Below are 57,671 nucleotides of genomic sequence, written 5' to 3' on the forward strand. Positions count from 1 at the left end.
CTTCTTTGCTGTAAGCTTGATTTCTAATTTTACCTTTAAAAATGAAATAACTTGTGTCGATTAAAGAAATATTATTTTCCATGGCAAAACGCTCTTTTAATGGTTGCAACTCCTCATTTAAAATTTTTTCGTTGGTTAGTTTTATTTTCATCAAATCTCTGTTAACAATCATTTTGCTGAGGGAAGAAAGTATAAAATCTTCATGTCTTTGCCAAGATTTTAAAGCTCCGATAATATCAAAATCATCTAGCTGTGCGAATAAGTCTAAAGTTGCAGCATCAAAAGTAGCAATCGTTACTTTATTTTGCATAAAAAACAATAGTGGCTCACTGCAGGGTAATTGAATACCTTTTAGAATAAGCTCTTTGGCGCGTTTTAAAATTTTCATCAAAATTAACTCGGCTACTAAACTTGTTTTGTGTAAATAAACCTGCCAGTACATCAATCTACGGGACATTAAAAACTTTTCTACTGAATAAATTCCCTTTTCTTCAATAACTAAATAGTCATCAATCACATTCATCATTTGAATTAATCGCTCCGAATTTACATTTCCTTCGGCAACTCCAGAGTAAAAACTATCGCGTTTTAAATAATCCATTCGATCCATGTCTAACTGACTTGAAATCAATTGTAGCATGAATTTCCTATTGTAATCGCCCTTAAAAACTTGAATGGCTAAACTTAATTGTCCATTAAATTCAATATTTAATTGATTCATAAACAAAAGCGATATTTCTTCATGATGAACGTCTTCAACGATACTTTTTTCCATTGCGTGTGAAAATGGTCCATGTCCAATATCATGCAATAAAATAGCAATATACAAAGCATTTTCCTCTTCAATGGAAATAATTGTTCCTTTAAAACGTAAAACGTCAACCGCTTTTTGCATCAAGTGCAGACAGCCCAAAGCATGATGAAAACGTGTATGATTTGCGCCAGGATAAACTAAATAGGACAATCCCATTTGAGATATTCGGCGTAATCGCTGAAAATACGGATGCTGAATTAAATCATAAATTAGCGCATTTGGGATCGTGATAAATCCATAAATAGGATCATTAAAGATTTTAAGCTTATTAATTTGACTCACTTTAATTTAAATTTAGGTCAACAAATATAGGAATTTAGATTGTAAAAGGGAATTCTTCACAAAACCATGTACGTTTAAAAGTTGTTTTGATAGAATAGTTTTAATGGGATTATTCGAATTTCAAAACACCATATTTTTTACCACTCTTATTTATTGATTTGTGATTGTGATTACATTATTTTTTCAAAAAAAATATATTTTCCAGCTTCACTTAAATGATGTTCGAGCAGTTATCGAAATTTTTTATAAAAAAATGAAAAGTCAGCCTTTTTTAAAGTTTTATATGTTAAAACATTAGCATAATATTAGCAGCTAAACAATACAAAAAATGTAATTTGGCACTTTGATTTTTTAGAGAAAAACGCATGATTTTATAACTTATGGATAAAATAAATATACTTTGGGTAGATGATGAAATCGACCTTTTGAAACCACATATATTGTTTCTGGAAAAGAAAAATTACGAAGTTACCACTTGTAACAACGGATTGGACGCAATCACAATTTTTGAGGAAAATAATTTTGATATCGTGTTTTTAGATGAAAACATGCCTGGAATGAGCGGCTTAGAAACTTTATCGGAAATGAAGGAGAAAAAATCCTCCATTCCTATGATTATGATTACAAAGAGCGAAGAGGAATTTATCATGGAGGAAGCCATAGGTTCTAAAATTGCCGATTATTTGATCAAACCCGTGAATCCAAATCAAATTTTGTTAAGTTTGAAGAAAAACTTAGATCACTCAAGATTAATTTCTCAGAAAACAACTTTAGATTACCAAAAGGAGTTTAGAAAAATCACGATGGAAATGGCACAAGTCAATTCTTACGATGATTGGATTGAAATGTACAAAAAATTAATTTTCTGGGAGTTGGAACTCGAAAATATTGACGATCAAAGTATGGTTGAAATTCTCGAATCTCAGAAAGCCGAAGCAAATTCACAGTTTGGTAAATTTATAGAACGTAATTATGAGGATTGGTTTGCACCAAAAGCAGATAAACCCGTTCAATCTCACACTTTATTTAAAGAATTAGTTGTTCCAGAACTCAAGAAAAAAGATAGACCTGTTTTATTTGTCGTTATTGACAATCTAAGGTATGATCAATGGAAAGCTTTTGAAAATGTTGTGGGCAATTATTATAAACTAGAAAAGGAGGTTCCGTATTATTCTATATTACCAACCGCTACTCAATATGCTAGAAATGCAATTTTCTCTGGTTTAATGCCATTGGAAATGGAAAAACAGTTTCCACAATACTGGAAAAATGACCCCGAAGAAGGTGGAAAAAATTTATTTGAAGCTGAGTTTTTAACAGCTCAATTAAAACGTTTAGGATTAAACATTAAGCAAGACTATTTTAAAATTACAAATCTTGCTGGTGGTAAAAAGTTGGTGGAAGGATTTAAAGCCTTAAAAAACAATGACTTGGTTACCGTTGTGTATAATTTTGTCGATATGCTTTCTCACGCCAAAACTGAAATGGATGTCGTGAAGGAGCTAGCATCCGATGACAAAGCTTATCGATCGCTAACGTTGAGTTGGTTTAAAAATTCTCCACTTTTAGAAATTATTCAGCAAGCTCAAAAAATGGGTTTTAAATTGATTCTAACTACCGATCACGGAACAATAAATGTGAAAAATCCATCTAAAGTAGTGGGTGACAAAAACACTAGTTTAAATTTAAGATACAAAACTGGTCGTAGTTTAACCTATGAACAAAAAGATGTTTACGCTGAAAAAGAACCAAAAAATATAGGTTTACCGTCAATAAATATGAGTAGTTCTTATATTTTTGCAAAAAATGATTTGTTTTTGGCTTACGTCAATAATTACAATCATTATGCTAGTTACTATAAAAATACATACCAGCATGGCGGAATTTCATTAGAGGAAATGATTATCCCGTTTCTTATATTTAGTCCGAAATAAATTTAAAACTAAAATTTAGTAAGTTTTATAACGAATCAACATCATTACTTGCTATACTCGAAAATAAAACAAAAAATGATGGAAATCAATTTTTCATTGCAACAATTAGAAGAAGTTGCAGAAAAAATTATCGCTCAAAATCCAAATAAGGTAATTCTTTTTCATGGCGAAATGGGAGTTGGCAAAACAACTCTAATCAAACAATTGTGTAAAAGTCTTGGAGTTATTGGGGCAACAAGTAGTCCCACTTTTTCATTAGTAAATGAATATGAAACAGCAACAAATCAACTTGTTTATCATTTTGATTTTTATAGGCTAAACAATGAAATTGAGGCTTTAGATATGGGAATAGACGATTATTTATACTCTGGAAATTGGTGTTTTATTGAATGGGCAGAGAAAATTCCAAATTTGATTCCTGAATCTCATTCGTTGATTACAATTTCGTTACTTGCAGATGATAAACGTCTTTTAAAATTGAATTAGTTTGTAGTATTTATGAGCACAGAAAATAAAGTCGAGATTATTCCTTTTACAATTGAACTAAAAGATCATATTAAAATATTGAATTTAGAATGGTTAGAAAAGCATTTTAAAGTGGAACCAAAAGATCAAATCGTTTTATCAAATCCGCAAACTGAGATCATCGATAAAGGTGGATTTATTTATTATGCTAAATATGGTAACCAAATAGTAGGCACTTTTTCATTATTAAAAATGGATCAAACCACGTTTGAACTAAGTAAAATGGCCGTCACAACTACTGTACAGGGTTTAGGAATTGGAAAAAAGTTGATGGCTCATTGCTTGGCTGTTGCCAAAGAAAAAGAAATAAAAAAATTGATTTTGTATTCGAACCGAAGTTTAAAATCGGCGCTTCATCTCTACAAAACATTTGGATTTGTAGAAGTAGCTTTAGAAAGTGGAATTTATGAAAGAGCCGATATTAAAATGGAAATAGCTTTAAATACTTTTCATAATTAGAAAGTTGCGTAGCTAAAAAAACTACTTGATTATTATTTAAAACTTTTATGTAAATTAGTCCTCAAAATTTGAACCAAATGTCTATCACCAATACACCATTTACCAAGCAACAGTTATTACCTCAAGAAGAAAAATTAGAAATTACAAGAAAAAGAAGTAACCTTTTCATTGGAATTCCAAAGGAGATAAGCCACCAAGAGCGACGTATTTGCCTAACTCCTGATGCTGTAAATTTACTAACTTATCATGGACACAGGGTTATGATTGAGGCTGGTGCGGGTTTAAGTTCAAGCTATTTAGATAAAGAATACTCCGAAGCTGGTGCCGAAATCACTAATGATACCAAAAAAGTTTTTAGTTGTCCAATGATTTTGAAAGTCGAGCCAGCAACTACTTTCGAAATTGAAATGATGAATCCTCAAACTATCTTAATTTCAGCAATTCAAATAAAAACTCGAACAAAATGTTACTTTGAAGCATTAGCTAAAAAGAAAATTACAGCCTTAGCTTTTGAATACATTAAAGATGAAGATGGTACTTATCCCGCTGTCAAATCATTAAGTGAAATTGCTGGAACGGCATCCATTCTTATTGCAGCGGAGTTGATGATTACTAATGAATTTGGAAAAGGACTTTTATTTGGAAATATTACCGGAGTTCCACCTACTGATGTTGTAATTTTAGGAGCAGGAACTGTTGGAGAATTTGCTGCAAAAACTGCCATTGGTCTTGGCGCAAGCGTAAAGGTTTTTGATAATTCAATAACAAAATTGCGTCGTTTGCAAAATAATTTAAACCAACGAATTTTCACTTCTACAATCCAACCTAAATCGTTATTAAAAGCCTTACGACGCTGCGATGTGGCTATAGGCGCGATGCGCGGCAAAGAACGTTGTCCGGTGATTGTTACTGAAACAATGGTGGAACACATGAAAAAAGGAGCTGTGATTGTTGATGTAAGTATTGACACTGGAGGTTGTTTTGAAACAAGCGAAGTGACTTCTCATGAGAAACCCACTTTTATCAAAAACAACGTTTTACATTATTGTGTGCCTAATATTCCGTCACGATATTCTAAAACTGCTTCACTTTCGATAAGCAATATAATCTCTCCTTACCTAATGCATATTGCTGATAATGGCGGAATTGAAACGGCGATTCGATTTGATACAGGATTAAAACATGGAATATATATGTATCACGGCATACTGACCAATTCCGCCATCGGTGAGTGGTTTGACTTACCCAACAACGACATAAATTTATTAGTTTTTTAAGAAAACTTTCTGCTACCTTTGCAAAAAATAAAATTCATGAAGTTTTTCCATCGTTTTGCTTATTATTTAGTGGGTTTAGTAATCGGAGTGTTTTTTGTGGCAATGATTTTTAGCGGAAAAGATACGCGATGTAATTATTTTCCTAATTCTAGAGTTTTAAATGATTTAAGAAATAAACCTTTCTATTATTCTGATAAAGCTTCGTTCATTTTAGCAGAAAAATGGATTGATACCGCTGATATTAAAAATTCTCTACAGTTTGGTGACGTTGATTTTGATAAAAGTAATATCGAACTAAAGAAAGGAAAACTTTATATCATTGAAGGCAAAACTCTTAAAAATCAAGAAGTGATATTGAAAGTAATTAACTATTCTGATAGAGCCGTATTAGAAGATATTATTAAAAAATAATAGCTTAAAATCAGACTTAATTTATTTAGGGCGTGACCCTTCGTAAAAACTACGGGTCGTGCTATCCGTTCCCACTTTTTTTTAAAGGCTTTTTCAGCCTCTAAAAAAAGAGCTCCACTTCTATCACTCACGCAAAACCTTTGAGTAGAAAAACTATTCAACCCAATTTCATTTTACGGATTCCCAATCTATAGTTTCAATCCCATTCTGCAATAAATAATTATTTGTTTTACTAAAGTGATTGTTTCCAAACCATTTTCCCTGATTAGCACTTAACGGCGAAGGATGTCCACATTCAAGAACTAAATGCTTTTTTCTATCAATTTTAAGTCCTTTTTTATGTGCAAAATTTCCCCAAAGTAGAAAAACAATATGTTCTTTTTCATCCGAAATTTTTTGAATTACAGCATCTGTAAAAACATTCCACTTTAAATGTTTGTGACTATTCGCTTTATCTTTTTGAACGGTTAATGATGCATTTAGCAATAAAACTCCTTGTTTAGCCCATGGATCTAGATTTCCTGATGTTGGTATAAAAATAGTGCCTAAATCACCACCCATTTCCCGAAATATATTTCGCAACGACGGTGGTATTTTAATTCCATCATTCACAGAAAAACACAAACCATTTGCTTCTCCAGCGCCGTGATACGGATCTTGACCTATAATTACAACTTTAATATCAGCGAAATTGCAGGAATTTAGCGCCGCAAAAATAAGTTCTTTAGCAGGATAGCAAATATTGGCGTTATATTCTTGATCAACCTCTTTTATCACATTTTGAAAATAAGTTTTTTCAATTTCTTTTGATAAAATTGATTGCCAGTTGGAACTGAGGGTAAGTTGCATTTTACTTAAATTTATCTAATTCAGTTCGCAATGCTTGCTCTAACTGTGGTAATTTACTGTTGCATATTTCGTAAACAATTTCATAATCTAACATTTCATAATGATGTGAAATAAAATCTCTAAAGCGAATCATTTTACTCCACTCTATTTCTGGATAATTCGATTCTAATAAATTATGTTTTCTTGAAATATTTTTTAAACTTTCACCAATAGCTTGCAACCTTGTAACTATTGAATCTAGTAATATTTGACCATATTCTGTGTCTTTGAAATCATTCGCACTTCCAATTTTACTAAATCGATCGCGACAAACTTGTGTGTGCTGTAAAATAATTTCCAACGAATATTTATAAACATCGTCATACATATATCAATTCATTTTTAATAATATTGTAAAAACGTTCTGAAACATGCGGTCCCTTTCGCACGATTTCAATTTTAGAATTTAATTTATTTTCTAAATAAGCATATAAACCGATTAAAAGGCTGTAAGATGGTTCTTTAAATTCTACTAAAAAATCAACATCACTTTCTGCGTTTTCAAGTCCTTTTGCATAGGATCCAAATAAAGCAATTGTTTCAACTCCAAATTTTTCTTTTAGAAATTGCTTATCTAATTGCAAACAGTTAATTATTTCATCTTTTTTCATCTAACAAATATAAATATTAATTATTTTAGATTATTACGACTTAACAAGTTTGTAACTTTGTGTAAAATTCTATACTACTAAATGATATCCATTACCGAAAAAACATTACAAGATTTACAATTTCCAACAGTTCTCGAAACGCTTTCAAATATTTGCAATACCGATATTGGAAAGCAAAAAGCGCTAGAAATAATTCCTTTTAAAGATAAAGAAACTTTGATGAAGGGGCTTATGCAAACATCAGAATATTTGTCTTCTTTCCAAAATAACAATGCTATTCCTAATCATGGCTTTGATGCAATCAGTCATGAGATTCGATTTTTAGCAATTGAAGACAGCTTTCTTGAAGTGGGGAGTTTCAGAAAAATTGCTTCACTTTCGTCATCGGTGAATTTCTTACTGACTTATTTTAAAAAGTTTGAAGACTATTATCCAAATCTACATTCAAGAGCTTTACAAGTTGAATTTACTAAAGATATTGTGTTAATGATTGATGATATTGTTGACAAATATGGAGAGATAAAAGACAATGCCTCTCCTGATTTATTGAACACTCGCCGAAACATGAATACTGTGCGAGGAAAAGTAAATCAAAGTTTTGGAACAGCATTAACGCAGTACAACGCCTTAGGATATTTAGACGACATCAAGGAAAGTTTTGTGCAAAACCGAAGAGTTCTAGCAGTACTATCTATGTATCGCAGGAAGGTGAAAGGATCAATATTAGGAAGTTCTAAAACGGGCAGCATTGCTTATATCGAGCCAGAAGCTACTTTAAACTATTCAAGAGAATTAAGCAATTTAGAGTACGAAGAAAAAGAGGAAATCACACGGATTTTAAAGCAATTAACAAATAGTATTCGACCTTTTTTACCTTTACTTATTCAATACCAAGATTTCCTGAGTGATATTGATGTTATTGCTGCTAAAGCTAAATACGCCAATAGAATTAATGGAATTTTGCCTACTATTACTGAAAATCGTCGCCTCTATTTTAGAGATGCCTTCCATCCTATTTTGTTTTTAAACAATAAGGAGAAAAATGAAATTACGCATCCACAAACGATAGAATTAGATCAGGAAAATCGAATTATTGTAATTTCTGGCCCCAACGCAGGTGGGAAAACAATATCGTTGAAAACCGTTGGATTATTACAATTGATGTTACAATCAGGTATGTTAATTCCAGTACATGAGCGCAGTGAAACGTTTTTATTTGATCGAATTCTTACTGATATTGGTGACAACCAATCGATAGAAAATCATTTAAGTACGTACAGTTACCGGTTGAAAAATATGAACTATTTTTTGAAAAAATGTAATAGTAAAACGATGTTTTTAATTGATGAATTTGGTACAGGATCTGATCCTGAGCTAGGTGGTGCTCTTGCCGAAATTTTCTTGGAAGAATTCTATCATCGAGAAGCCTTTGGAATTATAACGACGCATTATTCGAACTTAAAAATTTTGGCAAATGAACTCCCTTTTGCTACCAACGCAAATATGTTGTTTGATGAAAAAACCTTAGAGCCTTTATATAAATTAATCTTAGGTCAAGCGGGAAGTTCATTTACGTTTGAAGTTGCTTTGAAAAATGGAATTCCGTTCAGCTTAATTAATCGAGCGAAGAAGAAAATTGAAGTTGGAAAAGTACGATTTGACAAAACTATTGCAACACTTCAAAAAGAACGCTCGAAACTGGAAAAAACGTCACAAACGCTAAAGGAAGAGGAAACAAAAGCACGTGAAGAAGGTAAAAAAATGGAAACGATCAATGTAAAAATCAAGCAAAAACTGGAGAGTTACCAGGAATTATATGATAGCAATCAGAAAACGATTTACATTGGTCAAAAAATAGAAGATATTTCTGAAAAGTATTTCAATAATAAAAATAAAAAAGAACTGCTAGGCGAATTCTTAAAAATAATCGAAATCGAAAATTCTAAACGTAGAAAAGCTACGGTAAAAGAAACAAAAGCGATAATTGAAAAGAAAAAAGAAGTAATTGAAGAAGTTACTGTTCAGGTTGAAGAAATTAGGAAAGAAAAGAAAGAGAAAAAATTAAAAGTGGTTATTGAAAAAACAAAACCAATATTAAAAATTGGCGATCGCGTACGAATGTTTGATGGGAAAGCAGTTGGAACAATTGACAATATCGAAAAAAATAAAGCAACAGTAAATTATGGCGTTTTTACCTCCAAAGTAAGTTTAGAGGCGCTCGAATTTGTAGAAGCTGGCAAGAAGTAGTGCAAGTCACAGCGAGATATAAATCTCTATATAATAATTGCGAGGAACGAACCAATCATACTAAAATAAACACTAATTAAGCAGCTAATTTGAGCAAAAAAATGAGAACCTAAGTGAGATTGCGATGTACATCGCGTTAACCCTTTAAACGAAAACTATGAAACCAGGATTTATTTACATTATCACTAATAAATACCAAACAGTAGTTTGTACAGGTGTCACTTCAAATCTGCCGCGAAGAATTATAAATCATAAGGAAAATAAATATCCCAATTCATTTTCTGCACGTTACAATGTCAATATTTTAGTTTACTACGAACAATTTCAATCTATTGGTGATGCAGTTACAAGAGAAAAACAAATAAAAGCAGGTTCGAGAGAATTTAAAAATAATTTAGTAGGTTCAGTAAATCCTGCTTGGAAAGATTTATTTGAAGATATTAAAGATATTATGACCGAGTAAAGTTATTGAGACGAACGAAACATTAGCAGTAAAACTAGTGCAAGATGAGCAATAAAATTGATCAAAATAGTTGGTAAAAAATTAAGTGATCTCCTTGAACAACAAATTGGGTAACAAGAGCTAGAACATAATTAAACAGAAAATTTTGCTGAATAATCGAACAAGTATATTTAGCGACAGTAGTGCGTAATGGAGGTGAACAACTAAGCAAGATTGCTTTGCTCCTTGCAAGGACAAAACAGTAAAATTGCTATGATGCTTAAAATGAATTCAAATACGAGTGCTTCATCGCCTGAAATGATAAGAAAAATGGAAAACTTACCTAAAGACAAAAAAGTAATATTATTTGATGGCGTCTGTAATCTTTGTGATTTAGCTGTGCAGGTTATTATTAAACACGATAAGAAAGATGTATTTAGATTTGTTGCATTGCAGTCTGATTTAGGTCAAAGAATAATTAAACATCTTGGAATAGATACTCAAAAAACAGATAGCATCATTCTGTATCAGCCTGGTTTTGCCTACTTTTATAAATCAGAAGCGGCTTTAGAAATTGCAAAAGATTTAGGTGGAATCTATTATTTTGCTTCCTTATTCTCTATTCTACCCGATTCTTTTAACAATGCTGTTTACGATTATATAGCAAGAAATAGATACAAATGGTATGGTAAAAAAGACAACTGTTTGATTCCAACTCCAGAATTACAAGATAAATTTTTATCGTAAAAATTCGGTTATGATAATTATCATGTCTTTTAATTATCAACACCTTTATATTTGACAAAACTTAAAAGGCAATTAAATATGAAAGACACAACACTTTTTTCTTGGGATAACGGAACAATTATAATGGTAATCGTATTTAGTTTGGTAATCATAGGAATTGTTTCCGCAGTTTTTATTATGATGAATTCTGATAAAAAAACAAAAAAATAGCGCAAAAAAAGAGGATGCCCAGTTGGACATCCTCTTGTTGCTGTCAATTTATTAGAAAAATTAGCTTCTGATTAATTTTTTATATTTTAACCTTTTTGGAGTTAAATCACCACCCAAACGTTTCTTTTTATTTTCTTCATATTCAGAGAAACCACCTTCAAAACAATATACTTCAGAATTTCCTTCGAAAGCTAAAATATGCGTACAAATTCTATCTAAGAACCATCTATCGTGAGAAATTACCACCGCACAACCAGCAAAACTTTCTAAACCTTCCTCAAGTGCACGCAGCGTATTTATGTCTAAGTCATTTGTTGGCTCATCCAGTAATAAAACGTTTCCTTCTTCTTTCAAAGTCATTGCAAGGTGCAAACGGTTGCGTTCTCCACCAGAAAGTGCCGATACTTTCTTGTTTTGCTCGCCACCCCCAAAATTAAAACGAGACAAATAAGCACGTGAATTTACTTGCTTTCCTCCCATCATAATTAGTTCTTGACCATCAGCGAAATTCTCCCAAATTGATTTATCAGGATTAATATTGGAATGCGCTTGATCCACATACGCAATTTTTACGGTATCGCCAATTGAAAATTCACCTGAATCAGGTTTCTCTTCACCCATTATCATTTTGAAAATAGTTGATTTACCAGCACCATTAGGTCCTATGATTCCAACAATTCCCGCTTGTGGTAACGTGAAATTCAAATTATCATATAATAATTTTTCGCCAAAACCTTTAGCTACGTTTTTAGCTTCAATAACATTAGTTCCTAAACGTGGCCCGTTAGGAATGTAAATTTCCAGATTTTCATCTAGTTGCTTCTGATCTTCGTTTAAAAGCTTGTCATAGTTTTGCAAACGCGCTTTTTGCTTCGTTTGTCGTCCTTTAGCTCCTTGACGAACCCAGTCTAACTCCCTTTCTAAGTTTTTTCTACGTTTTGAAGCTACTTTTTCTTCAAGTGCCATTCTACTTGACTTTTGATCTAGCCAAGAACTGTAGTTTCCTTTCCAAGGAATACCTTCACCTCTATCTAATTCTAGAATCCAACCCGCAACATTATCTAAGAAATATCTATCGTGCGTCACTGCAATTACAGTTCCAGCGTATTGTGCTAAATGCTGTTCCAGCCATAAAACACTCTCGGCATCCAAGTGATTCGTGGGTTCATCTAATAACAAAACGTCAGGTTGTTGCAATAACAAACGACATAAAGCTACGCGACGACGCTCTCCTCCTGATAAATTTTTAATAGGAGTATCTGCCTCTGGAGTACGCAACGCATCCATTGCAATTTCGAGTTTAGTGTCAATTTCCCAAGCTCCAAGAGCGTCAATTTTATCTTGTAAAAGTGCTTGACGGTCCATCAATTGATCCATCTTATCTGGATTTTCATAAACTTCAGGAAGTCCAAAACTATCATTAATTTTATTGAACTCATCTAAAACGGCCATTGTTTCAGCAACTCCTTCTCGCACAATTTCGATTACTGTTTTAGTATCATCTAGTAAAGGTTCTTGTTCTAAATATCCTACCGTGTAATTTGGTGCAAAAACTACATCGCCTTGGTAGTTTTTATCAACGCCGGCTATAATTTTTAATAAAGAGGATTTTCCAGAGCCATTCAAACCCAAAATTCCAATTTTAGCTCCATAAAAAAAACTTAAATAAATATTTTTAAGAACTGGTTTATCAGCTCCTGGGTAGGTTTTACTCAATTTAGACATTGAGAATATTACTTTCTTATCGTCTGCCATTTTTTTTAAATTAAAATTTATTAATATTATTTGCTATATTTTTTAAAGTCGGCCCTTAAGCGAACTAAATACCCACGCATTTGCCAAAAACCCAACGCCAACTGCGGCAAATCCCCATCCTGAAACGTCTCTGTAGCGAAAAGCTCCCAAACCTATTAAGAGCAATCCCATCAAAATCATTATTAGAGTTGCCCAGCCTAAAATAGTGTTTTTATTCGTTCCCATAATTGTGGTTTCTAATTATCAAGCTCATTCTAAAATTTTGAATCAGTTTGCAAATATCGGTAATTTTTATCCTTTAATTAAATATTTTATAAAGCATTTCTCGTAATAAATCAGATTGTGAAAGAGCATTAGCACCTACTCCTTTACTTTTTACATCAATATCTCTTAATGCAGCAACTATTTGGCTCACTTTTTTCATAGGAAAATTTTTTAATGCAACATCGTATTCTTTCAAAAAGAATGGATTTACTCCCAACATCGCAGCTACATTTTTAGGATTTTTGTCCTTTAATCCATGATATTTTAAAAGTTGGATAAAAAAGCCAAAAACTAAACTGGTAGTTACCACCATTGGATTATCTTTCGGATTTTGAGCAAAATTTTCAGCTATGGTGTATGCTTTTAATTGGTTTCGTTCACCAAGGGCTTTTCTTAACTCAAATACGTTAAAATCCTTGCTAAATCCTATATTTTCTTCAATATCTTTAGGAGTTATGTTACTGCCAACGGGCAATATAATTTGCAGTTTTTCAAGTTCGTTATTTATCTTACTCAAGTCTGTGCCTAAAAATTCAACTAACATAGCATTGGCTTTAGGTTCGATTGTGTATTTTTTGCCTGCTAAAACTCGCTTGATCCAGTCGCCAACTTGATTTTCGTATAATTTTTTACTTTCGAATACCACTCCGTTTTTAGCGATTAGTTTCGTTACTTTTTTTCTTTTATCAAGCGTTTTATATTTATAACAAAAAACTAAAACAGTTGAAGGAACTGGATTTTCGGCGTAAGTTTCTAATTTCTCTATAGTTCGAGTTAAATCCTGCGCTTCTTTGACAATTACAACTTGGCGCTCGGCCATCATAGGATAACGCTTTGCTGTAGAAATAATATCTTCAATTGTCACATCGCGTCCATATAAAACTGATTGGTTGAATCCTTTTTCCTCTTCGCTAAGCACATTTTTTTCAATATAATCGCATAACTTATCAATATAATACGGTTCCTCTCCCATCAATAAATAGATAGGTTTGATATTACCCGTCTTAATGTCATTTACAATTTTTAAAACCTCGTCCATGGAATTTTATTATATTTTATTTGCGATTTTCAATTTGGTATTTGAAAACTATAATCTTTCAACTTATTTAATACTTTTGTTTAATGCAGCAACTCAATTTTCCAACCTATCAATTTCGTTTCAAAAATAGCGAAAATAAAGTGGCTATTTTTGACGAAATTAGGAAAAAATTTATCATCCTAACTCCTGAGGAATGGGTCAGGCAACACGTGATTCGATTTTTACTTACAGAAAAAAAATATCCAAAATCACTTATTAATGTTGAAAAAGTATTAAAAGTCAATGGCTTGCGCAAAAGGTACGATGTTGTAGTTTTTAATCCTGATGGTTCCATTTTTATTTTAATCGAATGCAAAGCTCCCGAAATTAAAGTTTCGCAATCAACTTTTGATCAAATTGCACGCTACAATATGACTATGAAAGCACAATATTTAATGGTAACTAATGGATTGAATCATTACTTTTGCCAAATGGATTTTGAAAATGAAAAGTATCTGTTTCTTGCCGAACTTCCACTTTATCAAGTACTATAATTAAATCTTAAAATGAAAATAGCAGTTGTAATACTAAATTGGAATGGAATTTTGTTGTTGGAGAAATTTCTACCATCTATTGTTCAAAACTCGCCAGAAGCCATAATTTACGTCGCTGATAATGCTTCTACAGATGATTCGATATCGTTTATTAAAACATTTTTCCCTGCTATAAAAATAATAAAAAACAGTAGTAACCTTGGTTTTGCAAATGGTTACAACGAGGCATTAAAAAGTGTTGATGCTGAACTATATGCACTAGTAAATTCAGATATTGAAGTTACTGAAAATTGGCTAAAGCCAATTATAAAAACTTTTGAAAACGAACCAAACACAGCAATTATACAACCAAAGATTTTAGATTATAAACGCAAAGATTACTTTGAATACGCAGGGGCAGCTGGCGGTTTTATTGATCAATATGGATATCCGTATTGCAGAGGACGGATTTTTGATACTTTAGAGAAAGATAATGGACAGTACGACGATAATACCGAAATATTTTGGGCTTCGGGAGCATGCTTTTTTATTAGAAGTTTAGTTTACAAAGAACTAAATGGTTTTGATGGCGAATTTTTTGCACATCAAGAAGAAATAGATTTATGTTGGCGCGCCATAAATGAAGGATATATAATTAAGTACAACTCGCAATCTGTTGTTTTTCATGTGGGTGGAGCTACTTTGCAACATGGAAATCCAACAAAGACTTTTCTTAATTTTCGAAATTCTCTATTGATGTTAACTAAAAATCTCCCTAAAGAGAAAGTTTTTACAATTCTTTTTATCAGAATGATTTTGGATGGGGTTGCTGGGTTTAAATTTTTGTTAAAGGGTAAACTAAAACATTGTATGGCTGTACTGAGAGCACATTGGTCTTTTTACGGTTTATTTAATGATTGTTATAAAAAACGAAATAAATTTCAAAAGTCTGATTATTACAATGCGAAAAGCATCGTTTTCCAGTATTATATTAAAGCTGGCAAGGTTTTTGAAAAACCATTTTAACAAATTATTATTATTAAAACAACTATTTAAAACTATTTTTGTAATTCACTTAAAATTTTATTTTATGAAAAAAATCGTTATCGCCTTATCCGTTATGGCACTTCTTTCCTCATGTGTCTCTAAAAAGAAATACACTGAATTAGAATCTAGAAATAAAGAAACACAAGATTTATTAAATACTGCTACTGTAAAGTTAAATACCTGCTTAGAGGAAAAAGCTGGCCTTGCTGCAACCGCGTCTGCTTTAAAAGAGCAAAATCAGGATTTGATGAGTGTTTCAAAAGATATGACCATTTTGTCCACTAAAGGTGCTCAAAATATTGAAAAAGCCTTAGAATCAATAAAAGAGAAAGATCTAAAAATTAGCAGAATGCAAGATGCGTTAACTAAAAAAGATAGTGTAACTCTTGCTGTTGTTACAAGTTTAAAAAGCGCTGTAGGAATATCTGATCCCGATATTGAGATCAACGTTGAAAAAGGTGTTGTATTTATCTCTATTGCCGACAAATTATTATTTAAAACTGGTAGTTATGAAGTAAGTGATAAAGCTAAAGGAGTATTAGCTAAAGTTGCTAAAGTTGTAAACGACAAACCTGATTTTGAGTGTATGGTTGAGGGTCATACGGATAACGTTCCGTACAATGGCACCGGAATTTTGTTAGACAACTGGGATTTAAGTGTGAAACGTTCTACTTCAATTATTCGTGTTTTAACGAATCAGTTAGGTGTTAAACCAGAGCAATTGATTGCAGCAGGAAGAAGTTCTTATGTTCCTTTAGTTGGAAATGATACAGCTGAAAACAAAGCTCGTAACAGAAGAACACGTATTGTTGTTTTACCTAAAATCGATCAATTTTACGAGATGATTGAAAAAGAGATGAAAAAACAAACAAAATAAAAAAGTTTTCAGTGAACAGTTATTAATGTTCAGTTTGTATAAAATTAGAAAACGTCCCAATTGCTTGGGACGTTTTTTAATTTATACCATAATTAAGAGGCAACATATCACCTACTTTTTGTTCTATTATTTTTCCTGAAAAGAGGATGTTTTCCGAATTAGAATTATTTCCAAATTGATCAATATAAAAATTAGTAGTCTCAAATATAATTCTAGATTGATCTGCTTTTTTATACAATAAGGTAAATTCAGCAACAAATTTCATTTTGTCCAACCCTTTAATCTGTTTAGCAACTGTTATTTTCTTTAAATCTAAGGTGTCAGTAATTGTAAAAAAATCTTTGGGATTAGCTTGAAAACTTCCTTTAAACAGCAAAAAATTGTCTTTATTCCATAAATTGCCAGCTAAAGTTCTAAAAAACTGCAACTGCGAACCTTGATAACTGTTAACTCTTCTTTTTAGTGTTTTAGAACTGTTGTCAGTTTCTTCAAAACGGGAGACACCGGCATAATAACTTTTTTTAACATCGCTTGATCTGATACTCAATTTGTAAAAATGAGTTATGAAATTTAGTAACTCATAATTAATAGTATATCCAAGTGCGTTATTATTAATTATTAATGGCTTTTCTGAAAAAGCAGTTAGCGTGTTGCTTTTCTTGTTGTACTCAAAATAAATATCATCTTCATTTTCAATTGTTGCTTTTTTTCCAAAAGTAGTTGTTCCCAGAAACTGTTCTCTAAAAAGTTTGATCTTTTCTTGTCTTGAAAAACCGTCTCGACTTACGATAACTTCTTTTAAAATTTGAGCAACTGGATACAACACAATATAAAGCTCTGTTTTATTACTTTTATCTGTAATAAATTCTGTTTGAAATCCAACGGAACTAACTACTAGTACCGCATTTAATTTAGAACCATAATTTAAGCTAAAATTTCCATTAAAATCAGTTATAGTTCCTATTGTCGTTCCATCAAAATAAACATTCACACCGGTCAAAGACGCTTTTTGTTCATTCACTATTTTGCCAAAAATTTTTTGGGCATTTAGACTTTGAAAATAGAAAATAACACAAATTATAATACTATTTTTCATGTCTAGACTTTATAAAATACTTAAATTTCCTTTCCCTTCTCTAACAACAATAGGTTCATCGCCAGATAAATCAATGATTGTTGAGCCTACGTTATCGCCATAACCGCCGTCAATAACTAAATCTACTAAATTTTGCCATTTTTCAAAAATTAGTTCCGGATCAGTGGTGTATTCAATTACATCATCTTCGTCCCGGATAGAGGTAGAAACAATGGGATTTCCTAGTAATTTTACAATTTCTAAAGCAATTGAGTTGTCTGGAACCCGTATTCCAACCGTGGTTTTCTTTTTGAATTCTTTAGGTAAATTGTTATTTCCTGGTAAAATAAAAGTGTAAGGTCCTGGCAAAGCTCTTTTTAATATCTTGAAAGTAGGCGTGTCAATTTGCCGCACGTAGTCAGATAAATTACTTAAATCGTGACAAATAAAGGAGAAATTAGCTTTCTCTAACTTTATTCCTTTGATTTTAGCGATTCGTTCCAAAGCTTTTGTATTTGTAATATCACAGCCCAATCCATAAACGGTATCGGTTGGGTAAATAATCAATCCGCCGTCTCTCAAAACCTTTACCACTTTGGCTATAGCCGCTTCATTTGGTTTGTTTTCGTATATTTTTATAAATTCAGCCATCTTCTTAATTAATTATCTATTTATTTCTTTCTAAAGAATAGGTTTTTATCCAATTACATCCAATTTTGCAAATCGCAATAACAATTTTTTTATTCCGCCGACTTCAAATTTGATTTCGGCTTTTTTATCCGCTGCTACTCCTTCGAGACTGATTACTTGTCCTTTGCCAAAGCGCTCGTGCATAACAATATTGCCAGCAACTAGTTTATTATCAAACAAATTTGCACTTCCCGAGCTCGCATTAGAAGAAACAGCTTTCAATTTACGAACATTAATCTCCGATTTAGGTTCGCTACTTGACATATATTGAGGTGGCGTTCCGCCTACTGGTTTTGCAAGACGCAATTTGGACTTATCCACATCTCCAAAAATATCGCTGTCAATCATAGGTTTGTAACGATAATTGTTTTCAGGTGGAGTAATATATTCTAAATATTGACTATCAATTTCCTCAATAAAACGGGAAGGTTCACTATCAGTGAGTTTTCCCCAGCGATATCGAGACTGTGCATACGTTAAATAAGCTTGATGCTCCGCACGTGTCAACGCAACGTAAAACAAGCGTCGCTCTTCTTCGAGTTCGCTTCGTGTACTCATACTCATAGCACTTGGAAACAAGTCTTCCTCCATTCCTACAACAAAAACGTGAGGAAACTCCAATCCTTTCGCTAAGTGAATCGTCATCAACGCTACCCGATCTTCGTCACTAGTATCTTTGTCTAAATCAGTAGCTAATGCAACATCCTCCATAAATTCCGATAGTGCTCCTCGCGCGCCATCAATTTCGATTTGACCTTCGGTAAAATCTTTAATTCCATTGAGTAATTCCTCAATATTTTGGATTTTAGCCATTCCTTCTGGAGTAGCATCTTTTTTTAATTCTTGAACCAAGCCCGTTTTTTTTGCAACATGATCGGCTAAATAAAACGCATCTTGGTTTTCATTTATGGCTTGGAAACTTTGAATCATTGTCACAAAATCAAGTAACTTTTGTTTGGTGCCAGCATTCAGTTTTAGGTCTATGCGTTCAATATTTTGCATTACTTCAAACATCGAACGTTTATAATGATTTGCTGCAATAGTTAATTTTTCAATCGTGGTATTCCCAATTCCACGCGCTGGATAATTAATTACTCGCATCAATGCTTCTTCATCTTTTGGGTTGATTACTAAACGCAAATAACACAATACATCCTTCACTTCTTTTCGCTGATAAAATGAAAGTCCACCATAAATTCGATACGGAATATCTCTTTTTCGCAAGGCATCTTCCATAGCACGGGACTGAGCATTGGTACGATATAAAATTGCAAAAGCACCATTATGCAGCTGATTTTGCATTTTTTGTTCCCAAATAGTGCTTGCAACAAAACGACCTTCCTCATTATCAGTTATACTGCGATGCACTTTTATTTTGGCACCAAGATCATTGGCAGTCCAAACTACTTTATCCAGTTTAACTTTATTTTTTTCAATAATGGTATTTGCTGCTTCAACTATATTTTTTGTCGAACGATAATTCTGTTCTAATCGATACGTTTTTACACCTTCATAATCCTTTTGAAAATTCAAGATATTATTAATGTTAGCACCACGAAAGGCGTAGATACTTTGAGCATCATCACCCACCACACATATATTTTGAAATTTATCAGATAATGCTCTAACTATCAAATATTGGGAGTGATTCGTATCTTGGTACTCATCTACCAAAATATAGCGAAAGCGGTTTTGATATTTGGCTAACACTTCAGGAAAACGAGTTAATAATTCATTGGTTTTAAGTAATAAATCATCAAAATCCATTGCTCCGGATTTGAAACAACGATCGACATAATTTTGATAAATTTCGCCCATTCGAGGTTTTTTTGACATCGCATCGGCTTCCTGTAAATCGGGATCGTTGAAATAGGCTTTAACGGTGATCAAACTATTTTTAAAATTTGAAATTCGGCTTAAAACTTGTTTTGGTTTATAAACATCTCTATCGAGCTGCATTTCTTTTATAATTCCAGAAATAGCACGAAGTGAATCCTGAGAATCATAAATCGTAAAATTAGATGGATAACCTAGGTGTTCCGCCTCTGAACGGAGAATTCTAGCAAAAACCGAGTGGAAAGTTCCCATCCAAAGGTTTTTAGCTTCACCAACTCCTACAATATCAGAGATACGCTTTTTCATTTCGCGTGCTGCTTTATTAGTAAAAGTTAGAGACAAAATGCTAAAGGCATCGACGCCTAGATGCATTAAATAAGCAATTCTAATAGTCAACACTCGAGTTTTCCCCGATCCTGCTCCCGCAATAATTATCATTGGACCGTCCTTTTGTAAAACGGGTTCTCGCTGGGCTTCATTTAGTTGATCAATATATTTATGCATGAGAAATTTTTAATTTAAGAATACAAAAATAGCGTTTTTGAGTGAGGTTTTAAGCGTCTAAAAACAACAAAATCAGATTGAGTTTTTTATACCTACAAATAAAAAAATTGATTCTGGCTATTTAAAAAACACATCATAACCAAAACGGATTAACGTGCCAATAACAACAACTAAAAAGAAAACTCTGATAAAACTATTCCCTTTATTTATTGCTAATTTGGCGCCAAGCCAACCTCCAAAAGCGTTACTGAAAGCCATTGGTATAGCAATTGCCCAAATTATTTTCCCCTTCAAAATAAAGAGACAAATGGAACCAAAATTTGTCGATAGATTCACCATTTTAGCATTTGCGGAAGCATGTAAAAAATCAAATCCCATAATGGCAATAAAAGCTACCACTAAAAAACTTCCCGTTCCTGGGCCAATAAAACCATCATACAACCCTACAATAAAACTAATTCCAATTGCATTAAAAATTTGTGTTGCATTAGATTGTATTTTTTCAATATGTTGTCCAAAATTCTTCTTCGCATAAGTATAAATAACTAAAAATGACAAAATAACAAGCAATAAAGGTTTCATAAAATCATTACTAACATACGTCAATAAAGTAGAACCTAAAAAGGCCGATGGAAATGCCAGCAGCATCATAATGCTTAGTAATTTCCAGTTCATATCTACCTTTTTAAGATATTGATATGCTGCAAATGATGTTCCGCTAAAAGCAGGTACTTTTAGAGTTCCAATAACTGTTGAAACTGCTAAATTTGGCAACAAAATTAAACCCATCGGAGTTTGTATCAGTCCGCCACCGCCTACAATAGCATCTATAAATCCTGCTGCAAAGGCGGCTAGGCAAAGTAAAACTAGAACGTATGTTTCCATTTAGTTAATCAAATTTAAAATCTGTGACAAATTGGTAAATTTACTATGCTGATTTATTTATTGCTAATTAAATCGAGTCGATTTATTATTTAAAAAGTATATTTTTGCGTTTCAAAATCAACTTCGAAATGGATTCTACAAAAATCATTGAAATACTCGCTTATTCATTGCCTTCTCTTATAACTGGCGGTGTTGCGTACTTTTTATTTACTTCTTATTTTAAAGATCAGCAAAATAATAGACGATGGCTATTGCAAAAAGAGGCACAAAAAGACGCTTTACCTTTGCGTTTGCAAGCTTATGAACGCTTAACCTTGCTGATGGAACGAATTAATCCATCAAAATTGATGGTTAGAGTCAATCCTCTTTCTACTGATAAAACGGATTATCAAAATTTTATAATTGCTCAAATCGAACAGGAATTTGAACATAATTTAACGCAGCAAATTTACGTTTCAGAGGAATGTTGGTCGATTGTAATTACAGCAAAAAATGCAACAATTCAAGTGATTCGAATAGCAACTGCTTCTGAAGAAGTAACTGATGCCGACAGCTTGCGCGAATTTGTAATTAGTGAACTAATAAATAAACCTGCGCCAAGCAATGCCGCCTTATCTTTCATTAGAAACGAGGTTGGACAATTGTGGTAAAATTGATTTTCTAAAAAAATTGTGATGTTATTTTTTATTTTTTTGATATAATATCCTTCCTAATTCAGCCAGAAAAGGCAAGCTAATTTCATCATATTCATAAATATTATCATTGTAAATGCCGTTTTTATTGGCTAAGATTGTTGCTGACAACATGAATTCAACTTTGTTTTCGGTATCGACAATGTAGGCGCAATCTATCATTGTGCCATAAGCATTTCCAACTTTGTTGTAAATTTTGACAGTTGCAGGAATATTTTCTTTGGTATCGCCATACATGAAAAATTTACAGTATCCATCATAATATTCTGCTGCATCATATCCGGCATTTTTAGGTAAATTTTGCATCGAGAAAAGAATGAATTCTCTATCTTTTTCTGTTATTTTAAAACGTTCTTCTTCACTGAAAATCTCAGGAAAAACAATACGTTTTAAAGTGTTATGTAAGGACTCTAAGGGATAATAATTTCGTTTCGAGAAATCAAACGGCTCGTTTACTAAAGTGCCTTTTGATAAATATCCAATTCCCTTTTTTATTCCGTTTAGAGTTAGTTCAACAGGTTTTTGACCAAGTTTTGAAGGTATTATTTCTATTGTTCCATCGTTTTTATAAATTGTGGTCGCTTTAATTATTGGATTACTAGAATCAGATCCAGAAAGCCGATGGCTCAAACGAAACGGGGACAAACCTTTTTGCTCCATTTTTTGATTTATGTAATCAAATCCAATGAATTCGAATAAATTAGTACTCGCTTCATTATCACTGACGGCAAAAACTTTTGAGATTTCTTCAGAAAATTTCATTTTATCGGTATTGCCATCGATAGAAAACTCAGAATTAATTGAAGTGTTTGCTATTGTATTTAACTTTTCTAATGCTAAAATTGCTATTGGAAACTTTACAGTACTTGCTGGATAAAAATAATTATTCGCATTTGTATTATACGTATAATCTTTCAACGATATTTTGCCAGCTTTATCTCTGATAATTTGAGTATAAATAATTTGGACTTCGTATTGAGCCCTATTATCAATAATCCGTTTTATATTTGGATTTTTCGATGCCAGAGTTTCTGTCAGAATATTTTTATTAGCACTACAACTAACAAGCATTGCAAGCACGCCGAGCGCAAAAAAACTTATTTTACATCGCATCATAAATGGTATTTTTATTGATTAATTTAAAATTTTAAATATAGTGATGACCTTGTAATAAATTGAATGAAAAATTAAAAGTGTGGCTACTTATTCTCGCTCACAATTTTTGATTCATTAAATGCATAAACATACTATTGTTACCAACATTCTCTCATTACTTTTTTATTAAAAATAAGTGCATTATTGGAAATCTTAATCGTTGTCTAATATAAATGGAGTTTTAGATCGTGATTGCTAACTATTAATTTTCTTTAGCAATATCGTGTTTTTCAACTCAATCTAAATCAATTTTACACAAATCAATCATCGCAACTGCAATCATGAATCGATTTGTATTCTGCTTTGTTTTTAGACAAGTTGGTCATTATAATTATAGCAAATTTATTAATCACTTTTAATTTATTGAAATTATTGACCCAAAATTCTTCAAAATTCAACTTTTTTTAAATTAAATTTTATAGACCAAAAGTTCCCTCGCTGGGCGACTTTTGCGAGCTTCGGAACTGATTATTTTCTGCCACGATAAGATTTCTTGCGAAAGATAAACGTCCGGATTGCACAAAATTCGCAATAGTGCAAAAAGTGTGTTGGAAACAGTAGTTGATATTCTTAATGATTTTCAAATGTATTATTTACAGGATATGTTTTTAATTTATAAGCGAGGTACGGTTCAAACATTGTCTGTAAAATATCATTTTCTACTCGAATACACTTGAATTCTAAATTTTTTAAATTCAACTTGTGTTTTCTGAATATTTCTAAGAACTCTTCAATCTGCATTAATACTTTTCGTTGCTTCTTTATTTCGCTCTGATTCCCATATTCCAATTTTGCAAGGTTGAACGCAAAACTTGCACTTTCGCTTCCAGAGCTTTCTCTTGTATGCCATTGTATTCTATTGCGAATATTATTTGAACGTCCAACATAAATTGGTTTACCACTTTCGTAGAAAACATAAATACCCCGATATTTAGGTAATTTGTCTCTTTTTATAAAATCAGACTTAATAAATTCTTCATACAATTCTTTAAACAAAGAATCCAATTCTGCTTCATAAGGTTTTAATTGTTCTAGCTTTTCCATTTTGGTTTCGTTTTCGGTCTTAAAATTGCATTATTTTTCTGTGTCTGCGTTACTATTGCTACCAACTTGCAGCGAAGCCTTATTTACTCATTTAATAGCCTTTGTAACTGAAAGCGCTCATTTTCATTTAAATCAATTAGAATCTTTTCAAACGAATTGCGCAAATCTTTATTTTGTAATAATTTTCTAATCGTGTCCCTTCCAAATTTAGAAAATTGCCATGTGTGATGGGTGGTTGCATTAACTAAATTCTTCAAAACCATTTCGTTCATAATACGAAAAGTTATTAAATTTTCTAAAGCATTTTGTCTCGTACTTCCCTCATATTCGCTTGATGAATATTTAATTAATTCAGCAATCAACTCTTCTTTATTTGAAATATAGCCATCGGTATTTAGCGCAAGTGAAATCCATAAAGTACGTAAATTATGGTCGTTAAATCCAATCCAATTTTTAGATTGCTGTAAATATCTAAAACGTTGTTCTGGAAAATTATTCCATAAATTGATTAAAGCAATTTCTTGCGTTTGATAGGAATTATCATTTAATAAAGTTTCATATTGTTCTCTAAAATCTTCTGGAATTTTAGTTAAATTCTGCGCTACTGTTTGTCGAACTTGTGTGTTGTTTGTTTCTAATGCTAAAATCAATAACTGCTTTTTATCTTCAAAAATTTCATTTTTAATTTGGTTTACAATTGCTTCCTTGACAGTAAAATAGGCATTAGATTTCATCACTTTTACAAGGAAATCATTTTTTTCTAACAACGGCTTTTTGCGCATTGTATCTATTTCTAGAAGTAGTCGCGTAGCTGAATTTTTTTTCAGTAAACGATTGGCTTCCTCGGTGTTAAATTTGGTAGTTTCAAGCCACCCCTTGCTAAAATTATTTAAATCAAAAGTAGAAACTTTCCTGATTTCGGCAAAAAAATCATCTGTGGTGACATTTTGAAATGCATGCTTTTTTAAATACGATTGTACTGCTTTTTTAAAATTGTTTTCACCGATCGCTTCCTGCAAAACAAATAATGCCCAAGCACCTTTTTGATAAAATGTTAGCGAACTAGCTTTGGCATTCAAAACAGGAATAGTATCAGTTCTAGAAGCAAATTTGAGTTGTTGCGCTGATTCATAAAGTTTTGAATAGAAATAGTCTTCACCATATATTTCTCTTTCTGCCAGTAATGCATAGTATGTTGCAAAACCTTCTTGCAGCCAATGGTGTTTGCCATTCTCAGCTGTGACTAGATTGCCAAACCACTGATGCGCTAATTCATGCGCATTAACATTGATGTAGCTTCGATCTTCAAAAGCTGTTGAATCGACTACATATGGACTTGAAAATACTGTTGCCGAAGTATTTTCCATACCCGCATATAAAAAATCACGAACCGGAATTTGCTTATAGATTTCCCACGGATACTGTATTCCTATTTCTTTTTCTAGAAAATCAAACAACATCTTCGAATACCGATAAGTTGGTTCAAATCTAGCTTTATCTTTTGGTTCGTAATACATCTCGAGAGGAATTCCAGATTTAGCTATTTGAATTTGCTTTTCAAATTTTCCAATGGCAAGCATCAGTAAATAAGAACTCATCGGTTTTTGCATGCGGTAGTTCCAAACCGAAAATCCATCAAGATCCGACTTAGAGACTAATTTTCCATTCGAAATAACTTCGTATTCTTTGTCAAAAGAAATATCCAAATTAAAAACGACTTTTTCATTGACATCATCAAAGCTAGGAAACCAATGGCTTGTATATTTTCCTTGACCTTGCGTCCAAATTTGTAAATTATCTTTCTCTGTTGAACCAATAAAGTACATGGTTTGCTTTGGCTTAGCCAAATAATTAAAAGTCAGCGTATTTTTTCCTTTTTTGAATGGGAAAATAATTTGTAATTGTTTTTGAGTATTGAGGTGTTTTACTGTTCCATAATTGAGTTTTACATTAGAAAAAACCATATTTTGCGCGTCAATTTTTATAGTATCTGTAGACTGCAACATTTCAAAATGATAATGAATATCTCCAGAAACATTTCGGTCTATAGGATTAACCGTAATTTTTCCTAAAACCGATTTGAAATCTACAACCTTTGTTTGCTGAGCAAATGCGAGAGTGGTAAAAAAGAGAAAAATATATTTCATTAAAGTTATTTTAAACTTGAAAATCAAAGTTACAATCATTTAGCCCTCATTTAAAAACAATCCTGTAAGTTTATGTCATTAAAATAACAAAGAAGTATTGAAAAAGAAAGCAATATTTAACTGGAGTGGCGGAAAAGATTCTGCGTTGGCGTTGTATAAAGTCTTGAAAGGATCAGAATTTGAAATTACTTGCTTGTTAACTAGTGTGAACAATCAGTTTCAGGGCATTTCTTTGCACGGTGTTCGTGTCGAATTATTAGAACAACAAGCTAAAAACATTGGAAAAACGCTCGAAATAATGCCAGTTCCTGAAATGCCGTCAATGGAAGTCTATTAGAATATAATGCCTGTTACGCTGATAAAATCAAAAAATCAAGGCATTTTACATTCTATTTTTAGAGATATTTATTTAGAAAATTTACGCCAATATAAGGAAGATCAATTCACCAGAATTGGTTTAACAGTTGTTTTTCCGCTTTGGAAAATACCTACTTTAGATTTGATTTAAGAAATTATACGTTTAGGATTTAAAACGATCGTGGTTTGTGTCAATGAGCAATTATTAGATAAAAGCATCAAGTCGGATTATTGATCAAAATTTTATTAATGATTTACCAGAAAATGTGGATGTTTGCGACGAGAATGGCGAGTTTCACACTTTCACTTTTGACGGACCTATTTTCTCACAACCAATCTGTTTCGAAATTGGAGAGACATCGTATCAAAAATATGAAAGTCCATAAAAAGTGAATTCTTCTAGCACAATTCGTGAAACAACTGTTTCTGATTCTTTCAAATCTTGATTTTGGTACTGTGATTTAATTCCCCAATGATACTTGAAAAATCAATTAGTTTTAATTTCGTGCCAACGTAAAAATGAATTTGGATCCTTTGCCAACCTCTGAATGTACTGATATAGTGCCACCAAGATCTTCAACTAATTTTTTTACAGTCGCTAAACCAATTCCTGTTCCTTTTACGCCAAATCGATCTACGCTGTCAACGACAGTAAATAAATTAAAAATAACTTTTTGGTTTTCTTTTGAAATTCCGATTCCGTTATCAGTTACAATGATTTTATAAAAATCATGTTCTTCAGTGATAATTATTTCAATTTTTATTTTCTCTTTATCGGTATACTTTATTGAATTGGTAACTAAATTATTTAATATTTGTTCAAAAGCGCCTTTGTTAACGCAAATAGAATTTACAGTAGCTTTAAAAGTGATGATACAATTATCTTTAAAAATGTAGAGATTTGAAAAATCCTTTTCCAGATCAGAGATAAATACTTCACTACAATTTTCTTTATCTAGTAAACTAGATTTACTGTAAAGCAATAAATTATCAATCATTTCCTTTAATTTTACCGTTGAACTTTTAATCAAATTAATAACCTCATTACCTTCTTTATCAATTGAATCGCCATAGTTATCTGTGAAAAAATCGCTCAAACCAGAAATATTTGCCAAAGGAGATTTTAAATCATGAGCAGCAGAGTAAGCAAATCGCTCTAGGTCATCATTCTTTTTTTTCAGCGCAATTAGCGTTTTTTCAAGTTCAATTTTATTGAGGCGTAGCTCTAATAATTTCATTGTTTGGTCTGCTAGCGCTTGCAATGCTGTTTTTTGCTCCTCTGTTAAAATTTTAGGTTTATGATCAATTACGCAAATTGTACCAAGCGGAAGTCCATGCAAATTTTTTATCGGTGCACCAGCATAAAAAACGACATTGTTTGATCCATCTACGGTAGGATTGTCATAAAAACGAGGGTCTTTTCGGGCGTCATTAACTTCAAATACTTCATTAGGATTATTAATGGCATGAGCACAAAAAGAAATGTCTCTTGGTGTTTCAGAAATATCTAAGCCTTTGCGGGATTTAAACCATTGACGGTTTTCATCTACAAAAGTAATTAAGGCAATAGGAGTTTCACATATCTGCGAAGCCAATGTTGTCAAATTATCATAATCTGATTCTGGTAAGGTGTCTAAAATCGAATACGATTTTAATAATTTTATTCTTTCGTTTTCTTTAATAAATTTATCTGGGGCGATCATTTTATCGTATAACTTTTTTGAATTTTATAAATATATGCTATCTAGGGTTTTATAATTACGCAAATTGCTTGGGAAAATATATTGACACAAAAATACTCTAAATTCATCCTTACGCTTTTCTTAAAACAGTGTTTTTATCAAAAATTTAATAGTACCAACAAATTTTTAATCCAAAAAAATAATTTAATAATTAAATATTTACAATTTATAAAACAGTTGTTTTAAGCCAAAATTAAAAGAATTTCTCTGAAAATCAATCGTTTATTATTGAATAAATTATTTATCGAAAATAGTAAAACAGTTATTATTATTATTATTATTATCGCTCTTCGTACATTTTAAGAAGTTGTATAACGGTATTCCAATTTCGTATTGTGGCAATTACATTTAGTTTTTTCTCGATGTATTTTTGATCAAAGCGTGTTTTACCAGCACCTACTGCATACTTTATAAAAATTTTATTTCCATCAATACTCGCTTCATCTGGTTTGAACTGGCTTATTCTTAAATCATTCATACTGTTACTTGACAAAGTGGTGGAAATAAAAGCGACGTATAATTTTTTACTATCCACTTCTTTATCTTTTAAAAAAGGATTATTTTTTAAACAATCCTCTAAATCTACTTTGTCAATGACCACTACAGGAACTTCGTGACCAAAAACCTTGAAAATTTCCTGTTTTATTTTAAACCCAACAGCAGCCGCATTTTCCTCTTCGGTATCTATAAAAACATTACCTGATTGTATGTAGGTTTGTACATTTTGAAAACCTATGGCTTCCAAAGTCGTTTTTAAAACTTCCATTTTAATCATGCTGTGACCAGAAACATTGATACCACGAAGTAAAGCGAGATGAGTTGTCATTATTGTGTTTTTATATTTTGCGAAGGTATTGCGTTTAGAACTGAAATCACAATTTAGTACGTACTGTTAAAGTGTAACTGTCATTCTTCAATTAAAGTTTTAGTTTATTTAATCATTTAAAATAATCCCTTATTCGCTAACATTTTGTTTTTTTCGAAGATCTAAATAAGATTTCATAAATAAAACAGCAACTGCCAAACGAAACAAGCGATACACCCAAATATTAGTTTCCCAAAATAGAACTTTATGATTTGTTTCTTCATCAAATAAGGAATAGATAAAAGAGATCAAGAATAAAATGGCTAGGACTAAATAAATTGTTTTTGATATTTTCATTATTGGTAAATTTGATTGAGTTTATGGTAATGTTGTAAGTGAGAATTTAAAGAAAGTTTTAGGGATAAAATATTTGTCTTCTGCGTTGTTAAACTATTTTTTATCATTTTTCAATCCATTATTTTAAGATTAGAAACACTTTAGATAAATAAAATATTGTCCAGTAAAGCTTTATTCAATTTAGAACCTCTCACAAATAATGGTTGGAAAATCTCAACTCTATTATCGACTGTCAGTTTGTTTAATTTTTCATTATCACGAAAGAACGTCATAAAGTCTTTCCTTTTTATCTTTTGATAATATTCTATATTTTGATAGGTTTTTACTAAATTTTTTGTGTTTAATCCAGTTGCTAATATTATTGTATAATTATAAATAATAAACTTGGAAAGTTTTATATGTTTTCACTTCGTGCGAAAAAAAAAACAAGTAAGCATATAGATTTTCTTATTTGGATTAATTTTATTTTTATGATTTCAAATATAATAATAATTATCGTACTTTTTATTAGAAAATTCTTTTTCAAAGTTATTTCGTGATTACCTAATTTTAATTATTTTTTTTTGACAATAAATCAATTGGATCAGGCTTTAGCCCGTTTTTAAAAGTAAAATTTAATTTGGCTTTGGCCAAAACCAATATTAAGTTTTGGCTATAGCCAAATTATTTTGCATTTATACACATTGGTCTGAAGCCCAACGCTATTGAATTTTTGAAACATTTAAAACCAAATTTTGAAAATTAGATAAAGGATGATTTCCAAGCCTTTTAAGATTTGAAATACATTACAAATCAATTGAATGTGAAGGAAGTCTAAAATCCGTCGATTTTTATCCAGACTTTTTAAAAAAAAAGTTATTTTTTAACATTGATCTCGAATACTGTTTTCCCTTAATTGTCAAAAAAAAACGAAAAACCAATATTCATCATTTCACACTATTTTAGTCATTTACACCGCGTTTTCTAGCCTTGATAGCAGTGGAAAGCCTTTACGAGCGGAAAACCATTTTTTCTAGTTGTGGCAGAGCGACCGGAGGAAGCTCCTGCACCAACTTAGAAAAAAAGTTTGACGCCGCAAAGCTTGTAACGAATAGCGAGAATAGCTTCTACGAAAAGAAAAACATCTATAATATCGCAGAACTTTTTAGTGCTTTCGATAGATAACATCTGGCTTTTTACTCAATTTTACCATTTTTAAATTTCCAAACAAAAAACTACCTTCGCTTGTGGAAACAAGAAAGAATCGAGTATGTGAAAATAGCCTCGAAATTATAAAATCTGCAATTTTAATTTGAATACTTGTAATGTCTAATAACCTGCTCCTCACTCCTATCGAATATTTAAAAGGCGTTGGTCCCAATCGGGGCGAATTGCTTCGTAAGGAATTGGGGATTCATAAGTATGTGGATTTAGTTAATTTTTTCCCTAACCGATACATTGATCGAACGCGTTATTACAAAATAAACGAACTGCAAAACAATGGTGCCGAAGTTCAAATTATTGGTAAGATCATCAATATCAAGACCATAGAATTTGGTAAAAACCAAAAGCGATTAGTCGCAACATTTGTTGATGACACGGGGCAAATGGAGCTGGTGTGGTTTCAAGGTCACAAATGGATTCGGGAGAGTTTACAATTGAATGAAGTTTGTGTAATTTTTGGAAAATGTACCACTTTTGGGAATATGTTTAATATGGCGCATCCCGAAATTGAGTTGATGATCGAACACAAACAGAGTCTTCGATCAGCGATGCAACCCGTTTATCCATCGACAGAAACGCTTACAAATCGCGGTGTTTCGAACAAGGTCATTAATAAAATGATGCAAACATTGTTTCTGGAAACGCAAAATTTATTTGCTGAAACTTTACCTAATTATTTGATTGCCGAACTAAAATTGATTTCCAAAAAAGAAGCTTTATTCAACATTCACTTTCCCACAAGTCCTGATACGTTGGCGAAAGCCAAATTTAGATTGATATTTGAGGAATTGTTCTTTATCCAATTGCAATTAATTACAAAAAATCTAATCCAGAAACATAAAATAAAAGGCCACTCGTTTACTGTAGTTGGAGAATATTTCAATGATTTTTACCAAAATCATTTACCCTTTGAGCTTACAAATGCTCAAAAAAGAGTAATCAAAGAAATAAGAAATGATTTGGGTAGTAATGCCCAAATGAATCGATTGTTGCAAGGCGATGTAGGTTCTGGAAAAACAATTGTCGCGTTTATGAGCATGCTCTTAGCGCTTGACAATGGTTTTCAGGCTTGCTTAATGGCACCTACAGAAATATTAGCCAACCAGCATTATATAGGTTTATCAGAGTTGGCACAAACGATAAATATAAATATTCGGATTCTTACAGGTTCGACTAGAATTGCACAAAGAAGAATAATTCACGAAGAGTTAGAAAATGGAACCTTGGATATACTTATTGGAACTCACGCTTTGATCGAAGACAAAGTAAAATTTAAAAATTTAGGTCTAGCTGTAATTGATGAGCAACACCGTTTTGGGGTTGAACAACGTTCTAAATTATGGAGAAAAAATACAATTCCGCCACACGTTTTGGTAATGACAGCCACTCCTATTCCTCGTACTTTAGCAATGAGTTTATATGGCGATTTAGATATTTCAGTAATTGATGAATTGCCACCTGGTCGTAAACCCATTCAAACCGTACATCGATTTGACAGTAACCGATTAAAGGTTTGGAAATTCCTAAGAGACGAAATTGCTTTGGGTCGCCAAATATATATCGTGTATCCGTTAATTCAAGAATCGGAAAAAATGGATTATAAAGATTTGATGGATGGTTACGAGAGTATTTCTAGAGATTTTCCGTTGCCGCACTATTCCATTTCGATCTTACATGGAAAAATGAAACCAGCGGATAAAGATGCTGAAATGAAACGTTTTTCAGAAGGAAAAACAAATATAATGGTGGCCACAACTGTGATTGAAGTGGGTGTAAATGTTCCTAACGCTAGTGTGATGATTATAGAAAGTGCAGAGCGTTTTGGGTTGTCACAATTGCATCAACTTCGTGGTCGCGTGGGGCGCGGCGCGGAGCAAAGTTATTGTATTTTGATGACAAGTCACAAACTAAGTCCTGACAGTAAAACTAGAATGGAAACGATGGTTCGAACAAATGATGGATTCGAAATTGCTGAAGTTGACTTAAAACTTCGCGGTCCAGGAAATCTAATGGGAACACAGCAAAGTGGCGTGTTAAATCTTCAAATTGCTGATTTAGTTCGAGACCGAGATATTTTGGCTTTGGCCAGAAATTATGCAATGGTATTATTAAAAGAAGATCCTGAAATGCAAAAACTAGAGCACACTGTTTTACGAGCAGTTTACATGGAAATGACCAAGAAGAAAAATATTTGGAATTATATTAGTTGATTTTTTTTAAAATTTTAATTAAACCTTTATCATTTCTACTAGTCTAAAAAAAACACTTTATATTGACTTTTAGAAAATATTTCTTTTTTGTTATTAAAGTTTCACATTTTGATGTAGAAAGTCAATCATCTCAATTAATTTGCAACTGTAAAAGCAAATCGAGTAGCAATAAAATTTATTAATAATTTAAAATTTTGATATTTAATTTAATTTAACTGAGAAAAAAATTTAGAAAAGAGCTAATTTTTGCACATACATCACTATTTGTATGTACCAACGTTAAATTATAATAAATGATTAAGCTAATTCCATTTGTAAAACTTAAATTTGTTTTTTAACTAAAATCACTAATAAATAATCCTACTTTACCTTATAATATATGAAAATTAAATACGTAGTTTATGCATTGTTAATCATCGGAATCATTGGATTTATTGGTTACAGAATTAATTCTAACAGTAATAAAAATGCAGATTCAAAAGATCAGAAAGGAAAAAGTCAGGCAATGGCCTTGAGTGGAATTGTTGTTAAATATGAAACTTTTGATAATAATCTTTCCCTTTCGGGATCTATAGAAGCTAATGAGCAAGTAGAAATTCGTAGTGAGGTTTCAGGAATTGTAGAGGGTATTTATTTTAAAGAAGGTAGCAATGTTAGTAAAGGACAAGTGCTATTTAAAGTAAATGATATTGAGTTGAAAGCGCAATTAAGGCAAACAACGACTCGGGAAGGACTAGCTTTTGAAAATGAAAGAAGAGCCAAATTACTACTTGAAAAAGAGGCTATTAGTCAAGAAGAATATGACGTAGCGCGAGCGGATTTCAAATCAGCGCAAGCGCAAAGTCAATTGATAGAGGCTCAAATTGCAAAAACATCAGTGAGAGCACCTTTTTCAGGAAAAATTGGATTGCGATCGATTTCGCCTGGAACATACATCACACCAATGATATTAGTAGCAAAGTTAGTCAACATTGGTAAACTTAAAATTACATTTTCGATTCCGGAAAAATATGCTAGTCAAGTGAAAACTAATACTACGCTAACTTTTAAAGTTGCCGGATCTGATAATAAATATAGTGCAACAGTTTATGCTATTGATCCAGAAATTGCAGTTGCAACGAGAACACTTCAAGTTCGAGCCATTGCCGAGAATAAAGATGGAAAGCTATTACCAGGAACTTTCGCCGATGTAGAACTGCCTTTAGACATTATAAAAGATGCAATTGTTATTCCAACTGAGGCAATTGTACCAATACAAAACGGGAAAAAAGTTTTTATCACTAATAATGGTCTCGCTAAGGAATTAATGATCGAAACAGCTACAAGAACAGAAACTTCTGTACTTGTGCTTTCTGGTTTAAAAGAGGGCGATACTGTGATCACAAATGGCGTTATGTCGTTAAAAAATGATGACAAAGTTAAAGTTACAATTAAATAGATTGCGGCATTAGACTATTTAAGTAATAAAAATCTAAGTTCAAAAATCTAAAATCTAAAATTTAAATGAGTTTATCAACTACAAGCATTCGGAGACCAGTAATGACCATCGTTATAAATTTGGCCATTGTGTTATTCGGAGTGATAGGTTATACTTTTCTGGGCGTTCGTGAATTTCCATCAATTGATCCTGCTCAAGTTTCTATTCGTACAAATTACACTGGCGCAAATGCCGATATAATTGAATCCCAAATTACAGAGCCGTTAGAAAAAGCGATTAATTCGATTGATGGAATTCGGAATGTAACATCTTCAAGTGCTCAAGGAAGTTCCAGTATTACCATTGAATTTAATTTAGATAAAAATCTTGAGGATGCGGCTAATGATGTGCGCGATAAAGTGTCACAAGCGGTGCGAAATCTTCCAGAAGATATTGATTCGCCTCCAGTTGTTTCTAAGGCTGATGCCAATGGTGATGCTATAATTTCGATGACTGTTCAAAGTGATAACAGAAACGCTTTAGAACTTAGTGATTATGCTGAAAATGTTATTTCACAACGATTAGAAACGATTCCTGGCGTAAGTGGTGTTCAAATTTGGGGACAAAAAAGATTTGCCATGCGTTTATGGATTGATCCCGTAAAACTAGCCGCTTATGGTTGTACCGTTTCAGAAGTTAGAGAAGCTTTAAATAAGCAAAATGTCGAATTGCCATCAGGTAAATTAACGGGCGCTAATACCGAATTGACAGTAAAAACGATTGGGAATTTATCTACTGCTGAGGAATTCAATAATATTATCATACGCTCAGATGGTGAGAAAACAGTGCGATTTAGTGACGTAGGCAATGCTGTGATTGGCGCTGAAAATATTGAAACTAAAATGACTCAATCAGGAACGCCACTAGTGGGTGTTGCGATTGTTCCTCTTCCTGGTGCCAATTATCTTGATATTTCTAAGGAATTTTATAAAGTTTTTGAAGCGCTGAAGAAGGATTTACCAAAAGATATCAAACTTAATATAGCAATTGACAATACCATTTTTGTAAAACAATCAGTAATTGAAGTCGCTGAAACACTGGGGATTTCAATTGTTTTAGTAATCTTGATTATATTCTTATTTTTCAGAGATTGGGCAATTGCATTTAGACCTTTAATTGATATTCCAGTATCATTAATCGCTACTTTCTTTATCATGTGGCTTTTTGGGTTTTCGATTAATGTATTAACTTTACTTGCTATTGTTTTAGCGACTGGTTTAGTTGTAGATGATGGAATTGTTGTGACTGAAAATATATACAAAAAAGTAGAGGAAGGAATGACTCCTATAGAAGCTGCAATCAAGGGTTCTAATGAAATCTTTTTTGCTGTGATTTCAATTTCTGTTACTTTGGCAGCAGTATTTTTACCTGTCATTTTCCTCGAAGGATTTGTAGGACGGCTATTTCGGGAATTTGGAGTGGTCATTGGTGCAGCAGTGTTAATTTCTGCATTTGTTTCATTGACTTTAACACCAATGTTAAATGCCTATTTAATGAAAGGTGGCGAGCAAAAAAAGTCTAATTTTTACATAAAAACAGAACCGTATTTTCAAAGTTTGAATAAAGGATACGCAAGTTCTCTAACTAAATTTATGAAAAGAAAGTGGCTGAGTTTCCCAATTTTATTTATTTGTTTTGGATTGATATATTTATTTTTTAATCTTTTACAAAAGGAAACGGCACCGTATGATGACCGAAGCGGTTTTACTATGCGAATGTCCACGCCAGAGGGATCTTCTTACGAATATACAGATCGATTCATGCAGGAGATTTCAAAACTAGTGGATGATTCTATAGCTGGAAAAAAAGTAAGTTTAGTGATTACATCTCCAGGTTTTGGCTCATCATCAGTGAATAGCGGATTTATAAGGGTGTCGTTGGTTCAACCAGGTGAAAGAGAAAATTCTCAAAAAGAGGTAGCCGAAAATTTAACAAAATGGACGAAGCGATATCCAGAAGCCAAGACTTCAATTATTGAACAACCTACGATTGCTGTTAATAGGCGTGGTGGATTGCCTATTCAATATATCATTCAAGCACCAAATTTTGAAAAACTAAGGGAAAAAATTCCAGTTTTTATGGATGAAGCTGCAAAAAATGAAACTTTTTCTATGACGGATGTCAACTTAAAATTTAACAAACCAGAAATTAATGTAACAATTGATCGTGCGAAAGCGGAAAGTTTAGGTATATCTGTGATTGATATTGCACAAACACTGCAGCTTTCACTCAGTGGACAACGTTTTGGATATTTTATGAGAAATGGCAAGCAGTATCAGGTCATTGGCCAGTTTGATCAAGAAGATCGCTCAAAACCACTCGATTTGACAGCGATGTTTGTTAAAAATAACAAGGGTGAATTAATCCAAATGGACAATGTTGTCAATGTAGAAGAGCAAAGTAATCCACCACAATTATACCATAACAATCGATATATGGCTGCTACTGTTTCGGCAGGTTTAGCGCCTGGAAAAAGTATAAGCGACGGAATTGATGCTATGAATGAAATTAAATCGAAAGTGCTAGACGATACTTTTACAACAGATTTAGGCGGAGAATCTCGGGATTTTGTCGAAAGTAGTTCAAATACTGCTTTTGCATTTGGATTGGCATTATTATTAATCTTCCTTATTTTATCTGCACAGTTTGAAAGTTTTATCGATCCGTTTATAATAATTTTGACAGTTCCAATGGCTGTTGCAGGAGCATTATTCTCACTATGGTTATTCAATCAAACATGGAATATTTTTAGCCAAATTGGAACCGTTATGCTAATTGGTTTAGTCACCAAGAACGGAATTTTAATTGTCGAATTTGCTAATCAGCTTCGAGAACAGGGAAAACCAAAATTAGAAGCCATATTAGAAGCTTCGGAGGCGAGACTACGACCAATATTAATGACTAGTTTAGCTATTTCGCTAGGTGCATTACCTATTGCACTTTCGTTAGGTGCTGCTTCGACTAGTAGAATTGGAATGGGAGTTGTAATCGTAGGTGGAACTATTTTCTCATTAGTTTTAACGCTGTTTGTGATACCAGCTCTATATTTAATGTGGTCTAAAGCGAGAAAACATTATCCCGAGTTCGACAATATTGAAGAGTACGAAAGAGAAGTTAAATAAAAATACTGATGCCGTAAATTGATACACATTTTCATTTTTGGCAAAAAAATATAATTATGGCACATATTAAAATATTATTTCAAAGTCTTATTCTTGTTCTTTTTTGTTTTGTAAAATCTAATGCGCAAGAAGTTCTTTCGCTGGAAAGCGCCGTAAAAATTGCATTGGAAAATAATTATGAAATAAAAATCGCAACAAATAACCTGAGCATTGAGCAAGTAAATGTAGCGATAGGAAATGCAGGGATGTTACCAACATTAACGGCAAATGTTTTAGACAATAATAGTACTCAAAATAGTACACAAATACGTCAAGACGGAACAATAATTACGCTTAATAATGCTAAAAATAATAATCTAGTGTATGGTGTTAGGCTGGATTGGACAATTTTTGATGGATTGCGAATGTTTGCAAGATTAAACCAACTAAAAGAATTGCAAAAAATGGGTGAAGCCCAATTAAAACTAACTTTAATTACAAGGATTAGCGATGTCAATGCAGCTTATTATGATCTAGTACAGCAACAACAACAATTAGCAGCTTTGGATACAACAATTGTTATATCAAACCAAAGACTAGCATTGGCGCAAAATAGATTTACTATTGGAAAAGCATCTAAGTTGGAAGTACTAAATGCGCAAGTAGATTTAAATACGGATCAAGTGGCGTTATTGAGACAAAAAGAATTATACGCCAATGGCAAAATTTTATTAAACCAATTGCTTGCGAGAGATGTTACAACGGATTTCAAAGTAATTGATGAATTGCAAGTTGATTCCTTATTAATATTATCTGAATTAAAATCGTTAGCAGAGAAGCAAAACCCGCAGTTGCAAGCGCAAGTGATCAATAAAAAAATAGCTGAATTGCAACTAAAACAAATAAAAGCCGCAAGATATCCCACTATCCGCGTCAACACTGGTTATAATTTTAATGAGAGTATCGCAAGTTTAGGATTTGTTGCTCAGTTTCAAGCTAGAGGTTTTAATTATGGTTTTAACGCTACTTTAAATCTTTTTGATGGATTTGCGCAAAATCGAAATGAAAAAATTGCCAAAATCCAAATCGAAAATTCTAAGTTGTCAATTGATCAGCAAAATTTAGCTTTGAATTCACAATTATCTAGCTCCTATCAAACCTATTTAACGAATTTGGAGTTAATCATTTTAGAAGAAAAAAATGAAGAAATTGCAAAACAAAATTTAAATATAACTTTGGATAAATTCCGTATTGGAACCATCACAACTTTAGAATTTAGAACAGCACAATTGAATTATGTAAATGCAAAAGTGCGGTTTAGCAACGCTCAATTTCAGGGTAAATTATCAGAAATTGCGTTGAAAGAATTAGCGGGTACAATAACACTGTAATTATTTTTATTGAAAATATCAACAATATATGCATTGATGAATTTAATTTATAACAAATATTATTCTCTTTATAATTATTTTTATTAATTTTAAATTTTACCTCTTAAAAAGTTTAAAATTATGAATAATAACCGCGCTTTCATACATCCACCACATTTATCAAAAGAGAAATCTTTAAAAACATTAGTAGAAAACAGAACTATTTATTCTTTAAACCATTGTGAACTGAATCTTTTTGAAACGTACGAATCGTCAACATTAGTTCCTTTAAAATTTAGTGATTTTGTGGTGACTAGCATGTTGAGAGGTAAAAAGATAATGCATCTTTTTGATGAGCCGAGTTTTGTTTATTTACCGGGGGAAACAGTAATCATTCCTTCAAATGTAGAAATGAAAATTGATTTTCCAGAGGCTTCTAAAATTAATCCAACTCAGTGTTTGGCCTTGGCGATAGACCAAACCAAAATTAATAGCATCTTGCAGTTTTTAAACGAACGGTATCCAAAAGAAGGAAAAGACCAATTCTGGCGATTGAATTACCAGAAGTATTTCTTTTACAACAATGAAGAATTGGCAACAACCATAGATAAATTAATCAAAGAGTGTATGAGCACTTCAATTATTAAAGATGTTCTGGCAGATTTGACTTTGCAGGAATTAATGATTCGAATTATTCAGACACAAACGGCCAAAGCCATAGATGAGGATTTAATTGCCGATCCCAAAAATCCTATAATACAAATCGTAGAATTCATCCGATTGAATTTAAAGGAAAATATCAGTATGAAACGCTTGAGTGAAAACGCATGTATGAGCACGACTTCTTTCTATCGTTTTTTCAAAAGAGAATTGGGAATAAGCCCTACAGAATTTATAATTAACGAAAAAATGAGATGCGCTAAAAAATTGCTAAAAAGTCAATCGATCCAAATTAATGAGGTTTGTTACTTATCAGGATTTGAAGATTGTAATTACTTTATTCGTTTATTTAAAAAACATGAAGGAATAACACCAAAGCAATATCAATTATTGTATGTAAACTAACTTATTCATTAAAAATAACTTGTTCGAGTAATAGTTCTTCTTCGGGGGTAAAAATTCTATATTCGATTCGGAATGTTTTTTTCAATGGTGTTTCTAACGAAAATCCTCCCACTCCAAAAGCATCAATTACATCTAATGTAAAATGAGAATGTTTCCAATATTCAAATAAATCCTTATCGACCCAAAACTCTGTGTTTTCAATTGTGCCTATACAAACATCGCCCAGTCTCTGATAAAATCCTCCTTTTTCAAAACATTGTGGTTGTGTTCCCTCACAACAACCGCCAGCTTGGTAAAACATCAAATCACCGTGCTTTTCCTTAAGAATTGTTATCAATTCTACTGCTTTTTCTGTCGCATCTATTCTTTTTAACATCTTTTTTCTTTAAATAAAATCCTGACAAATTATGCAATCTGTCAGGATTAAGATTAACCAATAACCAACAATGAATTAAAAGAAACCCAATTTCTTTTTGTCGTAAGAAATCAGCATATTTTTTGTCTGACGATAATGTCCAAGCATCATTTTATGATTTTCACGACCAATTCCAGACTGTTTGTAGCCTCCAAAAGGAGCTCCAGCAGGATAGGAATGGTATTGATTAATCCAAACTCGGCCTGCTTGAATCGCTCTTGGAATCTGATAAATTTCGTGTGCATCACGTGTCCAAACGCCAGCTCCTAAACCATACATGGTATCATTTGCTATACTAATAGCTTCTTCAGTAGTTTTGAAAGTAGTAACAGCTAGAACAGGTCCAAAAATTTCTTCTTGAAAAATACGCATTTTATTGTGTCCTTTGAAGAGTGTTGGTTTGATATAATACCCTCCTGCTAGACTTCCTTCTAAATGATTTTCTTCACCTCCTATTAACACTTCGGCACCTTCTTCTTTTCCTAATTTAATATAAGACAAGATTTTTTCTTTTTGAACTAATGACGCTTGTGCTCCCATCATAGTCGTTTTGTCTAAAGGATTTCCCAACTTAATAGCAGCTGTTCTTTCAATTACGCGAGCGATGAATTTATCATAAATATCTTCATGAACCAATAGTCTGGACGGACTTGTACAAATTTCTCCTTGATTCAAAGCAAACATTACAGCACCTTCAATTGCTTTGTCAAAGAAATCATCATCGGCATCACCCACGGATTTCATAAAAATATTTGGTGATTTCCCTCCTAGTTCTAAGGTTACCGGAATAATATTCTCGGTAGCGTATTGCATCACTAAACGACCGGTTGTAGTAGAACCTGTAAAAGCTGCTTTTGAAACTTTTTTATTGGTTACCAAAGCTCTTCCTAATTCAGCACCAAAACCATTGACAATATTTATAACTCCAGGAGGCAAAATATCACCAATTAATTCCATCAAAACCAGAATAGAAATAGGAGTACTTTCAGCCGGTTTTAAAACAACCGTGTTTCCTGCGGCCAATGCTGGTGCCAATTTCCAAACCGCCATCAAAATTGGAAAATTCCAAGGAATAATTTGGGCAATAACCCCTAGTGGTTCGCTTAATGCAATAGAAACTGTTAGCGAATCCAATTCAGCGATTGAACTTTCCTCAGCACGAATTACACCTGCAAAATATCTAAAATGATCAATTGCTAGAGGCATGTCCGCCACTAATGTCTCTCTAATTGCTTTTCCGTTGTCAATGGTTTCAACAGTTGCAAGATATTCTAAATTATCTTCCATGACCTGCGCAATTTTGTTCAATAACGTACTTCGCTCGGTTGCTGAAGTTTTTCCCCATTTTTGGAAAGCTTCATGAGCGGTATCAACTGCAAAATCTACATCTACTTTAGTTGAATGCGCAGCTCTGGTAAATACTTTTCCATCTATCGGTGAAACTACATCAAAATATTGTCCACCTATTGGCGAAACGAATTTTCCACCTATGTAGTTATCGTATGTTGACTTAAAATCAGGTCTTTTTACAACGTTATCCATATCATTATCTATTTTTGTTTGACCAAAGATAGCTTCATCACTAATTAGAAAATAGCACAATTCATTCAAATAATAGCATTATATTTTACTATTTGTTTTTTTATATTAATTATTTTGTTTTATTCCTATATTATTATAAATAATAGCATTGCATTCTTATATTGAATTCCAACTTAAAGACATAACTCCAATTATAAAAAACAAAACAATTGTTTCTTTCTACAACGCGCAATCCTTATATTTGCAAAATACTTAAAATTTACAAATGAGAATATCTTACAATTGGTTAAAACAATTCATTAAAATAGATTTGCTATCCGCTGAGACGGCAGAATTACTGACGGATTTAGGTCTTGAAGTTGAAGTTGTTGAAAAATACCAATCGGTCAAAGGTGGATTAGCAGGTATAGTTGTAGGACATGTACTTACTTGTATTCAACATCCTGATGCTGATAGACTAAAAATAACTACAGTAGATTTAGGTGATGGTATTCCTGTCCAAATAGTTTGTGGTGCTGCGAATGTGGCAGCGGGTCAAAAAGTTCCAGTTGCAACTTTAGGAACTGTATTATACGATGCAACGGGTGTAGCTTTTACGATAAAAAAAGGTAAGATACGCGGACAAGAAAGCCACGGAATGATTTGTGCTGAAGATGAATTGGGTCTTGGAGAAAGTCATGATGGAATTATGGTTTTAGAAGACTCATTACAAGCAGGAACTCCAGCCGCTACAGTATTTAAGATAGAAAATGACGAGGTTTTTGAAATTGGCTTGACGCCAAATCGTGCAGATGCTATGAGTCACTTAGGTACGGCTCGCGATTTAAAAGCAGGAATGCTACAAAAGGGTATTAATGTTGAATTAATTACTCCCTCTGTCAGTAATTTTAGAGTTGACAAAAGAACCTTAAAAATTGATATTGACGTTAAAGATTCTAAATTAGCTCCTAGATATTGTGGCGTTACTATTTCAGGAATTGAAGTAAAACCATCTCCAGAATGGTTGCAAAATAGATTAAAAGCTATAGGATTAAATCCAAAAAATAATATTGTTGATGTGACTAATTATGTCTTACATGACTTAGGACAACCGCTTCACGCTTTTGACGCTGCAAAAATTAATGGAAAAATAGTGGTTCAAACTCTTGCAGCAGGTACTAAATTTACAACTCTTGATGACATAGAAAGAACCTTACATGAAGAAGATTTGATGATTTGTGATGAAAAAGGACCTTTGTGCATAGCAGGTGTCTTTGGAGGAAAAAAATCAGGAGTTTCAGAAAACACCAATTCAATATTTTTAGAAAGTGCTTATTTCAATCCGATAAGTATTCGTAAAACAGCAAAAAGACATCAATTGAATACCGATGCATCTTTTAGATTTGAAAGAGGAATAGATCCAAATATTACCGCATATGCACTAAAACGAGCGGCATTGCTCATTCAAGAAGTAGCTGGCGGTGAAATAACCTCTGATATTATTGATTTGTATCCAAAGAAAATAGAAGATTTTAGTGTGTTTTTGAACTTTAGTAATGTAGCTAAAATCATTGGACAAGAATTACCAAAAGATACAATCAAGAACATATTAGTATCACTAGACATAAAAGTAAACAGCGTTTCAGATGCTGGATTAGGATTGACAATTCCGTCCTACCGTGTGGACGTTTTGAGAGAAATAGATGTTATCGAGGAAATTTTGAGAGTTTATGGATATAACAATATTCATTTTTCTAAAAAACTAAATGCCGCCGTTACTAATGCTCCACGAAATGAGGATTATAAAATCCAGAATATAGTTGCAGCGCAATTAAATTCACAAGGATTTAATGAAATAATGGCAAATTCATTGACTACGGCTGCGTACGCGGAACTTTCAGAAGAATTGAAAACATCGCACAACGTGACCATGCTTAATCCTTTGAGTGCTGACTTAGCTACTATGAGACAGTCTTTACTGTTTTCAGGACTTGAAGCGGTATCATACAACGTCAATAGGAAGAATACCGACTTGAAGTTATTTGAATTTGGTAAAACGTATCACAATTACCTTGCAGGCTACGAAGAGAAAAAACATTTAAGTTTATTCCTTACAGGAAATAGAAACCAAGAGAGTTGGACACAAACTCAAAAACCATCTGATTTCTTTTTGTTTAAAGGATACGCGATGGGAATACTTTCTCGTTTTGGAATCAGCAAAATCCAAAACCAACCTGTAGATTCTGATCTTTTTTCAGAGGGAATTGCTATTGGTTATGGTAATGACACATTAGTAAAGCTAGGAGTTGTAAAAAAATCAATTTTAAAACATTTTGGAATTAAGCAAGAAGTATTTTATGCCGACTTCAACTGGGAATTAATTTTAAAAATAATCTCAACTAAAATAAAGTTCACTGATATTCCTAAATATCCAGAAGTTAGAAGAGATTTAGCTTTGCTACTTGAACAAAATGTAACGTATGAGAGTATTTACACTTTAGCGAGACAAACAGAGAAAGTACTACTAAAAGACATTGACTTATTTGATGTGTATGAAGGTCAAAATCTTCCCGAAGGAAAAAAATCGTATGCGTTAGGTTTTACTATTCAGGATAATTCTAAAACCTTGACAGATGCTCAAATCGATAAAATTATGAGTAAACTTCAGCTTAATTTTGAAACAGAACTAGGAGCTGTATTAAGATAATATCAGTTTGATATTTTTATAATCCCATTAGTAATCACTAATGGGATTTTTTTATAACAAAAAAGCGCTGCAAATAACGGTGCTTTTTCGAAAAACAAATATAAACCAAATTTCAAAATTAAATTTTTGGTAAAACTACAGCATCAATTACGTGAATTACACCATTAGATTGATTTACATTAGCAATGGTTACGTTAGAACTGTTGCCATTTTCATCAGTTATTAGTAACACTTTTCCTTTCATGCTAGCTGTTAAAGTTCCACCGCTAACAGTTTTCAAAGTTGCTTTTCCTTTTCCCATTTTGATAGCTTTCGCTATATCCTTAGCATTCATTTTTCCAGCAACAACATGATAGGTAAGGATTGTTTGCAACGTTTTAAGGTTTTCTGGTTTCAATAAAGTATCAACAGTTCCTGCTGGTAATTTATCAAATGCTGCATTTGTTGGAGCAAAAACGGTAAATGGTCCTTTACTTTGTAATGTTCCTACTAATCCTGCTGCTTTAACGGCTGCAACAAGCGTCGTGTGATCTTTTGAATTCACTGCATTTTCAACAATATTTTTTGATGGGTACATGGCTGCTCCTCCAACCATTACTGTTTTTTGTGCAAATGATGTAGCTCCATATACTAATGCGATAAAAGCAACTGATAAAAATTTTCTAGTCTTCATAATAATCTATTTTTTAAGTTATATACAGTCATTTACGCACAAAGATTGAATTTGGTTTTAAAAAAATAAAAATATTTTTTAAACTATTGATTATTTGAGCTTTAATTTCATTATTTTTTTTGAGTGTTATGAAAATAATGTGTGATAAATAGCCCTGATTGAAGCGATATCCTTTTATAAAACGTCCAGCCTGCTAAAGGATGGAAGCTTTATAAAAGATATAGTGGAAAGCGGGTGAGATAGTGAACCAATAATCAATTCTTCTGCTCCTTGAAAATAAAATACAAATTTATAAAGCAAAAAAAAACCTCACATTACTGTGAGGCTTTCTATGTTCAAAAAATTTCAAGAAATTATTTTTTCTCTGATTTTTCCATTTTAGCTTTTAAAGCTGCTAATACATCATTGTTGTCACCTAAAGTCGCAGCTGCTGCGTTTGTAGATGCGTTAGATGAAGTATTTTCAGTAGCTGCTTTCACATTTTTCTCTTCTTCTTCACGGAAGATTGCAGTGTGAGAGGCAACAACTCTTTTAAATTCTTTGTTGAATTCGATTACTTTGAAATCAGCAGAATCTCCTTTTTTCAATTTCTTTCCGTCTTCTTTTTCAAGGTGACGAGTAGGAATGAAAGCAACGATATCCTCTCCGAATTCTACAGTAGCTCCTTTGTCAACAATTTCAGAAATTTCACCGTTGTGGATAGTTCCTACAGCGAAAGAACCTTCATACTGATCCCAAGGATTAGCAGTAGTTTGCTTGTGACCTAAAGATAATTTACGTCCATCAACATCTAATTCTAATACTACTACATCAAGTTTCTCACCAACATTTACAAATTCAGATGGGTGTTTGATTTTCTTAGTCCAAGATAAGTCAGAAATGTAAATTAATCCATCAATTCCTTCTTCTAGTTCTACGAAAATTCCAAAGTTTGTAAAGTTTCTAACGATACCTGAATGCTTAGAACCTACTGGGTACTTAGCAGTAATATCAGTCCAAGGATCTTGAGACAATTGCTTGATACCTAATGACATTTTACGGTCATCTCTATCTAAAGTTAAGATAACAGCTTCAACAACATCACCTACTTTTACAAAATCTTGAGCAGAACGTAAATGAGTAGACCATGACATTTCAGAAACGTGGATCAAACCTTCAACACCTTCTGCAACTTCGATAAATGCACCGTAATCAGCGATTACAACTACTTTACCTTTTACTTTGTCTCCAATTGCTAATTTAGCATCTAGAGCATCCCAAGGGTGAGCGTTTAATTGTTTCAATCCTAATTGAATTCTTGTTTTCTCATCATCGAAATCAAGGATTACAACGTTTAATTTTTGATCTAATTCAAGTACTTCAGATGGGTGGTTGATTCTTGACCAAGAAAGGTCAGTAATGTGAATCAATCCATCAACTCCACCTAAGTCAATAAAGACACCATAAGAAGTAATGTTTTTAACAACACCTTCTAATACTTGTCCTTTTTGTAATTGACCTATGATTTCTTTTTTCTGGATTTCGATATCCGCTTCAATAAGCGCTTTGTGCGATACAACAACATTTTTGAATTCGTGGTTGATTTTCACAACTTTAAATTCCATCATTTTGTTTACATATACATCGTAATCTCTAATTGGTTTAACATCAATTTGAGATCCTGGTAAGAAAGCTTCAATTCCGAAAACGTCAACGATCATACCACCTTTAGTTCTGCATTTTACAAAACCATTAACGATTTCTCCTGTTTCGTTAGCCGAAATAACTCTATCCCATGATTTAATAGTACGTGCTTTTCTATGAGATAAAACCAGTTGACCTGTTTTGTCCTCACGGATGTCGATTAATACTTCAACAGTATCACCTACTTTTAATGCTGGGTTGTAACGGAATTCATTTAATGAAATAACACCTTCCGATTTTGCGTTGATATCAACAATTACGTCTCTATCTGTAATTCTAACAACCGTACCATCTACCACTTCTTCTTGATCAGTAGCGATAAATGTTTTTGAAACTAGTTCTTCGAATTCTACTAAGTTTTTCTCATCAACTGCATCAATACCTTCTTCGAAATTGTGCCAGTTAAAATTTGCTAAAAACTCTTCTTGTGATTTTACTTGTTCAGACATGCTGATTAAAAATTTGTATTCTGTATTCTCTCGAGTTTCTTAATGTGCTAGAAAACAGCAGAAGTTGTTTGTATAATTAGTTGAAACCTAAAGGAAACTCTTATTCACCAAAAGGTTTGCAAAAGTAACACTTATAAGTTTAACTACAAAATATTTAAACAACGGATAATTAATAGAAAATGAAAATTTAATTTGCTAAAAATCAACATCAAAATTGAAGTGTAATCCAATAATTATTTTTGAAATAGAAATAACTGGCGGTACATACAGATTAAGCTAATAAACAAGTTTTGATAAAAAAAACAATCACTATGGATTCTAAAATTTGTTTAGTGCAAAAGCAATTTTTTCAGTTTTGAAATTTAATTTTAAACTTATCTCTTTTAATATCTTTATATTTAACTTTTCTTAAAATATTCCGAACCCAAATTTTAACTCAACTAGGAATTACATTCCTCAACTTTAAACGCTCTTAAAATTGAGTGAATGTAAATGCATAACAACTCATTTATCTAATTTTCTAAATTTTAACTAATTCAAATTCTAATTAGTTCAAATGATTGTTTGCTGATCCCAGCACATTTATAAATGTGGAAATTTTTTAATTTTAAACTATCCAATTTTTTTCATCGCAGTCATAGATTCTCTTAACCACTCTCCAACTTGTTCAATAGGATGCTGACGTATAGTTTTATTAACAGCAATTAAAACGGCATTATCAACTGCATTTGATGTCGAAAATGGCTTTCCTATTACGTTAGTGTCTACTGTTTTCATAAAATCAGCTAACAACGGTTTACACGCATGATCAAATAAATAACAACCGTATTCTGCTGTATCAGAAATAATTCTATTCATTTCATACAGTTTTTTTCTAGCTACTGTATTTGCAATTAACGGTAATTCGTGCAAAGATTCATAATAAGCAGATTCTTCGATGATACCAGTTTCAGTCATAGTTTCAAAAGCCAGCTCTACTCCTGCCTTTACCATAGCAATCATCAAAACACCATTGTCAAAATATTCTTGTTCAGCAATAGTCACATTTGTCGGAGCTGTTTTTTCAAAATTTGTTTCGGCTGTGGCCGCTCTCCAAGTCAATAAATTAACGTCATCGTTAGCCCAGTCGATCATCATATTTTTTGAAAATTCGCCAGAAATAATATCATCCATGTGTTTTTGAAACAGAGGACGCATAATATCTTTTAATTCATCTGCCAGTCTAAATGCTTCAATCTTTGAAGGATTTGATAAACGATCCATCATGTTTGTTATTCCACCATGTTTCAATGCTTCTGTAACTGTTTCCCAACCGTATTGAATCAATTTGGACGCGTAACTTGGTTCAATTCCATTTTCAACCATTTTATCAAAACATAAAATAGAACCGGTTTGCAGCATTCCGCATAATATGGTTTGTTCGCCCATCAAATCTGATTTTACTTCTGCTACAAATGAGGAGTTTAAAACTCCTGCTTTATGACCACCAGTAGCAACTGCGTATGCTTTTGCTAGTTCGAAACCTTCTCCATTTGGATTATTTTCTGGATGCACCGCAATCAAAGTTGGCACTCCAAAACCTCTTTTATACTCCTCTCTTACCTCTGTCCCTGGACATTTTGGAGCACACATGATAACGGTAATGTCTTTCCTAATTTGCATACCTTCTTCAACGATATTAAAACCGTGAGAATAAGCTAAAGTTGAGCCGTGTTTCATTAAAGGCATGATTGCAGTAACAACTGCAGTATGTTGTTTATCAGGTGTTAAATTACAAACTAAATCAGCTATTGGAATTAATTCTTCATAAGTTCCCACTGTAAAACCATTATCAAATGCGTTGTTAAACGAAGTTCTTTTTTTCGCGATTGCATCCGCACGTAAAGCGTAGGAGATGTCTAAACCTGAATCTCTCATGTTTAATCCTTGGTTTAAACCTTGCGCTCCACAGCCCACGATAACTACTTTTTTACCACTTAATGCTTTGGTTCCGTTTACAAATTCAGATTGATCCATGAATTCGCAAACGCCTAATTGTTCTAATTGTATTCTCAGTGGTAATGAATTGAAATAATTTGCCATTTTTTAATTTTAAAAGTATTTAATAAATTTAAGTTTGTGTTTGCTCTTTCGTTTTTTAGCGCCCTTTTATGGGAAAAAATGTTATTTTAAAGTCTCCAATAAAGTCGAAATATCCATTTTTGCTTTGGAAACAGAAATTCTGCCAGAGCGAACAAATTGCATAATTCCGTACGGTTTCAATTTTTTGTACAATGCTTCAATGTCCGCTCGCTGTCCTGAAATTGAAATGACAAAATAATCTCTAGCCACTGTTACTATCACCGAATGACTTTCTTTAATAATATTTTGAATTTCTCTTTCATCGAAAAGTAAGCTGGATTCAATTTTGAAAAGCGCATTTTCTAAGAAAATAGTTTCGTCATCAATATGATAGTACGTTTTGATCACCTCAATTTGTTTTTCGATTTGTCCTACTATATTTTGCACCCATTTTTCGGTAGTATTGACCACAATAATAAATCGAGAGACATTTTCAATTTCCGACTCGGATACATTTAAACTTAAAATATTAATGTGGCGTTTTAAGAATATTCCAGATATTCTGTTTAATAATCCCACGTTGTTTTCTGAATAAACAGAGATAGTGAATGTTTGATTTTCCATAATATTAACTTAATCTGATCTCAGCAACCGATGCTCCAGTAGGAATCATTGGGAATACATTATTTTCTTTTTCAACCATCACTTCTAGGAAATAGGATTCTTTTGAAGCCATCATTTCAGCAACAGCGCCATCAAGATCCTCTCTTTTAATCACTTTTTTAGCTTTTATATAATATCCTTCGGCAATTGCAATAAAATTTGGGTTTGTCATTTCTGTAGAAGCATATCGCTTATCAAAAAACAGTTGCTGCCATTGGCGCACCATTCCCAGAAATTCGTTATTAAGCACTACAATCTTTACCGGAACTTTAGTTTGGAAAATTGTTCCTAATTCTTGAATTGTCATTTGGAAACCACCATCACCTATAATTGCTACAACTTCGCGATTTGGCATTCCCATTTTGGCACCAATTGCAGCTGGCAAAGCAAATCCCATTGTGCCTAGTCCGCCTGAAGTTACGTTGCTTTTTGTTGAATTGAATTTGGCATAGCGACAAGCAAACATTTGGTGTTGCCCCACATCCGAAACCACAATTGCATCTCCTTTAGAGTGTTTGTTAATCATTTCGATCGTTTCGCCCATCGAAATTCCTTCTTTCTTCGGTTGCAACTCTTCATTGATTACGGCCTCCAACTCAATTTTGTATTTTTCTTTAAATTCGTTATGCCAAGATTCGTGAGTTTTGCTTTCGATTAGCGGGATTAAAGCAGTTAATGACTCTTTTAAATCCGCTAAAACGGCTACCGTTGTTTTTACATTTTTATCAATTTCGGCAGCATCAATTTCAAAATGGATCACTTTAGCTTGTTTGGCGTAAGAAGCTAAATTTCCAGTAACTCGGTCATCAAAGCGCATTCCCAGCGCAATTAAAACATCGCATTCATTTGTCAATACATTTGGACCATAATTCCCATGCATTCCTAGCATTCCTACATTTAACGGATGCGCTGTTGGCAATGCTGAAAGTCCTAAAATAGTCCAAGCAGCTGGAATTCCTGATTTTTCTACTAATGTTTTTAATTCGGCTTCAGCTTCGCTTAGAATAACGCCTTGTCCAAATAGTATGTATGGCTTTTTAGCAGCGTTGATTAATACCGCCGCTTCCTTTACTTTTTCTAAGTTTAAAGTTGGTTTAGGGTTATAACTTCTTATGCTCGTACATTTTTTATAACTGAATTCTAATTCGTCAAATTGAGCATTTTTAGTAATATCAATTAGCACAGGACCAGGACGACCTGATTTAGCAATATAAAAAGCTTTTGCCATGATTTCTGGAATCTCAGAAGCTTCTGTTATTTGGTAATTCCATTTTGTTACTGGAGTTGAAATCCCAATAATATCTGTTTCTTGAAACGCATCGGAACCTAATAAATGTTTACCGACTTGTCCCGTGATGCAAACCATTGGAGTAGAATCGATTTGCGCATCGGCAATGCCGGTCACTAAATTAGTTGCTCCTGGACCGGAAGTTGCGATTGCAACTCCTACTTTTCCAGTCGCTCTTGCAAAACCTTGAGCGGCATGCGTTGCTCCTTGTTCATGTCGAACTAATACATGCTGTAATTGATCCTTATATTTATACAATTCGTCATAAACGGGCATGATCGCCCCACCTGGATAGCCGTAAATTAAATCTACGCCCTCTTCCAAAAGACATTTTATAATGGCTTCGGCACCAGATATTTTATTATTTTTCATCTTTTATTTTTGATTTTAACCAGCAGCATTTAGCTTTTGGTTGGTAATTATAATTTGGCTTAAGCCAAAATAAAATTTCAATTTTTCTTCAAAATCGCTTTAGTAATACTAGATTCCACATTTTAAATGGTACCTAACTTTTTATCAAAGCCACTTGCTGGACACCATCAGTTACACATCCCGTTGAAGCGCTTGAAACTGCTCTTGCGTATTTTAATAGAACTCCTTTTGTGACTTTTAAAGCCGGCTGTACCCAACTTGCTTTGCGAGCGGCAAACTCTTCATCAGAAATTTTTAAATTAATTGTGTTCTTAGTCGCATCAATTGTTATTAAATCGCCGTTTTGAACCAATGCAATTCCGCCACCATCAAAAGCTTCGGGTGTAATATGACCCACAACAAAGCCGTGCGATCCACCAGAAAATCTTCCGTCAGTAATTAAAGCTACTGATCCTCCAAGTCCAGCACCCATAATTGCTGATGTAGGTTTTAACATCTCTGGCATTCCTGGACCTCCTTTTGGACCCACATATCTAATAACAACTACATTTCCGGGTTTTACTAATCCATTTTGAATTCCAGGAATTACGTCAAATTCGCTTTCAAAAACAATGGCTTCCCCTTCAAAAAACTCGCCTTCTTTCCCGCTTATTTTTGCGACAGCTCCTTCTTCGGCAAGATTTCCGTATAAAATTTGGATATTTCCTGTCGATTTTAATGATTTTTGAATTTCGTGAATCACATCTTGACCGTCATCTAAGTCAGGAAGATTAGCTAAATTTTCGGCTAAAGTTTTTCCTGTTACAGTCATGCAGTCGCCGTGCATCAATCCTTCTCTCAAAAGATATTTCATAACTGCTGGAACTCCACCTACATTGTGTAAGTTTTCCATTAAATATTTACCGCTTGGTTTTAAATCGGCTAACATTGGAGTTCTATCGCTAATATCTTGAAAATCTTTCAATGTAATTTTAATATCAACAGAATGCGCCATAGCAATTAAATGCATCACTGCATTTGTTGAGCCACCAAGTACAGCAACAATAGTAATTGCATTTTCAAAACCCTTACAAGTCATAATATCCTTTGGCTTTATATCATTTTCTAATAATATTCTAATGTACTTTCCCACCTCTAAACATTCTTGTTTCTTTTCATCACTCAATGCTGGATTTGATGAACTGTACGGCAAACTCATTCCAAGAGCTTCGATTGCCGAAGCCATTGTATTTGCAGTGTACATTCCGCCACATGCTCCTGCGCCTGGACAAGAATTTTTTATAATTCCCTTAAAATCTTCATCAGAAATTGCATTTCGGAGTTTCTTTCCCAATGCTTCAAATGAGGATACTATATTTAAACTTTCGCCTTTCCAAGTACCAGAATGAATTGAACCTCCGTAAACCATAATCGATGGACGATTTACTCTTCCCATTGCGATTAAAGCACCAGGCATATTTTTGTCACAACCAGGTATTGCAATCATTGCATCATACCATTGTGCTCCCATAACTGTTTCAATAGAATCAGCAATGACATCTCGTGAAACTAATGAATAACGCATGCCTTCCGTTCCATTTGCAATTCCGTCACTAACACCAATTGTATTAAAAATTAATCCAACTAAATCAGTGTCCCAAACTCCTTTTTTTACACCTTTTGCAAGGTCATTCAAATGCATGTTACATGTATTTCCTTCATAACCCATACTTACAATTCCGACTTGTGCTTTTTTTAAATCATCCTCAGTAAGACCTATTCCGTAAAGCATCGCTTGAGCAGCAGGTTGCGTATCATCTTGTGTTATTGTCTTGCTATGCTTATTTAATTCCATTTTTAAGTTGGTTTATTTATAATTTGATTTTTTGAAAAACTGTACTTGATACATTACTTGTGCGACTAAACTATAGTTGATTGTCCTATATACACATTATCACTTTTGAAATACAAATCATCTTTACTCAAGATATAATTTGCTATAAAATCCCCAACTTCATTTGTTCCAAATTTTGAATACGGATTCAAATCAGCCGTGACGACATTTAGCTCTATTGCTTTTTGAACTGCTTCATACACTTTTTCCGATTCTAAATGAAGTCCGAAATGTTCTAAAAGCATTGCAGCTGATAAAATAGAAGCGATAGGATTTGCAATATTTTTTCTTTTTGCTTCCGAAAATATTCCATGGATAGGCTCAAAAAGTGCGCTTTCATTCCCAATTGAAGCTGATGGTAACAATCCAATAGCGCCAGTAATAACGCTAGCTTCATCAGATAAGATATCGCCAAATAAATTCTCAGTTAAAATAACATCAAACTGCTTTGGATTCATTATGATTTGCATTGCCGCATAGTCAACTAAAAGAAACTCCACCGCTACTTCAGGGTAAGAGGCACTGATTTCCTTTACCACTTTTCGCCACAACCTAGAAGTTTCAAGAATGCTAGCTTTATCAACTAAGGTGACTTTGTTTTTACGTTTTTGGGCTGTTTTGAAAGCTAAATGCGTAATTCGGATGATTTCGTTTTCGGTGTACTCGCATAAATCAGAAGCTATTGTTCCTTGCTCATTTATTTTTTTTTCGCTAAAATAAGAGCCGCCTGAAATTTCTCTGAAAATTACAAAATCAGTATCCTCGATTATTTTTCTTTTTAAAGGCGAAAGATCTAGTAAATCATTATAGGGCTTTATTGGTCGAACGTTAGCATAAAGTCCAAGCGCTTGCCTAAGTTTTAATAAACCTTGAATAGGGCTGGATTTAATGTCAATCTCAGGGCCTTGAGAAACAGCGCCAACAGTTCCAAACAAAACGGCGTCAGTGTTTAAACAAAGATTCAACGTTTGCTCTGGCAAGGGATTGCCTGTTTTTTCAATGGCAATTGCTCCTATTAGTGCATCTTCAAATATAAACTCATGATCAAAAACTATGGCAATAGCGTTCAACGCCTTCTTCGCTTGTAAAACAACTTCTGGACCTATGCCATCTCCAGAAAGTGCGGCTATTTTTAAATTCATTGGATCGATTATTATTTTTAAATTCAACTTATGATTAAAGTTGAATTTAATTTCTTATTAATTCACTATATACCTTACAAACCTCAATTATTTGATGAATGTCATCATCCAGAACTTCCTTTTTAATATCGGCAAATTTTAAAAACTCGACGTAAACTGCATCTAATTGCACTTTTGACAACTCGTAGCCAACTTTTTTTGCTCTGTATGCCAATGCAGCTCTACCGCTTCTTGCTGTTAAAACTATTGATGATTCATTGACGCCAACATCTAGCGGATCCATGATTTCGTAGGTTGCTCTATTTTTTATAACGCCATCCTGATGAATTCCTGAACTATGAGCAAAAGCATTAGCACCCACAATTGCCTTGTTTGGTTGAACAATCATTCCCATACTTTCAGAAACTAAGCGGCTCATTTCGTTCAATTGTTTGGAATCAATGTCAGTATATAAATTTAAATAAGGATGCTGTTTAAAAATCATTACTACTTCTTCAAGCGCGGTATTTCCCGCTCTTTCCCCTATTCCATTTATAGTACATTCAATTTGTCTGGCTCCGTTGATAGCGCCTGATATAGAATTTGCTGTAGCCATACCTAGATCATTATGGCAATGGCAAGAAAGAACCACATTTTCAATCCCCTTCACATTTTCTCTTAAATACTTTATTTTTGCACCATATTCTTCTGGCAAGCAATATCCTGTTGTATCTGGTATATTAAGCACCGTTGCACCTGATTTAATTGCTTCCTCACAGACTCGAGCTAAAAATTCATTATCAGTTCGCCCTGCATCCTCAGCGTAAAATTCAACGTCTTCTACATAAGACTTTGCATGAGAAATTGCATATTTTGCCCTTGTAATTACATCTTCTCTGGTCGTATTTAATTTGTGAACAATATGCGATTCCGATGTTCCAATTCCGGTGTGAATACGAGGTTTTTTGGCGTATCTTAGCGCTTGTGCCGCTACGTCAATATCATTTTTTACCGCTCTAGTTAATCCACAAACGGTTGCATTTTTGACAATCCTACTAATTTCAGTTACCGATAAAAAATCTCCTGGGCTTGATACAGGAAATCCAGCCTCAATGATATCAACACCCATTTCGTCCAATCGATTTGCAATAAGAAGTTTTTGGTTGGTGTCTAATTTGCATCCTGGAACTTGCTCTCCGTCTCTTAATGTGGTATCAAAAATTTGGACTTTCTCTCTATTCATTATCATTTATTTAACGTAATTTCACATCTCACTAACAAAAATAGATTTTAAGACAGAATTCTAAAACTCAATTTAACCAAATATACTACTCATAAAGTAATTATTAAATAGATAAACCACTTAAAATCAAGTAATTAAACTTCTAAATTTTACAATGGCTAACCATCAAAAAGATTTCTTATTCGTATTGATAAAATCCCTTTCCAAATCGGAAAAAAGACAATTTAAGATATTTGCGAGTCGGCTAGAAACTAGTTCGAATACAAAATTTATTGAATTATTTAATGTTTTAGATAAGTCGGAAGCCTATGATGAAAGAATAATTTTAAAAAACGGAATTATAAAGAAAGTACAATTATCCAACCTTAAATCGTACTTATACAAACAAATATTAGTTAGCATTCGCTTGAATATTCCTAGCCAAAATATGCGTTATCAAATAAGGGAACAAATTGATTTTGCTGCGATTTTATATAACAAAGGATTGTACAAACAAAGTCTAAAAATTCTTGATAAAACAAAAATTCTCGCATTAGAAAACGATGAGAAATTGATGGCTTTTGAAATTGTAGAATTCGAGAAATTGATCGAATCTCAGTATATTACAAGAAGTATTCAAGGGCGCGCAGATGAATTAGTTGTACAAGCAAAAGATTTGAATTATCGAAATACTATTTCTAGTAAATTATCAAATTTATCTTTGCAATTATACGGAATCATGTTAAAAACAGGGTACGTAAAAAGTGATGAGGAACACCAATATATCGACAACTATTTTAATAAACATATCGCTAAATTAGACGAGAAAAAATTTGGCTTTCGCGAAAAATATTGGTTTTATAATGCAAATCTTTGGCGTAGTTTTCTAGTGCAAGACTTTTTAGGAAGTTATAAATATGCCTATAAATGGGTTACTCTTTTCTATCAAAATCCAAACATGATTTATCTTAATCCTGTGTTTTTTTTAAAAGGGAATCATTACTTGTTAGAATCTTTATTCATGCTTAAATATAAATCAAAATTTAAGAAATATCTGGTACAGCTAGAGGAAACAATCAATGATTCTAAATTCCCTGTTAATGATAATATCGCGTCATTATCTTTCTTGTATGTGTATAACAATAAATTAAATTTTCACATTTTAGAAGGCACATTTGCTGAAAGCGAATATCTAATTCCAGAGATCTTGCAAAAACTTAAGTTGCATAATGACCATCTAGACGAACACCATGAAATGATGTTTTTTTACAAAATAGCAAGCATCTACTTTGGAAATGAAAACTATGTCCAATCCATATTTTATTTAGAAAAAATCATAAATAATAAAAATCTTTCGATGCGTGAAGATTTAATGTGTTTTGCTCGATTGCTAAGTTTGATTGCTCACTATGAACTGGGAAATGACTATTATTTAGAAAATCATTTAAAAAGCACTTATAAATTTTTGATCAAAATGAATGATTTGCATGAAGTACAAAAGGAAATTATTAAATTTTTAAAAAGTTTAAATTCTATTTATCCAAGTGATATCAAAAAGGAATTCGTA

At 32.8% G+C, this 57,671-nt stretch carries 49 protein-coding genes (2 of these 49 running past the window's edge); 22 read left to right on the forward strand and 27 right to left on the reverse strand.

From position 1 onward, the window contains the following. On the reverse strand, positions 1-1,096 hold the 5' portion of the coding sequence (locus BUB42_RS06790; protein ID WP_073018484.1) for an HD domain-containing protein. 134 nt of this gene lie to the left of the window's left edge; the window shows 1,096 of its 1,230 coding nt (coding positions 1-1,096); its start codon is at positions 1,094-1,096; its stop codon lies beyond the left edge, outside the window. 380 nt (positions 1,097-1,476) lie between these two features. Here BUB42_RS06790 and porX point away from each other — a divergent pair, with 380 nt between their 5' ends. From porX to BUB42_RS06815, 5 genes are all read left to right on the forward strand, one after another. Beyond that, entirely contained in the window at positions 1,477-3,030 is a 1,554-nt protein-coding gene (porX, locus tag BUB42_RS06795) for a T9SS response regulator signal transducer PorX (RefSeq protein ID WP_073018486.1), read from the forward strand. A 78-nt stretch (positions 3,031-3,108) separates the two neighbouring features. Then, positions 3,109-3,516, forward strand: a complete 408-nt coding sequence (gene tsaE, locus BUB42_RS06800) for a tRNA (adenosine(37)-N6)-threonylcarbamoyltransferase complex ATPase subunit type 1 TsaE (RefSeq protein ID WP_073018496.1) — start codon at positions 3,109-3,111, stop codon at positions 3,514-3,516. Between the two features lie 12 nt (positions 3,517-3,528). Beyond that, positions 3,529-4,014, forward strand: a complete 486-nt coding sequence (locus tag BUB42_RS06805; protein WP_073018498.1) for a GNAT family N-acetyltransferase — start codon at positions 3,529-3,531, stop codon at positions 4,012-4,014. A 77-nt stretch (positions 4,015-4,091) separates the two neighbouring features. Continuing rightward, entirely contained in the window at positions 4,092-5,291 is a 1,200-nt protein-coding gene (locus BUB42_RS06810; RefSeq protein ID WP_073018499.1) for an alanine dehydrogenase, read from the forward strand. Positions 5,292-5,327: 36 nt separating this feature from the next. Continuing rightward, positions 5,328-5,702, forward strand: a complete 375-nt coding sequence (locus BUB42_RS06815) for a DUF4258 domain-containing protein (RefSeq protein ID WP_073018501.1) — start codon at positions 5,328-5,330, stop codon at positions 5,700-5,702. A 168-nt stretch (positions 5,703-5,870) separates the two neighbouring features. On the opposite strand, the gene ung is transcribed toward BUB42_RS06815, so the two are convergent. From ung to BUB42_RS06830, 3 genes are read right to left on the reverse strand one after another with little or no spacing between them, the layout of a single operon-like run. Further along, positions 5,871-6,551, reverse strand: a complete 681-nt coding sequence (gene ung / locus BUB42_RS06820; protein WP_073018503.1) for a uracil-DNA glycosylase — start codon at positions 6,549-6,551, stop codon at positions 5,871-5,873. A gap of 1 nt (position 6,552) precedes the next feature. Continuing rightward, positions 6,553-6,918: a HepT-like ribonuclease domain-containing protein gene (locus BUB42_RS06825; RefSeq protein WP_073018505.1), complete on the reverse strand. Its 366-nt coding sequence runs from the start codon at positions 6,916-6,918 to the stop codon at positions 6,553-6,555. Beyond that, positions 6,911-7,201: a nucleotidyltransferase family protein gene (locus tag BUB42_RS06830; RefSeq protein ID WP_073018507.1), complete on the reverse strand. Its 291-nt coding sequence runs from the start codon at positions 7,199-7,201 to the stop codon at positions 6,911-6,913. The genes BUB42_RS06825 and BUB42_RS06830 overlap by 8 nt, the downstream gene beginning before the upstream one ends. Positions 7,202-7,282: 81 nt before the next feature. Between BUB42_RS06830 and BUB42_RS06835 the strand changes: the two genes are divergently transcribed. The 4 genes from BUB42_RS06835 (at position 7,283) to BUB42_RS16820 (ending at position 10,847) form a co-directional block, all read left to right on the forward strand. Then, on the forward strand, positions 7,283-9,448 hold the full coding sequence (locus BUB42_RS06835) for an endonuclease MutS2 (RefSeq protein ID WP_073018509.1): 2,166 nt from the start codon (positions 7,283-7,285) through the stop codon (positions 9,446-9,448). A gap of 157 nt (positions 9,449-9,605) precedes the next feature. Continuing rightward, a complete protein-coding gene (locus BUB42_RS06840) occupies positions 9,606-9,911 on the forward strand; it encodes a GIY-YIG nuclease family protein (protein ID WP_073018511.1) in 306 nt (101 codons plus the stop codon). A gap of 309 nt (positions 9,912-10,220) precedes the next feature. Beyond that, positions 10,221-10,637 carry a thiol-disulfide oxidoreductase DCC family protein gene (locus BUB42_RS06845; RefSeq protein WP_073018783.1) on the forward strand — a complete coding sequence of 139 codons (417 nt, stop codon included), beginning with the start codon at positions 10,221-10,223 and terminating at the stop codon, positions 10,635-10,637. Between the two features lie 78 nt (positions 10,638-10,715). Beyond that, positions 10,716-10,847 carry a hypothetical protein gene (locus BUB42_RS16820; RefSeq protein ID WP_262987400.1) on the forward strand — a complete coding sequence of 44 codons (132 nt, stop codon included), beginning with the start codon at positions 10,716-10,718 and terminating at the stop codon, positions 10,845-10,847. A 60-nt stretch (positions 10,848-10,907) separates the two neighbouring features. Here the strand turns inward: BUB42_RS16820 and ettA are convergent, their stop codons facing one another. The 3 genes from ettA to holA form a co-directional block, all read right to left on the reverse strand. Further along, a complete protein-coding gene (gene ettA / locus BUB42_RS06850; protein WP_073018513.1) occupies positions 10,908-12,602 on the reverse strand; it encodes an energy-dependent translational throttle protein EttA in 1,695 nt (564 codons plus the stop codon). A gap of 42 nt (positions 12,603-12,644) precedes the next feature. Then, positions 12,645-12,827 carry a CAL67264 family membrane protein gene (locus BUB42_RS06855; protein WP_073018515.1) on the reverse strand — a complete coding sequence of 61 codons (183 nt, stop codon included), beginning with the start codon at positions 12,825-12,827 and terminating at the stop codon, positions 12,645-12,647. 73 nt (positions 12,828-12,900) lie between these two features. Further along, complete coding sequence (gene holA, locus BUB42_RS06860; RefSeq protein WP_073018527.1) at positions 12,901-13,905, reverse strand: DNA polymerase III subunit delta; 1,005 nt, start codon at positions 13,903-13,905, stop codon at positions 12,901-12,903. An 83-nt stretch (positions 13,906-13,988) separates the two neighbouring features. On the opposite strand from holA, the gene BUB42_RS06865 reads away from it, so the two are divergent. The 3 genes from BUB42_RS06865 (at position 13,989) to BUB42_RS06875 (ending at position 16,341) form a co-directional block, all read left to right on the forward strand. Next, positions 13,989-14,438, forward strand: coding sequence for a type I restriction enzyme HsdR N-terminal domain-containing protein (locus tag BUB42_RS06865; protein WP_073018529.1), 450 nt, complete (start codon positions 13,989-13,991; stop codon positions 14,436-14,438). A gap of 12 nt (positions 14,439-14,450) precedes the next feature. Continuing rightward, entirely contained in the window at positions 14,451-15,443 is a 993-nt protein-coding gene (locus BUB42_RS06870) for a glycosyltransferase family 2 protein (protein ID WP_073018530.1), read from the forward strand. Between the two features lie 64 nt (positions 15,444-15,507). Next, positions 15,508-16,341 (forward strand): OmpA/MotB family protein, encoded by an 834-nt coding sequence (locus BUB42_RS06875; RefSeq protein WP_073018785.1) that lies wholly within the window; start codon positions 15,508-15,510, stop codon positions 16,339-16,341. A 76-nt stretch (positions 16,342-16,417) separates the two neighbouring features. Here BUB42_RS06875 and BUB42_RS06880 read toward each other — a convergent pair whose 3' ends face one another. The 4 genes from BUB42_RS06880 to BUB42_RS06895 all read right to left on the reverse strand — a co-directional run bounded on the left by BUB42_RS06880 (position 16,418) and on the right by BUB42_RS06895 (position 21,331). Next, complete coding sequence (locus tag BUB42_RS06880) at positions 16,418-17,437, reverse strand: carboxypeptidase-like regulatory domain-containing protein (RefSeq protein ID WP_073018532.1); 1,020 nt, start codon at positions 17,435-17,437, stop codon at positions 16,418-16,420. 9 nt (positions 17,438-17,446) lie between these two features. Continuing rightward, complete coding sequence (locus tag BUB42_RS06885) at positions 17,447-18,067, reverse strand: L-threonylcarbamoyladenylate synthase (protein ID WP_073018534.1); 621 nt, start codon at positions 18,065-18,067, stop codon at positions 17,447-17,449. Between the two features lie 45 nt (positions 18,068-18,112). Continuing rightward, a complete protein-coding gene (locus BUB42_RS06890) occupies positions 18,113-20,446 on the reverse strand; it encodes an ATP-dependent helicase (RefSeq protein WP_073018536.1) in 2,334 nt (777 codons plus the stop codon). Positions 20,447-20,563: 117 nt separating this feature from the next. After that, positions 20,564-21,331: a sulfite exporter TauE/SafE family protein gene (locus tag BUB42_RS06895; RefSeq protein ID WP_073018538.1), complete on the reverse strand. Its 768-nt coding sequence runs from the start codon at positions 21,329-21,331 to the stop codon at positions 20,564-20,566. A gap of 128 nt (positions 21,332-21,459) precedes the next feature. On the opposite strand from BUB42_RS06895, the gene BUB42_RS06900 reads away from it, so the two are divergent. Continuing rightward, on the forward strand, positions 21,460-21,981 hold the full coding sequence (locus tag BUB42_RS06900; protein ID WP_073018539.1) for a DUF7935 family protein: 522 nt from the start codon (positions 21,460-21,462) through the stop codon (positions 21,979-21,981). A 27-nt stretch (positions 21,982-22,008) separates the two neighbouring features. Here BUB42_RS06900 and BUB42_RS06905 read toward each other — a convergent pair whose 3' ends face one another. From BUB42_RS06905 to BUB42_RS06915, 3 genes are all read right to left on the reverse strand, one after another. Continuing rightward, positions 22,009-23,139: a serine hydrolase gene (locus tag BUB42_RS06905; RefSeq protein ID WP_073018541.1), complete on the reverse strand. Its 1,131-nt coding sequence runs from the start codon at positions 23,137-23,139 to the stop codon at positions 22,009-22,011. A gap of 609 nt (positions 23,140-23,748) precedes the next feature. After that, on the reverse strand, positions 23,749-24,222 hold the full coding sequence (locus BUB42_RS06910; protein ID WP_073018543.1) for a GIY-YIG nuclease family protein: 474 nt from the start codon (positions 24,220-24,222) through the stop codon (positions 23,749-23,751). Positions 24,223-24,305: 83 nt separating this feature from the next. Further along, positions 24,306-26,369: a M1 family metallopeptidase gene (locus BUB42_RS06915; RefSeq protein ID WP_073018787.1), complete on the reverse strand. Its 2,064-nt coding sequence runs from the start codon at positions 26,367-26,369 to the stop codon at positions 24,306-24,308. A gap of 97 nt (positions 26,370-26,466) precedes the next feature. Between BUB42_RS06915 and BUB42_RS16865 the strand changes: the two genes are divergently transcribed. Then, positions 26,467-26,706, forward strand: a complete 240-nt coding sequence (locus BUB42_RS16865; RefSeq protein ID WP_317614893.1) for a Dph6-related ATP pyrophosphatase — start codon at positions 26,467-26,469, stop codon at positions 26,704-26,706. Between the two features lie 286 nt (positions 26,707-26,992). Further along, complete coding sequence (locus tag BUB42_RS16870) at positions 26,993-27,112, forward strand: hypothetical protein (protein WP_317614894.1); 120 nt, start codon at positions 26,993-26,995, stop codon at positions 27,110-27,112. Between the two features lie 111 nt (positions 27,113-27,223). Here BUB42_RS16870 and BUB42_RS06925 read toward each other — a convergent pair whose 3' ends face one another. The 3 genes from BUB42_RS06925 to BUB42_RS06935 all read right to left on the reverse strand — a co-directional run bounded on the left by BUB42_RS06925 (position 27,224) and on the right by BUB42_RS06935 (position 29,630). Further along, positions 27,224-28,429, reverse strand: a complete 1,206-nt coding sequence (locus tag BUB42_RS06925) for a GAF domain-containing sensor histidine kinase (RefSeq protein WP_073018545.1) — start codon at positions 28,427-28,429, stop codon at positions 27,224-27,226. Positions 28,430-28,748: 319 nt separating this feature from the next. Further along, complete coding sequence (locus tag BUB42_RS06930; RefSeq protein WP_073018547.1) at positions 28,749-29,294, reverse strand: DUF1697 domain-containing protein; 546 nt, start codon at positions 29,292-29,294, stop codon at positions 28,749-28,751. 129 nt (positions 29,295-29,423) lie between these two features. Then, on the reverse strand, positions 29,424-29,630 hold the full coding sequence (locus BUB42_RS06935; protein WP_073018549.1) for a hypothetical protein: 207 nt from the start codon (positions 29,628-29,630) through the stop codon (positions 29,424-29,426). Between the two features lie 1,304 nt (positions 29,631-30,934). Here BUB42_RS06935 and recG point away from each other — a divergent pair. The 5 genes from recG (at position 30,935) to BUB42_RS06960 (ending at position 40,056) form a co-directional block, all read left to right on the forward strand. Further along, complete coding sequence (gene recG / locus BUB42_RS06940) at positions 30,935-33,043, forward strand: ATP-dependent DNA helicase RecG (RefSeq protein WP_073018550.1); 2,109 nt, start codon at positions 30,935-30,937, stop codon at positions 33,041-33,043. A gap of 379 nt (positions 33,044-33,422) precedes the next feature. After that, the gene (locus BUB42_RS06945; RefSeq protein WP_073018552.1) at positions 33,423-34,481 is read left to right on the forward strand and encodes an efflux RND transporter periplasmic adaptor subunit; all 1,059 of its coding nucleotides are present in this window, start codon (positions 33,423-33,425) and stop codon (positions 34,479-34,481) included. A gap of 65 nt (positions 34,482-34,546) precedes the next feature. Beyond that, positions 34,547-37,642 carry an efflux RND transporter permease subunit gene (locus tag BUB42_RS06950; RefSeq protein ID WP_073018554.1) on the forward strand — a complete coding sequence of 1,032 codons (3,096 nt, stop codon included), beginning with the start codon at positions 34,547-34,549 and terminating at the stop codon, positions 37,640-37,642. Positions 37,643-37,698: 56 nt separating this feature from the next. Then, positions 37,699-39,012, forward strand: a complete 1,314-nt coding sequence (locus BUB42_RS06955) for a TolC family protein (RefSeq protein WP_073018564.1) — start codon at positions 37,699-37,701, stop codon at positions 39,010-39,012. A 120-nt stretch (positions 39,013-39,132) separates the two neighbouring features. Further along, a complete protein-coding gene (locus BUB42_RS06960; RefSeq protein WP_073018567.1) occupies positions 39,133-40,056 on the forward strand; it encodes an AraC family transcriptional regulator in 924 nt (307 codons plus the stop codon). 1 nt (position 40,057) lies between these two features. On the opposite strand, the gene BUB42_RS06965 is transcribed toward BUB42_RS06960, so the two are convergent. Beyond that, entirely contained in the window at positions 40,058-40,432 is a 375-nt protein-coding gene (locus tag BUB42_RS06965) for a DUF779 domain-containing protein (RefSeq protein WP_073018569.1), read from the reverse strand. A 75-nt stretch (positions 40,433-40,507) separates the two neighbouring features. Continuing rightward, positions 40,508-42,013 (reverse strand): aldehyde dehydrogenase family protein, encoded by a 1,506-nt coding sequence (locus BUB42_RS06970; protein ID WP_073018789.1) that lies wholly within the window; start codon positions 42,011-42,013, stop codon positions 40,508-40,510. A gap of 265 nt (positions 42,014-42,278) precedes the next feature. On the opposite strand from BUB42_RS06970, the gene pheT reads away from it, so the two are divergent. Further along, a complete protein-coding gene (pheT, locus tag BUB42_RS06975) occupies positions 42,279-44,699 on the forward strand; it encodes a phenylalanine--tRNA ligase subunit beta (RefSeq protein ID WP_073018571.1) in 2,421 nt (806 codons plus the stop codon). Positions 44,700-44,817: 118 nt separating this feature from the next. Here pheT and BUB42_RS06980 read toward each other — a convergent pair whose 3' ends face one another. The 8 genes from BUB42_RS06980 to BUB42_RS07015 all read right to left on the reverse strand — a co-directional run bounded on the left by BUB42_RS06980 (position 44,818) and on the right by BUB42_RS07015 (position 56,125). Further along, positions 44,818-45,372, reverse strand: a complete 555-nt coding sequence (locus BUB42_RS06980; protein WP_073018573.1) for a fasciclin domain-containing protein — start codon at positions 45,370-45,372, stop codon at positions 44,818-44,820. Positions 45,373-45,725: 353 nt separating this feature from the next. Next, on the reverse strand, positions 45,726-47,504 hold the full coding sequence (rpsA, locus tag BUB42_RS06985) for a 30S ribosomal protein S1 (protein WP_073018575.1): 1,779 nt from the start codon (positions 47,502-47,504) through the stop codon (positions 45,726-45,728). Positions 47,505-48,116: 612 nt separating this feature from the next. After that, on the reverse strand, positions 48,117-49,586 hold the full coding sequence (ilvC, locus tag BUB42_RS06990; protein ID WP_073018577.1) for a ketol-acid reductoisomerase: 1,470 nt from the start codon (positions 49,584-49,586) through the stop codon (positions 48,117-48,119). A gap of 81 nt (positions 49,587-49,667) precedes the next feature. Continuing rightward, positions 49,668-50,189 (reverse strand): acetolactate synthase small subunit, encoded by a 522-nt coding sequence (gene ilvN / locus BUB42_RS06995; RefSeq protein WP_073018579.1) that lies wholly within the window; start codon positions 50,187-50,189, stop codon positions 49,668-49,670. A gap of 4 nt (positions 50,190-50,193) precedes the next feature. Beyond that, a complete protein-coding gene (ilvB, locus tag BUB42_RS07000; RefSeq protein WP_073018581.1) occupies positions 50,194-51,888 on the reverse strand; it encodes a biosynthetic-type acetolactate synthase large subunit in 1,695 nt (564 codons plus the stop codon). A gap of 133 nt (positions 51,889-52,021) precedes the next feature. Next, positions 52,022-53,722, reverse strand: coding sequence for a dihydroxy-acid dehydratase (gene ilvD, locus BUB42_RS07005; RefSeq protein WP_073018583.1), 1,701 nt, complete (start codon positions 53,720-53,722; stop codon positions 52,022-52,024). Positions 53,723-53,787: 65 nt separating this feature from the next. Continuing rightward, positions 53,788-54,903, reverse strand: coding sequence for a 3-isopropylmalate dehydrogenase (gene leuB / locus BUB42_RS07010; protein WP_073018585.1), 1,116 nt, complete (start codon positions 54,901-54,903; stop codon positions 53,788-53,790). 46 nt (positions 54,904-54,949) lie between these two features. Next, positions 54,950-56,125 carry a 2-isopropylmalate synthase gene (locus BUB42_RS07015; RefSeq protein WP_073018587.1) on the reverse strand — a complete coding sequence of 392 codons (1,176 nt, stop codon included), beginning with the start codon at positions 56,123-56,125 and terminating at the stop codon, positions 54,950-54,952. A gap of 154 nt (positions 56,126-56,279) precedes the next feature. Here BUB42_RS07015 and BUB42_RS07020 point away from each other — a divergent pair, with 154 nt between their 5' ends. After that, on the forward strand, positions 56,280-57,671 hold the 5' portion of the coding sequence (locus BUB42_RS07020; RefSeq protein ID WP_073018588.1) for a hypothetical protein. It continues 153 nt past the right edge of the window; the window shows 1,392 of its 1,545 coding nt (coding positions 1-1,392); its start codon is at positions 56,280-56,282; the stop codon falls past the right edge of the window.

Source organism: Flavobacterium micromati (assembly GCF_900129585.1).
In the GTDB taxonomy this organism is placed as follows: Bacteria; Bacteroidota; Bacteroidia; order Flavobacteriales; family Flavobacteriaceae; genus Flavobacterium; species Flavobacterium micromati.

Excerpts from the sequence above, each read along its gene's own strand:
- BUB42_RS06960 (WP_073018567.1), top strand. The coding sequence starts at position 39,133 with ATGAATAATAACCGCGCTTTCATACATCCACCACATTTATCAAAAGAG.
- BUB42_RS06880 (WP_073018532.1), bottom strand. The coding sequence starts at position 17,437 with ATGAAAAATAGTATTATAATTTGTGTTATTTTCTATTTTCAAAGTCTA.
- BUB42_RS06925 (WP_073018545.1), bottom strand. The coding sequence starts at position 28,429 with ATGATCGCCCCAGATAAATTTATTAAAGAAAACGAAAGAATAAAATTA.
- BUB42_RS06855 (WP_073018515.1), bottom strand. The coding sequence starts at position 12,827 with ATGGGAACGAATAAAAACACTATTTTAGGCTGGGCAACTCTAATAATG.
- BUB42_RS06830 (WP_073018507.1), bottom strand. The coding sequence starts at position 7,201 with ATGAAAAAAGATGAAATAATTAACTGTTTGCAATTAGATAAGCAATTT.
- porX (WP_073018486.1), top strand. The coding sequence starts at position 1,477 with ATGGATAAAATAAATATACTTTGGGTAGATGATGAAATCGACCTTTTG.
- BUB42_RS06875 (WP_073018785.1), top strand. The coding sequence starts at position 15,508 with ATGAAAAAAATCGTTATCGCCTTATCCGTTATGGCACTTCTTTCCTCA.
- BUB42_RS06845 (WP_073018783.1), top strand. The coding sequence starts at position 10,221 with ATGGAAAACTTACCTAAAGACAAAAAAGTAATATTATTTGATGGCGTC.
- holA (WP_073018527.1), bottom strand. The coding sequence starts at position 13,905 with ATGGACGAGGTTTTAAAAATTGTAAATGACATTAAGACGGGTAATATC.
- BUB42_RS06980 (WP_073018573.1), bottom strand. The coding sequence starts at position 45,372 with ATGAAGACTAGAAAATTTTTATCAGTTGCTTTTATCGCATTAGTATAT.
- tsaE (WP_073018496.1), top strand. The coding sequence starts at position 3,109 with ATGGAAATCAATTTTTCATTGCAACAATTAGAAGAAGTTGCAGAAAAA.
- rpsA (WP_073018575.1), bottom strand. The coding sequence starts at position 47,504 with ATGTCTGAACAAGTAAAATCACAAGAAGAGTTTTTAGCAAATTTTAAC.
- BUB42_RS06825 (WP_073018505.1), bottom strand. The coding sequence starts at position 6,918 with ATGTATGACGATGTTTATAAATATTCGTTGGAAATTATTTTACAGCAC.
- ettA (WP_073018513.1), bottom strand. The coding sequence starts at position 12,602 with ATGGCAGACGATAAGAAAGTAATATTCTCAATGTCTAAATTGAGTAAA.
- leuB (WP_073018585.1), bottom strand. The coding sequence starts at position 54,903 with ATGAATTTAAAAATAGCCGCACTTTCTGGAGATGGCATAGGTCCAGAA.
- BUB42_RS06910 (WP_073018543.1), bottom strand. The coding sequence starts at position 24,222 with ATGGAAAAGCTAGAACAATTAAAACCTTATGAAGCAGAATTGGATTCT.
- BUB42_RS06900 (WP_073018539.1), top strand. The coding sequence starts at position 21,460 with ATGGATTCTACAAAAATCATTGAAATACTCGCTTATTCATTGCCTTCT.
- BUB42_RS06955 (WP_073018564.1), top strand. The coding sequence starts at position 37,699 with ATGGCACATATTAAAATATTATTTCAAAGTCTTATTCTTGTTCTTTTT.
- BUB42_RS06815 (WP_073018501.1), top strand. The coding sequence starts at position 5,328 with ATGAAGTTTTTCCATCGTTTTGCTTATTATTTAGTGGGTTTAGTAATC.
- BUB42_RS06805 (WP_073018498.1), top strand. The coding sequence starts at position 3,529 with ATGAGCACAGAAAATAAAGTCGAGATTATTCCTTTTACAATTGAACTA.
- BUB42_RS06970 (WP_073018789.1), bottom strand. The coding sequence starts at position 42,013 with ATGGATAACGTTGTAAAAAGACCTGATTTTAAGTCAACATACGATAAC.
- BUB42_RS07015 (WP_073018587.1), bottom strand. The coding sequence starts at position 56,125 with ATGAATAGAGAGAAAGTCCAAATTTTTGATACCACATTAAGAGACGGA.
- BUB42_RS06885 (WP_073018534.1), bottom strand. The coding sequence starts at position 18,067 with ATGGCTGAATTTATAAAAATATACGAAAACAAACCAAATGAAGCGGCT.
- BUB42_RS06945 (WP_073018552.1), top strand. The coding sequence starts at position 33,423 with ATGAAAATTAAATACGTAGTTTATGCATTGTTAATCATCGGAATCATT.
- BUB42_RS06905 (WP_073018541.1), bottom strand. The coding sequence starts at position 23,139 with ATGATGCGATGTAAAATAAGTTTTTTTGCGCTCGGCGTGCTTGCAATG.
- pheT (WP_073018571.1), top strand. The coding sequence starts at position 42,279 with ATGAGAATATCTTACAATTGGTTAAAACAATTCATTAAAATAGATTTG.
- ilvN (WP_073018579.1), bottom strand. The coding sequence starts at position 50,189 with ATGGAAAATCAAACATTCACTATCTCTGTTTATTCAGAAAACAACGTG.
- recG (WP_073018550.1), top strand. The coding sequence starts at position 30,935 with ATGTCTAATAACCTGCTCCTCACTCCTATCGAATATTTAAAAGGCGTT.
- BUB42_RS06810 (WP_073018499.1), top strand. The coding sequence starts at position 4,092 with ATGTCTATCACCAATACACCATTTACCAAGCAACAGTTATTACCTCAA.
- BUB42_RS06930 (WP_073018547.1), bottom strand. The coding sequence starts at position 29,294 with ATGACAACTCATCTCGCTTTACTTCGTGGTATCAATGTTTCTGGTCAC.
- BUB42_RS06840 (WP_073018511.1), top strand. The coding sequence starts at position 9,606 with ATGAAACCAGGATTTATTTACATTATCACTAATAAATACCAAACAGTA.
- ung (WP_073018503.1), bottom strand. The coding sequence starts at position 6,551 with ATGCAACTTACCCTCAGTTCCAACTGGCAATCAATTTTATCAAAAGAA.
- ilvC (WP_073018577.1), bottom strand. The coding sequence starts at position 49,586 with ATGGCAAATTATTTCAATTCATTACCACTGAGAATACAATTAGAACAA.
- BUB42_RS06835 (WP_073018509.1), top strand. The coding sequence starts at position 7,283 with ATGATATCCATTACCGAAAAAACATTACAAGATTTACAATTTCCAACA.
- BUB42_RS06890 (WP_073018536.1), bottom strand. The coding sequence starts at position 20,446 with ATGCATAAATATATTGATCAACTAAATGAAGCCCAGCGAGAACCCGTT.
- BUB42_RS06935 (WP_073018549.1), bottom strand. The coding sequence starts at position 29,630 with ATGAAAATATCAAAAACAATTTATTTAGTCCTAGCCATTTTATTCTTG.
- BUB42_RS16820 (WP_262987400.1), top strand. The coding sequence starts at position 10,716 with ATGAAAGACACAACACTTTTTTCTTGGGATAACGGAACAATTATAATG.
- BUB42_RS06915 (WP_073018787.1), bottom strand. The coding sequence starts at position 26,369 with ATGAAATATATTTTTCTCTTTTTTACCACTCTCGCATTTGCTCAGCAA.
- BUB42_RS06870 (WP_073018530.1), top strand. The coding sequence starts at position 14,451 with ATGAAAATAGCAGTTGTAATACTAAATTGGAATGGAATTTTGTTGTTG.
- ilvD (WP_073018583.1), bottom strand. The coding sequence starts at position 53,722 with ATGGAATTAAATAAGCATAGCAAGACAATAACACAAGATGATACGCAA.
- BUB42_RS06965 (WP_073018569.1), bottom strand. The coding sequence starts at position 40,432 with ATGTTAAAAAGAATAGATGCGACAGAAAAAGCAGTAGAATTGATAACA.
- BUB42_RS06950 (WP_073018554.1), top strand. The coding sequence starts at position 34,547 with ATGAGTTTATCAACTACAAGCATTCGGAGACCAGTAATGACCATCGTT.
- BUB42_RS06865 (WP_073018529.1), top strand. The coding sequence starts at position 13,989 with ATGCAGCAACTCAATTTTCCAACCTATCAATTTCGTTTCAAAAATAGC.
- ilvB (WP_073018581.1), bottom strand. The coding sequence starts at position 51,888 with ATGAAAAATAATAAAATATCTGGTGCCGAAGCCATTATAAAATGTCTT.
- BUB42_RS06895 (WP_073018538.1), bottom strand. The coding sequence starts at position 21,331 with ATGGAAACATACGTTCTAGTTTTACTTTGCCTAGCCGCCTTTGCAGCA.